Annotated in this window: 52 protein-coding genes (2 of these 52 cut by a window edge); 38 read left to right on the forward strand and 14 right to left on the reverse strand. The window is 66.7% G+C overall.

Annotated elements, in window-relative coordinates:
• Positions 1-481, forward strand: partial view of a LysR family transcriptional regulator gene (locus tag AC57B5_RS23745; RefSeq protein WP_496400468.1) — the 3' portion only. It extends 428 nt beyond the left edge of the window; the window shows 481 of its 909 coding nt (coding positions 429-909); its start codon lies beyond the left edge, outside the window; its stop codon occupies positions 479-481.
• 148 nt (positions 482-629) lie between these two features.
• Here AC57B5_RS23745 and AC57B5_RS23750 read toward each other — a convergent pair whose 3' ends face one another.
• Positions 630-1,484 (reverse strand): LysR substrate-binding domain-containing protein, encoded by an 855-nt coding sequence (locus AC57B5_RS23750; RefSeq protein ID WP_016445479.1) that lies wholly within the window; start codon positions 1,482-1,484, stop codon positions 630-632.
• Between the two features lie 132 nt (positions 1,485-1,616).
• On the opposite strand from AC57B5_RS23750, the gene AC57B5_RS23755 reads away from it, so the two are divergent.
• Together AC57B5_RS23755 and AC57B5_RS23760 are read left to right on the forward strand one after the other, a co-directional pair.
• Entirely contained in the window at positions 1,617-2,030 is a 414-nt protein-coding gene (locus AC57B5_RS23755; RefSeq protein WP_012207434.1) for a VOC family protein, read from the forward strand.
• Positions 2,027-3,007: a 2-hydroxyacid dehydrogenase gene (locus tag AC57B5_RS23760; protein ID WP_496400469.1), complete on the forward strand. Its 981-nt coding sequence runs from the start codon at positions 2,027-2,029 to the stop codon at positions 3,005-3,007. Before AC57B5_RS23755 ends, AC57B5_RS23760 begins: the two co-directional genes overlap by 4 nt.
• 17 nt (positions 3,008-3,024) lie before the next feature.
• On the opposite strand, the gene AC57B5_RS23765 is transcribed toward AC57B5_RS23760, so the two are convergent.
• On the reverse strand, positions 3,025-3,915 hold the full coding sequence (locus AC57B5_RS23765; RefSeq protein WP_496400470.1) for a LysR substrate-binding domain-containing protein: 891 nt from the start codon (positions 3,913-3,915) through the stop codon (positions 3,025-3,027).
• A gap of 156 nt (positions 3,916-4,071) precedes the next feature.
• Here AC57B5_RS23765 and AC57B5_RS23770 point away from each other — a divergent pair, with 156 nt between their 5' ends.
• A complete protein-coding gene (locus AC57B5_RS23770; protein ID WP_496400471.1) occupies positions 4,072-4,467 on the forward strand; it encodes a RidA family protein in 396 nt (131 codons plus the stop codon).
• Positions 4,468-4,553: 86 nt separating this feature from the next.
• On the opposite strand, the gene AC57B5_RS23775 is transcribed toward AC57B5_RS23770, so the two are convergent.
• On the reverse strand, positions 4,554-5,498 hold the full coding sequence (locus AC57B5_RS23775; protein ID WP_013800697.1) for a LysR family transcriptional regulator: 945 nt from the start codon (positions 5,496-5,498) through the stop codon (positions 4,554-4,556).
• Positions 5,499-5,653: 155 nt separating this feature from the next.
• Here AC57B5_RS23775 and AC57B5_RS23780 point away from each other — a divergent pair, with 155 nt between their 5' ends.
• The 11 genes from AC57B5_RS23780 to AC57B5_RS23830 all read left to right on the forward strand — a co-directional run bounded on the left by AC57B5_RS23780 (position 5,654) and on the right by AC57B5_RS23830 (position 18,155).
• On the forward strand, positions 5,654-6,514 hold the full coding sequence (locus tag AC57B5_RS23780) for a fumarylacetoacetate hydrolase family protein (RefSeq protein ID WP_496400472.1): 861 nt from the start codon (positions 5,654-5,656) through the stop codon (positions 6,512-6,514).
• Positions 6,515-6,528: 14 nt separating this feature from the next.
• A complete protein-coding gene (locus tag AC57B5_RS23785) occupies positions 6,529-8,625 on the forward strand; it encodes a hydantoinase/oxoprolinase family protein (RefSeq protein ID WP_016450909.1) in 2,097 nt (698 codons plus the stop codon).
• Entirely contained in the window at positions 8,622-10,412 is a 1,791-nt protein-coding gene (locus tag AC57B5_RS23790; RefSeq protein ID WP_043822131.1) for a hydantoinase B/oxoprolinase family protein, read from the forward strand. The genes AC57B5_RS23785 and AC57B5_RS23790 overlap by 4 nt, the downstream gene beginning before the upstream one ends.
• A gap of 8 nt (positions 10,413-10,420) precedes the next feature.
• Positions 10,421-10,786: a hypothetical protein gene (locus AC57B5_RS23795; protein WP_239972366.1), complete on the forward strand. Its 366-nt coding sequence runs from the start codon at positions 10,421-10,423 to the stop codon at positions 10,784-10,786.
• The gene (locus AC57B5_RS23800; RefSeq protein WP_496400473.1) at positions 10,783-11,856 is read left to right on the forward strand and encodes a CobW family GTP-binding protein; all 1,074 of its coding nucleotides are present in this window, start codon (positions 10,783-10,785) and stop codon (positions 11,854-11,856) included. The genes AC57B5_RS23795 and AC57B5_RS23800 overlap by 4 nt, the downstream gene beginning before the upstream one ends.
• Positions 11,857-11,902: 46 nt before the next feature.
• Positions 11,903-12,901, forward strand: a complete 999-nt coding sequence (locus tag AC57B5_RS23805; RefSeq protein WP_496400474.1) for a tripartite tricarboxylate transporter substrate binding protein — start codon at positions 11,903-11,905, stop codon at positions 12,899-12,901.
• Positions 12,902-12,977: 76 nt separating this feature from the next.
• On the forward strand, positions 12,978-14,096 hold the full coding sequence (locus AC57B5_RS23810) for a porin (protein ID WP_043822135.1): 1,119 nt from the start codon (positions 12,978-12,980) through the stop codon (positions 14,094-14,096).
• A 131-nt stretch (positions 14,097-14,227) separates the two neighbouring features.
• Positions 14,228-15,208 carry a quinone oxidoreductase family protein gene (locus AC57B5_RS23815; RefSeq protein WP_496400475.1) on the forward strand — a complete coding sequence of 327 codons (981 nt, stop codon included), beginning with the start codon at positions 14,228-14,230 and terminating at the stop codon, positions 15,206-15,208.
• Complete coding sequence (locus AC57B5_RS23820) at positions 15,205-16,212, forward strand: LysR family transcriptional regulator (RefSeq protein ID WP_192368425.1); 1,008 nt, start codon at positions 15,205-15,207, stop codon at positions 16,210-16,212. Before AC57B5_RS23815 ends, AC57B5_RS23820 begins: the two co-directional genes overlap by 4 nt.
• Positions 16,209-17,099, forward strand: coding sequence for a DMT family transporter (locus AC57B5_RS23825; RefSeq protein WP_315530689.1), 891 nt, complete (start codon positions 16,209-16,211; stop codon positions 17,097-17,099). The genes AC57B5_RS23820 and AC57B5_RS23825 overlap by 4 nt, the downstream gene beginning before the upstream one ends.
• Before the next feature lie 84 nt (positions 17,100-17,183).
• Positions 17,184-18,155: a LysR family transcriptional regulator gene (locus AC57B5_RS23830; protein ID WP_496400476.1), complete on the forward strand. Its 972-nt coding sequence runs from the start codon at positions 17,184-17,186 to the stop codon at positions 18,153-18,155.
• Between the two features lie 48 nt (positions 18,156-18,203).
• Here AC57B5_RS23830 and AC57B5_RS23835 read toward each other — a convergent pair whose 3' ends face one another.
• A complete protein-coding gene (locus AC57B5_RS23835; RefSeq protein WP_496400477.1) occupies positions 18,204-20,471 on the reverse strand; it encodes a xanthine dehydrogenase family protein molybdopterin-binding subunit in 2,268 nt (755 codons plus the stop codon).
• A 14-nt stretch (positions 20,472-20,485) separates the two neighbouring features.
• The gene (locus AC57B5_RS23840; protein ID WP_012207419.1) at positions 20,486-20,959 is read right to left on the reverse strand and encodes a (2Fe-2S)-binding protein; all 474 of its coding nucleotides are present in this window, start codon (positions 20,957-20,959) and stop codon (positions 20,486-20,488) included.
• Positions 20,960-21,211: 252 nt separating this feature from the next.
• On the opposite strand from AC57B5_RS23840, the gene AC57B5_RS23845 reads away from it, so the two are divergent.
• The 9 genes from AC57B5_RS23845 to AC57B5_RS23885 all read left to right on the forward strand — a co-directional run bounded on the left by AC57B5_RS23845 (position 21,212) and on the right by AC57B5_RS23885 (position 31,669).
• Positions 21,212-21,493: an antitoxin of toxin-antitoxin stability system gene (locus AC57B5_RS23845; protein WP_496400478.1), complete on the forward strand. Its 282-nt coding sequence runs from the start codon at positions 21,212-21,214 to the stop codon at positions 21,491-21,493.
• A complete protein-coding gene (locus AC57B5_RS23850) occupies positions 21,490-21,774 on the forward strand; it encodes a type II toxin-antitoxin system RelE/ParE family toxin (protein WP_496400479.1) in 285 nt (94 codons plus the stop codon). Before AC57B5_RS23845 ends, AC57B5_RS23850 begins: the two co-directional genes overlap by 4 nt.
• A 69-nt stretch (positions 21,775-21,843) precedes the next feature.
• Entirely contained in the window at positions 21,844-22,692 is an 849-nt protein-coding gene (locus AC57B5_RS23855; RefSeq protein ID WP_071956799.1) for a helix-turn-helix transcriptional regulator, read from the forward strand.
• A 106-nt stretch (positions 22,693-22,798) separates the two neighbouring features.
• Positions 22,799-25,000, forward strand: a complete 2,202-nt coding sequence (locus AC57B5_RS23860) for a TonB-dependent siderophore receptor (protein WP_496400480.1) — start codon at positions 22,799-22,801, stop codon at positions 24,998-25,000.
• 151 nt (positions 25,001-25,151) lie between these two features.
• Positions 25,152-26,294, forward strand: a complete 1,143-nt coding sequence (locus tag AC57B5_RS23865) for an ABC transporter substrate-binding protein (RefSeq protein ID WP_099732828.1) — start codon at positions 25,152-25,154, stop codon at positions 26,292-26,294.
• Positions 26,291-27,382: a FecCD family ABC transporter permease gene (locus tag AC57B5_RS23870; RefSeq protein WP_081816194.1), complete on the forward strand. Its 1,092-nt coding sequence runs from the start codon at positions 26,291-26,293 to the stop codon at positions 27,380-27,382. Before AC57B5_RS23865 ends, AC57B5_RS23870 begins: the two co-directional genes overlap by 4 nt.
• A 2-nt stretch (positions 27,383-27,384) precedes the next feature.
• On the forward strand, positions 27,385-28,212 hold the full coding sequence (locus tag AC57B5_RS23875) for an ABC transporter ATP-binding protein (protein WP_043822151.1): 828 nt from the start codon (positions 27,385-27,387) through the stop codon (positions 28,210-28,212).
• Positions 28,209-29,951 carry an ABC transporter ATP-binding protein gene (locus AC57B5_RS23880; protein WP_496400481.1) on the forward strand — a complete coding sequence of 581 codons (1,743 nt, stop codon included), beginning with the start codon at positions 28,209-28,211 and terminating at the stop codon, positions 29,949-29,951. The genes AC57B5_RS23875 and AC57B5_RS23880 overlap by 4 nt, the downstream gene beginning before the upstream one ends.
• Positions 29,948-31,669, forward strand: a complete 1,722-nt coding sequence (locus tag AC57B5_RS23885; protein ID WP_496400482.1) for an ABC transporter ATP-binding protein — start codon at positions 29,948-29,950, stop codon at positions 31,667-31,669. The genes AC57B5_RS23880 and AC57B5_RS23885 overlap by 4 nt, the downstream gene beginning before the upstream one ends.
• A 4-nt stretch (positions 31,670-31,673) precedes the next feature.
• Here the strand turns inward: AC57B5_RS23885 and AC57B5_RS23890 are convergent, their stop codons facing one another.
• The 4 genes from AC57B5_RS23890 to AC57B5_RS23905 are packed head-to-tail and all read right to left on the reverse strand — an operon-like array spanning position 31,674 to position 35,907.
• Positions 31,674-32,921: a c-type cytochrome gene (locus tag AC57B5_RS23890; RefSeq protein ID WP_496400483.1), complete on the reverse strand. Its 1,248-nt coding sequence runs from the start codon at positions 32,919-32,921 to the stop codon at positions 31,674-31,676.
• Between the two features lie 12 nt (positions 32,922-32,933).
• The gene (locus AC57B5_RS23895; RefSeq protein WP_496400484.1) at positions 32,934-33,755 is read right to left on the reverse strand and encodes an ABC transporter ATP-binding protein; all 822 of its coding nucleotides are present in this window, start codon (positions 33,753-33,755) and stop codon (positions 32,934-32,936) included.
• Positions 33,749-34,804, reverse strand: coding sequence for an ABC transporter permease (locus AC57B5_RS23900; protein ID WP_013800719.1), 1,056 nt, complete (start codon positions 34,802-34,804; stop codon positions 33,749-33,751). Before AC57B5_RS23900 ends, AC57B5_RS23895 begins: the two co-directional genes overlap by 7 nt.
• Positions 34,801-35,907, reverse strand: coding sequence for an ABC transporter substrate-binding protein (locus AC57B5_RS23905; protein ID WP_012207415.1), 1,107 nt, complete (start codon positions 35,905-35,907; stop codon positions 34,801-34,803). Before AC57B5_RS23905 ends, AC57B5_RS23900 begins: the two co-directional genes overlap by 4 nt.
• Positions 35,908-36,125: 218 nt before the next feature.
• Between AC57B5_RS23905 and AC57B5_RS23910 the strand changes: the two genes are divergently transcribed.
• From AC57B5_RS23910 to AC57B5_RS23940, 7 genes are all read left to right on the forward strand, one after another.
• Positions 36,126-37,517 (forward strand): O-acetylhomoserine aminocarboxypropyltransferase/cysteine synthase family protein, encoded by a 1,392-nt coding sequence (locus AC57B5_RS23910; protein WP_496400485.1) that lies wholly within the window; start codon positions 36,126-36,128, stop codon positions 37,515-37,517.
• Between the two features lie 35 nt (positions 37,518-37,552).
• Positions 37,553-38,656 (forward strand): isopenicillin N synthase family dioxygenase, encoded by a 1,104-nt coding sequence (locus AC57B5_RS23915; protein WP_496400486.1) that lies wholly within the window; start codon positions 37,553-37,555, stop codon positions 38,654-38,656.
• A 19-nt stretch (positions 38,657-38,675) separates the two neighbouring features.
• Positions 38,676-39,488, forward strand: coding sequence for a MetQ/NlpA family ABC transporter substrate-binding protein (locus tag AC57B5_RS23920; protein ID WP_012207412.1), 813 nt, complete (start codon positions 38,676-38,678; stop codon positions 39,486-39,488).
• 13 nt (positions 39,489-39,501) lie between these two features.
• Positions 39,502-40,650, forward strand: coding sequence for a methionine ABC transporter ATP-binding protein (locus tag AC57B5_RS23925; RefSeq protein ID WP_496400487.1), 1,149 nt, complete (start codon positions 39,502-39,504; stop codon positions 40,648-40,650).
• The gene (locus tag AC57B5_RS23930; protein WP_043782884.1) at positions 40,628-41,293 is read left to right on the forward strand and encodes a methionine ABC transporter permease; all 666 of its coding nucleotides are present in this window, start codon (positions 40,628-40,630) and stop codon (positions 41,291-41,293) included. The genes AC57B5_RS23925 and AC57B5_RS23930 overlap by 23 nt, the downstream gene beginning before the upstream one ends.
• A 111-nt stretch (positions 41,294-41,404) precedes the next feature.
• Positions 41,405-41,893 (forward strand): VOC family protein, encoded by a 489-nt coding sequence (locus AC57B5_RS23935; protein ID WP_012207409.1) that lies wholly within the window; start codon positions 41,405-41,407, stop codon positions 41,891-41,893.
• Between the two features lie 87 nt (positions 41,894-41,980).
• Complete coding sequence (locus AC57B5_RS23940) at positions 41,981-42,919, forward strand: CysB family HTH-type transcriptional regulator (RefSeq protein ID WP_013800726.1); 939 nt, start codon at positions 41,981-41,983, stop codon at positions 42,917-42,919.
• Positions 42,920-42,939: 20 nt separating this feature from the next.
• Here the strand turns inward: AC57B5_RS23940 and AC57B5_RS23945 are convergent, their stop codons facing one another.
• The 5 genes from AC57B5_RS23945 to AC57B5_RS23965 form a co-directional block, all read right to left on the reverse strand.
• Positions 42,940-43,431 carry a GNAT family N-acetyltransferase gene (locus tag AC57B5_RS23945; protein WP_047326490.1) on the reverse strand — a complete coding sequence of 164 codons (492 nt, stop codon included), beginning with the start codon at positions 43,429-43,431 and terminating at the stop codon, positions 42,940-42,942.
• Positions 43,432-43,502: 71 nt separating this feature from the next.
• Complete coding sequence (locus AC57B5_RS23950; RefSeq protein WP_065345583.1) at positions 43,503-44,621, reverse strand: bifunctional nicotinamide-nucleotide adenylyltransferase/Nudix hydroxylase; 1,119 nt, start codon at positions 44,619-44,621, stop codon at positions 43,503-43,505.
• 46 nt (positions 44,622-44,667) lie between these two features.
• The gene (locus AC57B5_RS23955; protein WP_496400488.1) at positions 44,668-46,368 is read right to left on the reverse strand and encodes an NAD+ synthase; all 1,701 of its coding nucleotides are present in this window, start codon (positions 46,366-46,368) and stop codon (positions 44,668-44,670) included.
• A 19-nt stretch (positions 46,369-46,387) separates the two neighbouring features.
• A complete protein-coding gene (pncB, locus tag AC57B5_RS23960) occupies positions 46,388-47,587 on the reverse strand; it encodes a nicotinate phosphoribosyltransferase (RefSeq protein WP_012207404.1) in 1,200 nt (399 codons plus the stop codon).
• Positions 47,588-47,641: 54 nt separating this feature from the next.
• On the reverse strand, positions 47,642-48,466 hold the full coding sequence (locus tag AC57B5_RS23965) for a cysteine hydrolase family protein (RefSeq protein WP_496400489.1): 825 nt from the start codon (positions 48,464-48,466) through the stop codon (positions 47,642-47,644).
• A gap of 304 nt (positions 48,467-48,770) precedes the next feature.
• Here AC57B5_RS23965 and AC57B5_RS23970 point away from each other — a divergent pair, with 304 nt between their 5' ends.
• The 7 genes from AC57B5_RS23970 to AC57B5_RS24000 all read left to right on the forward strand — a co-directional run.
• A complete protein-coding gene (locus AC57B5_RS23970) occupies positions 48,771-49,142 on the forward strand; it encodes a DUF2304 domain-containing protein (protein ID WP_043789985.1) in 372 nt (123 codons plus the stop codon).
• Positions 49,139-50,602 carry a mannose-1-phosphate guanylyltransferase/mannose-6-phosphate isomerase gene (locus AC57B5_RS23975; protein WP_239972337.1) on the forward strand — a complete coding sequence of 488 codons (1,464 nt, stop codon included), beginning with the start codon at positions 49,139-49,141 and terminating at the stop codon, positions 50,600-50,602. Before AC57B5_RS23970 ends, AC57B5_RS23975 begins: the two co-directional genes overlap by 4 nt.
• A 153-nt stretch (positions 50,603-50,755) precedes the next feature.
• Positions 50,756-51,847, forward strand: coding sequence for a GDP-mannose 4,6-dehydratase (gene gmd / locus AC57B5_RS23980; RefSeq protein ID WP_239972336.1), 1,092 nt, complete (start codon positions 50,756-50,758; stop codon positions 51,845-51,847).
• A gap of 21 nt (positions 51,848-51,868) precedes the next feature.
• Positions 51,869-52,954, forward strand: a complete 1,086-nt coding sequence (locus AC57B5_RS23985) for a DegT/DnrJ/EryC1/StrS family aminotransferase (RefSeq protein ID WP_239972335.1) — start codon at positions 51,869-51,871, stop codon at positions 52,952-52,954.
• A gap of 215 nt (positions 52,955-53,169) precedes the next feature.
• Positions 53,170-53,952: an ABC transporter permease gene (locus AC57B5_RS23990; RefSeq protein WP_239972334.1), complete on the forward strand. Its 783-nt coding sequence runs from the start codon at positions 53,170-53,172 to the stop codon at positions 53,950-53,952.
• The gene (locus AC57B5_RS23995) at positions 53,949-54,701 is read left to right on the forward strand and encodes an ABC transporter ATP-binding protein (RefSeq protein WP_080945303.1); all 753 of its coding nucleotides are present in this window, start codon (positions 53,949-53,951) and stop codon (positions 54,699-54,701) included. Before AC57B5_RS23990 ends, AC57B5_RS23995 begins: the two co-directional genes overlap by 4 nt.
• A protein-coding gene (locus AC57B5_RS24000) for a glycosyltransferase (protein WP_496400490.1) crosses the window boundary here: on the forward strand, positions 54,698-56,011 show its 5' portion. Its footprint extends 999 nt past the window's final position; only the first 1,314 of its 2,313 coding nucleotides appear in the window; it begins with the start codon at positions 54,698-54,700; its stop codon lies beyond the right edge, outside the window. The genes AC57B5_RS23995 and AC57B5_RS24000 overlap by 4 nt, the downstream gene beginning before the upstream one ends.

The raw sequence follows: 56,011 nt of genomic DNA on the forward strand, positions 1-56,011 counted from the left end.
CATCGGACACTTGGAGGACAGTAGCTTGCGGGCCCGGCGTCTTGGATGGTACGACCGCGTCTTCGTGGCCAGCAAGGACTACCTGGCCAAACGTGGAGTTCCGCAGACTCCAGATGACCTGCGCGATCACGATTGCATCGTCTACACCCTGTTGTCGTCCGGGGCGATCTGGCGATTCCGCGACGCGGACATCCCGGTTTCCGGCAGGCTCAGGGTGAACTCGCCCGACGCAGTGAGTGCCGCGGTCACGGCAGGCCTGGGCGTAGCACAAGGACCTGCGTGGCTGTTTGAGGGCGGGCTGAACAGCGGCCGATTGCAGTTCATTCTGACGGATCATGCGGCTCCGCCCGTACCGGTGCAGATCGTCTATGTGGCCAACAGGCTGCTACCCACGCGGGCTGTCGTGTTCATGGACTTTATGGATGAGTTGTTTTCGAGGATTCCTGCCTTGAATGGCCGCACTCCTTTGCCGAATCTATAAATGTTTCATTCGTCGGTCACCCGCGAATGCCATCAGGGCCAGCAGTACGAACACCTTGCATCGACAGGCCGAATGTGAGACTGCAAACCCTTCAGCTCCTTGCTCTGCCGAATCTTGCTTTTCTTGAGAAGTCCATGCGAGACATTCCCTAAGCGAGTGCGCCCTCCAGCAGCTCGGCCATGCGCGGCAGGTCGGGCTCGGCGCTGGTCACCAGCAAGATGGCGCGCTCATAGGCGGCGCCCGCAATGGGCAGCATGCGGCAGTCGCCCATGAAGCGTTCCAGGCCTGTCCAGTGCGGCACCAGGCCCACGCCCATGCCGTCGGCGGCCAGCATGGCAATGGCCTCCAGGGCGTCCAGGTCGCACAGCACCGCGGGCTCCAGGCCCTGGTCGGCCAGCCAGTCGGCCGCATGGCGGCCACCCCAGGCATCGGGGTCGTAGCGTATGTAGGGCAGGCTGCGCAGCAGCGCGGCAGGCCGGCCGCGTGCCTGGGGCGGGGCCAGCAGCACCAGCGGCTCGCGGCGCAGCTGCACGCTGCGCAGCGCCTTGGGCAGTTCAAAAGGGGGCGCCACGATGACGGCGGCATCGAGCTCGCCGGCCTGCAGCATCTGGAACAGCGCGCGCGAGGTACCCGGCACGATGACGGGCCGGCACTGTGGCGCCGCCTGCGTGAGCTTGCGCAGCGCGGCCGGCAGCATGCCCGTGAGCGCGGTCGAGATGGCGCCGATGCGCAGCGTGCCGGCCAGGCCATCGGCGCTGGCATCGCTGCCCAGCAGCGCGGCCTCGCGCACCAGGCGCCGCGCGCGCGGCAGCAGGGCCAGGCAGGCCTGGGTGGGGCGGGCCGCATGGCCGCTGCGCGAAAGCAGGGCAAAGCCCAGCTCGCGCTCCAACGCCTGCACGCGCTGGCCCACGGCGGCGGCGGTCAGGTGCTCGGCGCGCGCCGCATCGGCGATGGAGCCGCTGTCCACCACGGCGATCAGGCTCTTGAGATAGCGGGTCTCCAAAAGATTTCCTTGTGGATTGCAAAGAAATCAACGCTATCACTTTTGAAAAGCCTCTGCTAGGCTCGCGCCACCCACGGCAGGCCACGGCCTGCAGAACCTGCCTGCACCACAAGCACAACCAAAGGATCAACCATGCGCACCAGCTTCCACCTTGCCTACCATGTCCGCGATCTGGACGAAGCGCGCGCCTTCTACGGCACGCTGCTCGGCTGCCAGGAAGGCCGCAGCACCGAGACCTGGGTGGACTTCGACTTCTTCGGCCACCAGATCTCGCTGCACCTGGGCGAGCCCTTCCCGGTCACGAACACCGGCCGCGTGGGCGACCACATGGTGCCCATGCCCCACCTGGGCCTGGTGATGGCCATGGACGACTGGAAGGCCCTGGCCGCGCGGCTGTCCGGCGGCGTGGTGGATTTCGTGCTGCAACCCGGCATCCGCTTCGAGGGCGAGCCCGGCGAGCAGGCCACCATGTTCTTCCGCGACCCCAGCGGCAATCCCATCGAGGTCAAGGGCTTCGCCGACCTGGACAAGGTTTTTGCCAAATGAGCGGTTCGCTGTCTCCTCGCGCCTCGCTCCCCCCGCTCCCCCCGCTTCCTTTCGTCTGCGCACCCGGCTACCCGGCAGCCCAGGCCTGGCTGCAGGCCCTGCAGGCCGCCTTGCCCGAGGAGCGCGTGGTGGCGCTCGATACGCTGGATGCCGACCAGCGCGCGGCCTGCGAGGTCGCCATCGTCGCCAACCCCCAGCCTGCCGACCTGCGCACGCTGCCGCGCCTGCAATGGGTGCACAGCGTCTGGGCCGGCGTGGAGCGCCTGGTGGCCGACCTGGGCGATACCGACCTGCGCATCGTCCGCCTGGTGGACCCGCAACTGGCCGACACCATGGCCGAGGCCGTGCTGGCCTGGACCCTGTACCTGCACCGCGACATGCCGCGCTATGCCCGCCAGCAGGCCGAGCGCCAATGGCTGGCGCATGACGGCGTGCGCGCGCAGGACAGGACGGTGTCGCTGCTGGGCCTGGGCGCACTGGGCGAAGCCAGCGCGCGGCGGCTGCTGGCGGCAGGCTTCCAGGTGCGCGGCTGGAGCCGCACGCCCAGGCACATGGAAGGCGTGCAATGCCATGCGGGTGATGCCGAGCTGCCCGCCATGCTGGCGCAGACCGACATCCTCGTATGCCTGCTGCCGCTCACGCCGCAGACGCGCGGCATCGTCGGCGCGCAGGCGCTGGCCGCGCTGCCTGCCCATGCCTCGCTGATCAACTTTGCGCGCGGCCCCATCGTGGACGATGCCGCGCTGCGCGCCGCCCTGGACAGCGGCCGCCTGGCCCATGCCGTGCTGGACGTGTTCGAGCAGGAGCCCCTGCCAGAATCGTCCTGGCAGTGGGCGCACCCCGCCGTGACCGTGCTGCCCCACATCTCGGCACCCACGGACCGCGCGACGGCATCGGCCATCGTGGCGGGCAACATCCGGCGCTGGCGCGCCAGCGGCGAGCTGCCGCAGGCGGTGGACGCGGCGCGGGGCTATTGAGGGCGGCTGCGGTACGGCTATGGCACGGCCATGGACTGGCTTCTGAGCCAGTCCATGACGGCGCGCACATGGGGACCCGGCTTCCGTTGCTCGCCCACGGCCAGATGGTAGGTATGGCCCGTGATCGAGGGGCCGAAGGGCTGCAGCAGGTGGCCGGCCGCAATGTCCTCGGCCACCAGGGCCAGGCTCAACAGGGCAATGCCATGGCCGGCGATGGCCGCCTGGATGGCATGGCCCTCGTCGGAAAAGCGCAGTTGCCCCGCCGGTGAATTCCAGGCCAGGCCTGCCTCGTCAAACCAGCGCTCCCAGGTGGGATTGCTGGCGTGCGCCGTCTTCCAGTCAAAGCGGATCAGCGGCAGGCGGGCCAGGTCGGCCGGACCCAGCACGTCCAGCCGGGGATTGGCCACGGGCGCAAAGCGGTCGCTGAACAGGGGCTCGGCCACCAGGCCCGGATAAGGGCCGCGCCCGTAGCGCACGGCGATATCGACAGCATGGGAGCGCAGGTCCACCACATCGTCCGAGGCCTGCAGTTGCAGGTCCACCTCGGGGTGCATCGCGCGGAAGCTGGCCATGCGCGGCACCAGCCATTTCACGGTGAACGCATTGGTGGCCGAGATGCTGACCTGGGCGCGCAGGCGCTTTTGCAGCAGGCGCTCCAGCGTGGCGGCAAAGGCGTCGAAACCGTCGCGCAGCACCGGATAGAGCTGGGCGCCGGCCTCGGTCAGCACCACCTTGCGTACCTGGCGATCGAACAGCGCCAGGCCCAGCTGTTCCTCCAGCGCGCGGATCTGGTGGCTGATGGCCGTGGGTGTCACGGCCAGGTCGTCGGCGGCCTGCTTGAAGCTGCCCAGGCGTGCGGCGGCCTCGAAGGCGCGCAGTGCGGAAAGCGGCAGCTGGTTGCGTTGCATGAGGGCTGGAGGACGCAAGGGTCGGGTGAGGAATGGGGTGAGGAAAACTCATCTTATGCCTGACAAATGAACCTTTGTCGCAATCATCCGGCTTGCCTATCGTCCACCCATGCCCCAAGCGCGATCCTGCCGGGGATGGATGAAGGAAATGAAACCATGCTGCACCGTGTCACCACCCAACCCGACCCCTACGAGCCGTTTTTGCTGTCGCAAGGCATTCGCTTTGGCGAGCTGCTGTTCATCTCCGGCCAGGCCGGCGCCGGAGACGATGGCCGCATCGTGCCGGGCGGCTTCCTGGCACAGGGCCGGCAGGCGTTTGCCAATCTGCGCCGCGCGCTGGAGGCGGGCTGCTCCAGCCTGAAGGACGTGATCAAGGTCACCATCTTCGTCACCGACATGGGCCACTTCGACGAGGTGGTTGCCCTGCGCCGCGAGTTCTTCGGCGCCCCCTATCCGGCCGACACGATTGCCCAGATCCAGGCGCTGTACGACCCGGCGGCCATGATCGAGATCGAGGCCATTGCAGCCGTGCGTGATGGGCAGGCCCGCTGACATGGTTGCGGCCGTTCTGTTCCGATGGCCTGGCCACGGCGTGCATGGCCGACGACTGGAGCCGATGGGGCCGATATCTGATCCCTTCAACCGCCGAGCAGTCCCGAGGTGCTCAGCGGCCCCGGCGACAGCTGCTGCCCCCAGGCCTGCGTCAATGCCTCGATGGCATCGCCCACCACGCGGCAGGCCTGGGTGAGCTTGCCGTGCCGGGGCAGGGCCAGCGTCACATGGCGCACCAGGCCGGGGTTGACCAGGCGGCTGGCCTGCAGCCGGCCCTGGCGCAGCTCGGCATCAATGGAATACGGGCCGATCACCGAGTAGAGGCCGGGCGCGTGGGCCACGAGCTCCTTTTGCACGGTCAGCGAGTCGGCCTCGGCGGCCGCCGCGAGCCGAAAGCCGTGGCTGTGCGCGGCCTCATCGAGCGCATCGCGCCAATGGCTGGGGCGTCGCGGCAGCACCAGCTGCAGGCCGTCGAGCGCGGCGAACTCCGTGGTGGGCGCCAGGGTCAAGGGGTCGCCAGGGCGCGACACCAGATAGCTGTGCGCGGTGCTCAGCAGCCGCTCGTCGCCGCCGGCCGGGCGCGCGAAGCGAAAGAGGATGGCCAGGTCCACGGCGCCGCTGTCCAGCAGCGCGTCGAGCTCCGTGCCCTGGGCCTCGGTGATGTTCAGGCGTATGCCCGGGTGCTCGCGCTGCAGCCAGTCGAACACATGCGTCATCAGCGGGTGCGCGGCCGAGGGCACGATGCCCAGCCGCACCTCGCCCCATAGCTGGCCTGCGTCCGCACGCAGCGTTTCCTGCAATTGCTCGGTTTCCTGCAGCCAGCTGCGCAGCCGCAGCGCGGCCCGCGCGCCCAGCGGCGTCAGCGTGACGCCCCGGCCCGTGCGCCGCAGCAAGGGGCCTCCCAGCGACGCTTCGAACTCGCTGATCTGCCGGCTGATGTGCGACTGCACGGTGTGCCGCCGTGCCGCGACCTTGCTGATGCTGCCGGCTTCGGAGACCTCGAGGAAGAGCTTGACGCTGGGCAGGTGCATGGTGGTTACCCGGTTGAGGTATGCCTGATGAGGCAATTCTGAAAGCCTGAAATTCTATCTATTCAGATATCAACGGGATTTCTACAGTGCAGTCATGCCTTGCCAGCGGCCTTGCCTTGGCAGGTTTTCCAGACACCGAACCTAAGGAAAATCCGTTGAAACTCGCCAGCTTCATCCATGCCGGACAGCCCCGCTACGGGCAGGTTCTGGCCGAGCGCTTCCTGCAGCCGCCCGCCGACTTTCTCGCCCGCCATCCCGACCTGCTGTCCGTGCTGCGCGCACAGGCGCTGGGCGAGCTGGAGCAGGCCCTGCAGGCCGGCGCCGTGTCCGTCGATGCGGCGCAGACCCAGGCGCTGCCCGTCATCCCCAACCCCGGCAAGCTCATCTGCGTGGGCCTGAACTACAAGACACATGTGGCCGAGACGCGGCGCGCCGACAGCGAGCACCCGTCGCTGTTCCTGCGCTTCAACGACAGCCTGGCCGCCGATGGCGACGAGCTGCTGCGCCCGGCCTTCTCGGAGCGTTTCGACTGGGAGGGCGAGCTGGCCTTCGTCATCGGCCGGGGCGGGCGCCACATTGCAAAGGAAGATGCCTTCGACCACATCGCCGGCTATGCCTGCTTCAACGATGTGAGCGTGCGCGACTGGCAGCGCCATACGCACCAGTTCACGCCCGGCAAGAACTTTCCCGGCACGGCGCCCTTCGGCCCCTGGCTGGTCACGCGCGACGAGGTGGCCGACGTGCGCAGCCTGGCGCTGCAGACGCGCCTGAACGGCAGCGTGGTGCAGCAGGCCAGCCTGGGCGACCTGATCTTCGACATCCCCACCATCGTGGCCTATGTGTCGCGCTTCACGCCGCTGTCGCCCGGCGACGTGATCGCCACGGGCACGCCGGGCGGCGTGGGCGACCGCCGCGAGCCGCCCCTGTACATGAAGCATGGCGATGTGGTCGAGGTCGAGATCACGGGCCTGGGTGTGCTGCGCAACCGTATCGGCACTGATAGCGCTGCCGTCTGACTCCGGAGAAATTCATGGATAACCAACAAGCGATTTCGCAGCGGCCCCGGCTGCGCATTGCCGTCGATATCGGCGGCACCTTCACCGACATGGCGGCGTTCGACGAGGCCAGCGGCCGGCTGCTGTTCGGCAAGGCCCTGTCCACGCATGGCGAGCTGGTCAACGGCATCCAGGCCACGATAGACAGCGCGGGCATCGACTGGCGCGACGGCCATCTGTTCCTGCACGGCTCCACCATTGCCATCAACACGCTGCTGGAGCGCAATGGCGCCCACACCGCGCTGCTGATCACCGAGGGCTTTCGCGACATCTACGAGATCGGCCGCGTGAACCGGCCCGATGCCTACAACCTGTTCTTCAACAAGCACCAGCCGCTGGTGCGGCGCTCGCTGCGCCATGAGGTATCCGAGCGCCTGCGCGCCGACGGCAGCCTGCACAAGCCGCTGGACGAGGCGGCCGTGCGCGAGCTGGCCCGCGAGCTGGCAGGGCAGGGCGTGGAGGCCGTGGCCGTGCTGCTGCTGCACTCCTACCGCAATCCGGCGCACGAGCAGCGCGTCAAGCAGATCCTGCAGGAAGAGATGCCGGGCGCCTTTGTCTGCGCCTCGCATGAGCTGTCGCAGGAGTACCGCGAGTTCGAGCGCGTGTCCACCGCCGTGGCCAATGCCTATGTGGGGCCGCGCGTGTCGCAGTACCTGGGCCAGCTGGAGAACCACCTGGGCGGCAAGGGCTTCGAGGGCGACTTCTACATCGTGCAGTCCACGGGCGGATTGTTCCCGGTCGAGCATGCCAAGGTGGGCTGCGTGCGCATGCTCGAATCGGGGCCGGCGGCCGGCGTGATCGGCGCCCAGGCTATCTGTGCGCAATTGGGCATGGGCGATGCCATCGCCTTCGACATGGGCGGCACCACGGCCAAGGCCGGCGTGATCAGCGAGGGCCGGCCGCTGACCACGGGCTCGGCGCTGATCGGCGGCTATGAGCAGGCCCTGCCGATACAGATCCCGATGATGGACATCCACGAAGTGGGCACGGGCGGCGGCTCCATCGCCCGCGTGGAGACGGGCAACGCGCTGCGCGTGGGCCCGCAGAGCGCCGGCTCCATCCCCGGCCCCGTGGCCTATGGCCGTGGCGGGCTGGAGCCCACGGTGACCGACGCCAACCTGGTGCTGGGCCGGCTGGACGCGGAGCATTTCCTGGGCGGCGAGCTGCAGCTGGACATGGACGCCTGCCAGCGCCAGATGGCCGAGCGCGTGGCGACCCCGCTGGGCCTGGAGCCCACCGAGGCGGCCGACGGCATCCTGCGCATCGCCGTGACGCAGATGTCGCATGCCGTCAAGGCCGTGACCACCGAGCGCGGCCTGGACGCGGGCAGCTTCACCATGGTCGTCTACGGCGGCGCGGGGCCGCTGCACGCCTCGGCCATTGCGCGCGAGATCGGCATCCGCAAGGTGCTGATCCCCTATGCGCCCGGCTATTTCTCGGCCTACGGAATGCTGTTCTCCGACCTGCGCTACGACTACGTGCGCTCGGTGTTCCGCAAGCTGGGCGAGGTGTCCTTCGAGGAGATCGAGGCCGCCTACCAGAGCATGGAGGACGAGGGCCGCGCCGCGCTGGCGCAGTCCGGCATCGCGCCGGACGGCATCGTGATCGAGCGCGCCGCCGACATGCGCTACGTGGGCCAGGAGCATGCGGTGACCGTGGACCTGCCCATGGCCTTCTTCGAGGGCCGGGACCGCTCGGCCATCAAGCGCCAGTTCGACGAGCTGCACAAGGTGCGCTACGGCACCTCGGCCCCGCAGGAGCCGGCCGACCTCGTGAGCCTGCGCGTCACCGTGCTGGGCACGATGAAGAAACCGCCCAGGCACAGCGTGGAGCGCGGCAGCGCCGAGCCCAGCCGTGCCTCCGTGCGCACGGTCAAGCCCGTCTATTTCCGCTCCAGCGGCTGGGTGGACACGCCGGTGCATCTGCGCGAGCGCCTGTTGGCGGGCAACGAGATCGCGGGGCCCGCGCTGATCGAGGAACACGCATCCACCACCGTCGTGCAGCCCGGCGACCGGCTGCGCGTGGACGAACTTGGCAATCTGCAAATCGACATCGGGAGCGACCGCACATGAACCACCCCACTGACTCCAGGCCCGTCGATCCGGTCACCGTCGAGATCATCCGCAACGGCCTGTACGCCGTCACGGAGGAGATGAAGACCAACCTGACGCGCACGGCCTACAACCTCATCATCTACGAGGCGCTGGACTTCACGGTCGGCCTGTTCACGCGCGAGGGCGACACGGTGTCCATCGGCCTGGGCCTGCCCATGTTCATCCGCGGCATGTCGGAGACGGTCAAGGCCAAGATCCGCCACTTCGGCTACGAGAACATCCTGCCCGGCGACATCCTGGTCACCAACGATGCCTACACCACCGGCAGCCACCTGAACCACTTCACGTTCACCATGCCGGTGTTCCATGAGGGCCGGCTCGAAGGCTTCACCTGCTGCATGGCCCACTGGCTGGACGTGGGCGGCACGCTGGGCAACGTCACCACGGACATCTTCAGCGAGGGGATACAGATCCCCATCATGAAGTACCAGCGCCAGGGCGAGGTCAACCAGGACCTGATCGACATCATCGCGATGAACGTGCGCCTGGCCGAGCGGGCCCTGGGCGATCTGCGCGCGCAGATCACGGCCATCACCACGGGCGAGCGCCGCTATGTGGAACTGCTGCAGCGCTATGGCGTGGATGCGGTCAACGGCGCCATCGCGCAGATCATGGATTCCAGCGAGGCCGTGGCGCGCAAGAACACGCTGTCGATTCCCGATGGCGTGTACGAGGCCGAGTCCTTCATGGACGACGACGGGCTGGACATCGGCAAGCGCATTCCCATCCGCGTCAAGGTCACGGTGCAGGGCGACGAGATGACGGTGGACCTGTCGGACGTCTCCAAGCAGGTGCGCGGCTTCTACAACTCCGGCTTCACCACGGGCATCGCCTGCGCGCAGGTGGCCTACAAATGCCTCACCACGCCGACCGACTACCCGGTCAACGACGGCAGCTTTCGGCCGCTCAAGGTGATCATGCCCATGGGCACGGTGATCAGCGCCGAGAGGCCGTATCCCATGCGCGTGTGGATGACCTTCCCCATGACGGTGATCGACACCATCTTCAAGGCCCTGGCGCCCGCGATTCCCGACCGCTCCATCGCGGGCCACCATGCGGACCTGGTGTTTCCCAACATCCATGGCATCTCGCCCGAGGACGGGCGGCTGTTCATCGTCGGCATCGGCCCGCTGGGCGGCGGCTGGGGCGCCAAGAGCCGTGAGGACGGCGTGTCCGTCACCGTCTGCATCAATGACGGCGACACCCACAACAGCCCCACCGAGCAGCTCGAGGCCAAGTACCCGGTGCTGGTGGAGAAGTACGAGATCCGACAGGACTCGGCCGGCGCGGGCCAGTATCGGGGCGGCCTGGGCGCGGAGATGGTGGTGCAGGCGCTGTCGCCCTTCACCGTCACCACGCGCATCGACCGCGTGCACTGCAAGCCCTGGGGCCTGGAGGGCGGCGGCGACGCCATGGGCAACGGCCTGGCCGTGCGCCACAAGGGCGAGTGGAAGACCGACCATGCCAACGCCAAGATCTTCAACGTGCGCCTGGAACGCGGCGATGCCTACCGCATGCTGTCGGGCGGCGGCGGGGGCTTTGGCGACCCGCTGGCGCGCGAACTGGACAAGGTGGCCGAGGACGTGCGCGAAGGCTATGTGAGCGCCCAGGTGGCCCGCGAGGTCTACCGCGTGGCGCTGGATGGCCAGGGACAGGTGGACCACGAGGGCACGCAGGCGCTGCGCAGCGGCAGGTCTCCGTCCGCCGCAACGGCAACCTCAGCCGTAGCCTGGGACGGGCAGTGAGCACGGCCATGGCCTCAGACCACGCCCTGCAGGCCGAGCGGCTCTGGGACCTGTGGTGCGCCCTGGCGCTGCGCCATGTCGCGCTGGGCGGTGCCTGCGCCTGCGGGGCGGGCGGCATCAGCCTGCGGCTGGAGGACTTCGAGCTGGACATCGTGGACTACCTGCAGGACGGGGGCGAGCGCTGCGAGCAGCCCGAGGTGGCGGCCTGGTTCCGTGCCCGGCCCGCACCCGAGCAGGGCGCGCAGCCGCTGCGCGGCCTGCTCGATGCGCTGGGCTCGGACGAGGTGCCGCAGGCCGTGGCGCAGTGGGCGCTGGCGCGGCTGGAGCGCACGCTGCGCTCGTTCGCCGAGGTGCATGGTGGGGTGGCGTCATGAGCGGGCATTTCTCCAGCCTGCTGGCCCTGCCCGAAGCGGCGGACCAGCGCATTCCGGTCACCGTGCTCACGGGATTTCTGGGCAGCGGCAAGACCACGCTGCTCAACCGGCTGCTGGCGCTGCCGGACCTGCACGGGACGGCCGTCATCGTCAACGAGTTCGGTGCGGTCGGCATCGACCAGGACCTGACCAGCCTGGCCTGCGAGGACACGGTGCTGCTGGCCAATGGCTGCCTGTGCTGCAGCGTGCGCGGCGATCTGGTGGAGGCGCTGGAGCGCCTGGCCCTGCGCGAACAGGGCGTGCCGCGCCGCGTGCTGATCGAAACCAGCGGCCTGGCGGACCCGGGCCCGATACTGCGCTCCTTCCTGGGCGAGCCCGCCGTGCGGGCGCGCTATGCGCTGGCCGGCGTGGCCTGCACGGTCGATGCCGTGCTGGGCAGCGCCACGCTGGCAGGCTATCCCGAAGCCGTGCGGCAGCTGGCTGTGGCTGACCTGGTGCTGCTGACCAAGACAGATTTGCTGGGCGGCGCACAGCCCGCTGCGCAACTGCTGACCCAGGTGCAGGCCATCAACGGCGAGGCGCCGCAAGGCATGGACCCCGGCCACCATGTGGCGCTGCTGCAGCGGCTGATGTCGGAAGGCGCGACGGGGCAGGAGGACGCCGCTGCGGGCATGCTCCAGACGCCCGGCTACCGGGCCATGGCTCCGGTGACAGCTCCGGCAGGCGCGCACCGCGACGGCATCTCGTCCTTTGTGCTGCAGCGCGACGAGCCCCTGCCCGCGCAGGCGTTCGGCGAATGGATGGACTGGGTCACGGCCATGCGCGGCGATGACCTGCTGCGCGTCAAAGGCATCGCGCACCTGCAGGAGCACCCGGACCAGCCCCTGGTCATCCATGGCGTGCAGCACCTGTTCGCCCCGCCGCAGACGCTGCCCCGCTGGCCGGGTGCCGACCGGCGCACGCGCATCGTCTTCATCACGCGGGGGCTGGATGCCCAGGCCCTGGACGACACGCTGAGCGTGCTGGTGCGCAGGCACAGGCGGCGCGCGCCGAATCAGGACCCGGGCTGAGCCACGCAACGGCCGGCCCATTTTCAAAAGAAACAGGAGACAAAGCATGAAAACTCTGACACGGCTGAAGGGGCCGGTGCTGGGCGCCTTACTGGGTGCGCTGGCTGCCTTGCCCATCGCCAGCATGGCCTCGTCCAGTGCGTCCGCCGCCTTTCCCGAGCCGGGCAAGATGGTCAAGGTCATCGTCCCCTTCGTGGCGGGCGGCGGCGTGGACAGCGCCGCGCGCCTGTTCGCCGAGCAGTTGCGCAAGCAGCTGGGCACGACGGTCATCGTCGAGAACCGCGTGGGCGGCAGCGGTGTCGTGGGCGGCCGCGCGGTGCTGGCGGCTGCCCCCGATGGCTACACCCTGCTGTTCTCGGCCGCCACGCATGTGCTGGCCAAGCAGGTGCTGCCCCATCCGCCCTATGACCCGCAGACAGACTTTGTCCCCGTGGCGCGTGTGGGCGAGGCGCCGCTGATGCTGGTGATCTCGCCGCAGCTGCCCCACAGCAAGCTGGGCGAGGTGCTGGCCGCAGGCGCCAAGAGCACATGGACGGCGGCCATTCCCGCCGTGGGTGCACCCAGCCACCTGGCCACGCTGCTGCTGGCCCAGCAGGGCCGCATGCGCCTCGAGTACGTGCCCTACAAGGGCACGCAGCCCGCGCTGGTGGATGTGGGCGGCGGCCATGTGGACTTGCTGCTCGACTCCATGGTTTCCGTGCTGCCGCTGGCCAAGGCCGGCAAGGTGCGGCCGATTGCCATCACCTCCGGCAAGCGCAGTCCGCTGGCGCCCGAGGTGCCCACCATGCAGGAAAGCGGCTTGCCGCGCTTTGCCTACACGTCCTGGTACGGACTGTGGGCGCCCAAGGACACGCCTGCCGACCGGGTGCAGCGGCTGAACCAGGCCTCCAACGCGGCGGTGGCCGAGCTGGCCAGGTCCGGCGCCTTCGCGAGCCTGGGCATCGACACGGTTTCGGAGAGCACCGAGCAGTTCAAGCGCTTCATCGCCGCCGATGTGGCGCAGAGCGCCGCGCTGCTCAAGGGCGCGGGCTTCAAGCCCGAGTAGCCGGGCAGACCCCGGCACACGCCCGAGAAAAACAAAGAGCAAAGCAAAGCAAAGCAAAAAATCACAAGGAGACAACATGCAGGTTTTCATACGCCATGCCCTGGCCGCCTCGCTGGGGCTGGCCGCCGCGCATGCGGGCGCGCAGTCCTCGGTATCGATCTCGGGCACCGTCGATGTGAGCGTCAGGCAGGTGCGCAACCAGGGCCTGGGAACGGTCACCTCGCAGGCCAGCGGCGCCAACTCCACCAGCAAGCTGGTGTTGCGGGGGCAGGAGGACCTGGGCGACGGCCTGAGCGCGGGCTTCTACCTGGACGGTAGCCTGCTGGCCGACACCGGCGCCATGGGCGCCAGCGGCCCGTTCTGGGACCGGCGCTCCACGGTCAGCCTGGCCTCGCGGCAATGGGGCGAGCTGCGGCTGGGGCGGGACTGGGTGCCCACGCACCTGGTGTGGAGCGGCTTCGATCCGTTTGCCACGCTGGGCATCGGCAGCGCCAATGGCTTTCGCTCGTTCACGGCTTCCCGCGCGCTGGGCCAGGCCTTCGGCACGGCGCCGGAGTCGCAGGCTGCCAATCCCACGCTGCGCGTGAGCAATGCGGTGGAGTATTTCCTGCCGGCCGGCCTGGGCGGGCTGCAGGGCGTGTCCGGCAGCCTGATCGCCACCTTGGGCGAGAAGGGCGCCACGGCGGCAGGCCAGACGCGCGGCAACGGCTTTCGGCTGGGCTGGGCGGGCGCGGGCTGGAACGTGGCGGGCGCGCAGTTCACCACGCGCAACACCCTGAGCGGCATCCATTTCAAGGACCAGAGCTACGGTGTCTCCTACGACTTCGGCTGGCTCAAGGCCAGCCTGGCCCAGCGCCGCTGGGTCCATGGCGTGGACCGCACGGTCAACACCCTGGTGGGCATGAGCGTTCCCGTGGGCAGCGGCGTGGTCAAGCTCAGCTACGTCAAGGCCGACCAGACGGGCGCAACGGCGGCGCAAAGCGCCAGCGATGCCGACCTGTGGGCGCTGGGCTATGTGCACTCGCTGTCGCGGCGCACGGCGCTGTACGCGCATGCGGCCCGCATGTCCAACCGCAATGGGGCGGCCTTCGCCATTGCCGGGGGTGCGGCTGTCAGCGGCAATCCGGCCGCGGCCAATTACTTTGGCGGGCGCGCCTCCACGGCCTTCGAGCTGGGCCTCCGGCACGACTTCTGACGGGCAACGTAGGCAGCGTGCGCGCTGGTTCGTGGTCATTGCTGCACCCCATGCAGCAGTGAACTGCACGCCGGCCTATTGCTGCCTTCAATCGCTTCTTCTACGCTGCACCCATTTCACGGAGCAGCGAGATGAATCCATTGATCAAGGTCTGCATGGACGCCGCAGGCACCCCCGACGCCATGCGCCTGGAGCCGGTCGAGGTGCAGGCGCCCGGCCCCGGCCAGGTCTGGCTGGAGCAGACGGCCATCGGCGTGAACCCGCTGGACGTGAGCCAGCGCAAGGGCGCTGTCGCCATCGCCTTTCCCTCGGGCCTGGGGCTGGAGGGCGCGGGGCGGGTGGCCGCCGTGGGCGAGGGCGTGACGAATGTGGCCGTGGGCGAGCGCGTGGGCTACGCCACGGGGCCGTTGGGCGCCTATGCCAGCGCCCGCCTGTATCCGGCCGAGCGCCTGGTGAAGCTGCCCGATGCGCTGCCTTACGACGCGGCGGCGGCCGTGCTGTTCAAGGGCATCACGGCGCAGTACCTGCTCAAGACCACCCATGCCGTGGGCCCCGGCAGCCGCATCGTGATCTACGGAGCCGCCGGTGCGCTGGGCCAGTTGATGTGCGCCTGGGCCAGGCACCTGGGCGCCCTGGTGATCGGCGTGGTGTCCAAGGCAGCCAGCGTGGAGCGCGCGCGGGCGGCCGGCTGCGACGAGGTCTTCGTGTTCGACGCGGCCACGCTGCCGGCCCAGGTGCTGCAGGCCACCGGGGGCCTGAAGGCCGACGTGGTCTACGACCCCATCGGCCGCACGACGCTGGGCGCCTCGCTGGACTGCCTGCGCCCGCGCGGCCTGCTGGTGTCCTTCGGCGCGACCTCCGGCCTGCCCGATCCCATCTCGGTGGCCACGCTCAATGCCAAGGGTTCGCTGTTCCTCACGCGCCCCTCGCTGGCCGCGCACACGGCCACGGCGGCCGAGTACCAGGAGCGCGCACGGGATGTACTGGCCGCCGTGGCGGCCGGCATCATCGTGCCCGGCGTCTGGCGCCGGTATGCGCTGGCGGAGGTGGCGCAGGCGCATGGCGATCTGGAGCAGGGACGCTCCCAAGGTGCGATCATCCTGACCCCATGAACCTTCTGGACAGCCAGCACGCCGATGAACTGGCGGCCCTGGTGGCGCTGCATGAACAAGGCTCCTTCGCTGCGGCGGGGCGGGCCTTGCTGCGCCATCCGTCCGTGCTGTCCAAACGCCTGAACGCGCTGGAGACCCGGCTGGGCGTGCGGCTGGTGGAGCGCAGCACACGCCATCTGCACCTGACCGACGAGGGCCTGCGCCTGGTGGACAAGGTGCGCCAGGCGGCCGGCCTGATTGCCGATGCCCAGAAGGAGGCCGCCCAGGGCGCCTCGCAGGCGCGGGGCCGGCTGCGGCTGTCGCTGCCGGCCGCCATGGGACGGCGCTGGCTCAGCCCGCTGCTGGCCGAGTTTGCGCTGGCCCATCCGCAGATCGTGCTGGAGGTGGAGTATGCGGACCGCTTCGTGGACATCGTGGGCGAGCGCTTCGACGCGGCGGTGCGCATAGGCCGGCTGGCGGACAGCCGGCTGGTGGCGCTGCGGCTGGGCGGGCACCAGCGCATCCTGGGCGCCGCGCCCGCCTATCTGCAGGCCCACGGCACGCCGGTGCACCCCGAGGACCTGGCGGCGCACCGCTGCCTGGGCTTCACGGGACTGCAGTCGTTTCCGCAATGGGAGCTGGTGCACGGTGGCGCATCGGGCGATGTACCGCAGGGCCAGGCCCGGCACACCGTGCTGGTGCGCGGCCCCATGGTCAGCAATGACAGCGAGGCCCTGCTCACGGCCGCCGTCATGGGCGTGGGCATTCTGGCCGGCGGCGACTGGCTGATGAGCGAGCACATGGCCGCAGGCCGGCTGGTGCGGGTGCTGCCGCAATGGCGCCTGGATGGCGCCTCGGGCATCTACTTCGTTCGGCCCTCGGCGGCGTTCAGCAGCGCGGCCATGACGGCGCTGCGCGACTGCCTGGTGCGGTGGTTTGCCACGCGCAGCCCCTGGCGCACGGGGCATGACACACTGGCGCCGCCCCCACCCCTGCCCCCGCCCTTTTCCGCATCCGCTCCATGACCCAAAAACCCTCGCCGCCCGCCTTGGCCGCCGCCTTGCTTCCCTGGCTGTTCGTGCTGCTGTGGAGCACGGGCTTCATCGGCGCCAAGTTCGGCCTGCCCTATGTGGAGCCGCTGACCTTTCTGACGCTGCGCTATGCCATCGTCTTGGTGCTGATGGCGGCGGTGGCCCTGGTGCTGCGCGCGCCCTGGCCGCGGTCGGCACGGCAGTGGCTGCACATTGGCGTGTCAGGGCTGTTCGTGCATGGCGTGTACCTGGCCGGGGTGTTCACGGCCATCGCCCACGGCCTGCCTTCGGGCGTGACGGCCCTGGTGGTGGGGCTGCAGCCGCTGATCACGGCGCTGGTGGCCGGCACCTTGCTGGGCGAGTCCGTGCGGCCCCGGCAGTGGGCCGGGCTGGCGCTGGGCTTCACGGGCGTGGCCCTGGTGGTGGCGGGCAAGATCGCCTCGGTGCCGGTCCATGCCCTGCTGGCCATGCTGGTGCCGGCCGTGGTGGCGCTGGCCGGCATCACGGCCGGCACGCTGTACCAGAAGCGGTTCTGCCCCTCGTTTGATCTGCGCACGGGCTCGGTCATCCAGTACCTGCCCTGCCTGGTGGCGACGGGGGCGCTGGCCCTGGCCACCGAAACCATGCAGGTGCGCTGGAGCGGCGAATTCCTGTTTGCGCTGAGCTGGCTGGTGCTGGTGCTGTCCGTGGGCGCGGTCAGCCTGCTCAACCTGCTGATACGCCGCGGTGGCGCCGTGCACGTGGCCAGCCTGTTCTACCTGACGCCACCGGCCACGGCCCTGATCGCCTGGGCCATGTTCGGCGAGACGCTGGGCGGCCTGGCGCTGGCGGGCATGGCCTTGACGGCAGCCGGCGTATGGCTGGCGCGCCAGGGGCGCTAGCTTGCCCCGCAAGCCGCGGGCAGGGCATGCGCAAAGGCGGGATACTGCGGCACTGTCAGCCCACGAATACCGGATTTCCGCACCATGCCCATCAATGAACTGCGCGCCATCGCCACCTTTGCCAAGGCGGTCGAGCTGGGCAGCCTGCGCCAGGCGGCGCTGTCCCAGGGCGTGAGCCCCCAGGCCGCCAGCCAGGCGGTGGCCCATCTGGAGCAGCACCTGGGCGTGCGCCTGCTGCACCGGACCACGCGCAGCCTGGCGCTGACCGAGGAGGGCCAGCGTTTCCTGCAGGACACCCAGCCGGCGCTGGCCGCGCTGGACCGCGCACTGAACCTGGCACGCGACAGCCGCGAGGGCATTGCGGGGCCGTTGCGCATCGTGGGCCCCAAGTCCTGCTTTGCGCCCGTGCTGATGCCGCTGCTCGATGAGTTCTGCCGCCTGCACCTGGGCATCGTCCCAGATGTGCGGCTGGACGACGGCATAGGCAACTGGGTGCTGGACCGGGTCGATGCGGGGTTTCGCATCGGCGCCTCGCCCGATGAAAGCGTGATCGGGCGGCGGCTGTTTCCCGTGCAGCTCATCGTCTGCGCAGCGCCGCAGTACCTGCAGCGCCATGGCGTGCCCCGGTCGCTGGACGAGCTGGCCGCGCATCGCTGCAGCATGTTCCGCCATGCGGCCACGGACACGGTGATGCCCTGGTACCTGCCGGTCAATGGCGAGCTCACGCACCGCTACCTGCAGCCGGCCCTGTCCACCAACGATGCCGAGCTGGAGCTGCATGCCGTGCTGGCCGGCCAGGTGCTGGGCCAGCTGTCCAACATCTGCGCGGCCGCGCACATCCGCGCGGGGCGCCTGGTGCCCGTGCTGCTGGCGCATGTCAGCGAGCACATCGGCCTGCATGTCTACTACGGCAGCCGCGACGCGCTGCCCCGGCGCGTGCGTGCCTTCATCGACCTGGCCGTGCAGCGGCTGCAGGACTGCCCGGACTATCTGCTGACCATGGAAGAACTGGAAAGGGCGGCGGCCGCAGGTGCCGCCGCCCTTTCCGGGGGCTGACCGGGATCAGGTCCGGTCGTTCAGGCCAGCTCGATCACTCCAGCTCGATCACGCCAGATCGAACGGCAGCTTGCGCACGGGCTTGCCCGTGAGCTGCGCCACGGCATTGGCGAAGGCCGGTGCCAGCGGCGGCAGGCCGGGCTCGCCCATGCCCGTGGGCGGCTCGGCGCTGGGCACGACGTGGACGGCGATCTCGGGCATGTCGGTGATGCGCGGCACGGCGAAGTCGCCGAAGTTGCTCTGCTCCACCACACCGTCCTTGAGCGTGATCGCCGCGCCGGGCAGGCACATGGACAGGCCCATCAGCGCCGCGCCCTGCACCTGCGCCTCGATGGTGCGCGGGTTCACGGCCAGGTTGCAGTGCACGCCGGCCGTGGCCTTGTGCAGCACCGGGCGGCCGTCCTTGACCGAGGCCTCCACCACATAGGCCACCACCGTGTCGAAGGACTCGTGCACGGCCACGCCCCAGGCGCGGCCCGCGCGCAGCTGGCGCTTGCCGTAGCCGCTCTTGTCCACGGCCAGCTGCAGGGCCAGGCGATGGCGCGGGTGCTTGTCGCCGAACATCTGCATGCGGTAGGCCACGGGGTCCTGGCGGCTGCTGCGCGCGATCTCGTCGATCAGCGTTTCCATGACGAAGGCCGTGTGGGTCGATCCCACGCTGCGCCACCACAGCACGGGCACGTTGACCTTGGGGTGGTGCACGGTCAGGCGCATGGGCAGCGGATAGGGCTCGCGCATGCCCTCCACGGCCGTGGCGTCGATGCCGTTCTTGATCATGCCGCCCTCGAACATGGTGCCCGCCGTGATGGACTGGCCCACGATGGCGTGGTCCCAGGCCAGCACCTTGCCGCGTTCGTCGAAGCCGATCTTCGCGCGGTGCAGGTGCATGGGGCGGTAGTAGCCGCCCTTGATGTCGTCCTCGCGGCTCCAGACCATGCGCACGGGGGCGCTCAGGCCGGCGCGGCGCGCGGCCAGCGCCACCTGGCAGGCCTCGACCACATAGTCGCTGGTGCCCACGCCCCGGCGGCCAAAGCCGCCGCCGGCCATCTGCACGTGCACGCGCACCTGCTCGGGCTTGAGGCCCAGCACACGCGCGGCGGCCATGCCGTCCACGCCCGCGAACTGCGTGCCCAGGTAGAGGTCGGCTCCCGCCTCGCCGGTCTCGCCCATCTGCACCGTGCAGTTGAGCGGCTCCATGGGCGCATGGGCCAGGTAGGGGAAGCTGAACTCGGCCTCGATATGGCGCGGCGCCTTGTCCAGCGCCGAGATGTCGGCGTCGAAGTGGCGCGCGCCGGGCTGCGCGGCCAGTTCGCGGTACTGGGCCAGCTGGCGTTCGCTGTCCACCTTCTCCACGGCGTCGGTGTTCCATTGCGCCTTCAGCGCCTCGCGGCCCTTGCGCGCTGGCCAGTAGCCGGTGGCGATCACGGCCACGCCTTCGCCGCCACCGTCCACGGGCACGCGCAGCACGGCCTTGACGCCTGGCACGGCACGCGCCGCAGCGTCGTCCAGCGAGGCCAGCTGCGCCTTGAACACGGGCGGGTGTGCAATCACCGCCGTCAGCTGGCCCGGCAGGTGCATGTCGATGCCGAAGCTCTGCTGGCCGCTGCTCTTGGCCCGGGCGTCGATGCGGCCCGTGGGCTTGCCGATCAGGCGGAAGTCCTTGGGATTCTTCAGCACGACGGTGGCCGGCACGGGCTGGGCCATGGCGGCCTGGGCCAACTCGCCATACGACAGCTTCTTGCTATTGGGGCCGAGCACGAAGCCCTCGCGCGTGCGCAGCGTGGCGGCGTCCACCTTCCACTGCGCGGCGGCGGCGGCCACCAGCATGGCGCGCGCACGGGCGCCCAGCTCGCGGTACTGGGTGTAGCTGTGCTTGAGGGCGGTGGAGCCGCCCGTCATCTGGATGCCGTAGCGCGGATCGGCATAGGCTGCGTCGTTGCCGCCCAGGCGGGCGCGGACCTTGCTCCAGTCGGCGTCCAGCTCCTCGGCCAGCACCAGGGGCAGGGCGGTGTGCACGCCCTGGCCGAACTCCAGGCGGTTGATGGCCACGGTGACTTCGCCGCTGGGCGAGATCTCCACGAAGGAGGCGGGCTGCTCGGTGGGCTTGAGGCCGGCGGCCTCGCCCTTGGCCGGCGCCTGCGCCATGGCGGGAAACACGCCCAGGGCCAGCGAACCGGCACCGGCGATCTTGAGGAAGCTGCGGCGGGGGATCTGTGCAAGGGTGGGCGCGTCGGCGATGGCCGCAGCGGCCTCGTCACGGTCCAGGATGTGCCGCAGGGCGCGCGGCAGTTCGGCGGGGTTGAAGGTGGTCAGCATGCGGCGTTCTCCGTTCAGCCCAGGGTGCGCGCGGCATCGGCCACGGCCGTGCGGATGCGCGCATAGGTTCCACAGCGGCAGATGTTGCCGGCCATGGCCGCGTCTATCTCCTCGCCGCTGGGCTTCTTTCCCTTGGGCAGCGACTTGAGGAAGGCCGTGGCGCTCATGATCTGCCCGCTCTGGCAGTAGCCGCACTGGGCCACATCATGGCGCACCCAGGCATCGCGCACGGCGGTGCCCACGCGGTCGGAGCCCGAGGTCATGGCCTCGATGGTGGTGATCTTCTGGCCCGCGGCCGCCGAGATCGGCGTCACGCAGGAACGTATGGCCTGGCCATTCATGTGCACCGTGCAGGCGCCGCACAGCGCCGCGCCGCAGCCGAACTTGGTGCCGGTCATCTCCAGCGTGTCGCGCAGAGCCCACAGAATGGGCGTCTCGGGGTCCAGGTCCATGGAAACGGTCTTGCCGTTGATGGTGAGATCGGTCATCGCAGTCTCTCCTTGTTGTGGGTCAGTCAGGCAGGGGTGGGGTCCCCGCAGTAGTGTCGTGCGCAGCTGCGGCCCATGGAAGCCGGGCGCCGTCGAGGCGCGAATATAGAAAGAGGCCTTGCTTGCAACTAGTCCTGATTTGCTTGATGCATTGGCAAGTGCAAGTTGCGAATAGGGCGGAGCGGTTGAGTCTCTGGAGTGTTTGGTACTGACGATGTATATACTTTGTTGGTATCTTCACAGGAGTCAATCATGCCCAAGGAAGCCGTTTTCACCATGAAACTGGAAGCCGAGCTGCGCGAAGACTTCATGGCCGAAGCCGCAGGCGAGGACCGGCCCGCATCCCAGGTCATGCGGGAGTTGATGCGCGGCTACATTGAGCAGCGCCGCAAGGCCCGTGAATATGACGGCTATCTGCAGCGCAAGGTCGAGGAGGGACGTGCCTCCATGCGCTCTGGACTTGGCCGCTCGAATGAGGAAGTCGAGGCCGAGTTCGCTGCCCGGCGCCGTCAGGTTGCGGCAGACCGTGCGTGAAAGTCATCTGGACGCCGCAGGCGCAGCAGGATCGCGCCGATATATGGGACTACATCGCAGCTGACAATCCTCGCGCAGCCTTGCGCATGGACCTGCTTTTCAGCGACGCAGCCGCCCGGTTGGCCGCGTATCCCAAGATGGGCAAAGCGGGCAGGATTGCCGGCACGTGCGAGTTGATCCCCCATGAAAGCTATCGCCTTGTCTATGAGATCGATGGCACGACGGTCTGGGTGCTGGCTCTGGTGCACACCGCGCGCCAGTGGCCGCCGCTGGAGGATTGACGAGGCGGTGCAAGGTCTTGGCTGTTGAACGTATGATTTGAGAATAATTCTCATTCATAGATTTGCAACGTGTTCCAGTGGAATTCCAGATTCGACAACCAGCTGTGCCTGGCGGCCGGCTGCCGCATGACGCAGGAGCCTGTGGAGGTCCGCGCGCCGGTGTTCCAGGGCCTGCAGATCATCGTGGCCCTCAACAGCAAGGTGCAGGCCGGGGTCAACGGCCGTCTGATGGAGGTGTCCGATGCCGGGGTCTACCTGGTGCTGGCCACGGGCCTGCATGAGGGACTGGACCGCTATGAATCCCACAGCCTTCAGCGCTATGTGCGCATAGGCTTTGACGCCGAGGCGGCGGAGCGCCAGGGCTTCGGGCTCGATCTCATCGCGCGCAGCGGCCACCACTGCTTCAACGACAACGATCTGCTGGTATTGCGCCAGGGGCTGTCGGCCACGGCGCGTGCGCTGGCCACACAGATTCTGGTCTGCCCCTATCAGGGGCCCATGCGTGATCTGTTCCTCAATGCCAAGAGCCTGGAACTGTCGGCTGCCGTGCTCCAGCAGTGCCTGCCGGCGGCGGGCGCGCAGGGGGCTGGCGCCGAGCTGTCACGCGCCGATGTGGAGCGGCTTTGGCATGCGCGCGAGGTGGCCACGGCGCACGCTCGCAGTCCCCTGTCGCTGGCCGAGCTGGCCCGCGAGGCCGGCATCAACGAGCGCAAGCTCACGGCCGGCTTTCGCCAGCTGTTCGGCATGAGCGTGTTCGAGCACCTGCAGCAGCACAGGCTGGAGCAGGCCTACGGCCTGCTGACTTCCGGCGGCTGCTCGGTCACGCAGGTGGCGCTGGAGGTGGGCTACAGCATTGCGCATTTCTCGACGGCCTTTCGCAAGCGCTTCGGCATCGCGCCCAGCGAGTTGCTGCGCTGAGCCGTCTCCGGCTAGCGAAAGCCAAACTCCGGCCAGCGAAAGCGGCGAGCCTTCCTCTTGCCTACAGTCGAATGCAATTGATTTTCATTTGCTTCGAGAGGGTTGAATGTCGCTGCCAGATTCTGCGGACCGGGATGCCGGCCCGCCCCGTTTTTCCATCACATCGATCGCGCTGGCCGTCTGCGTCCTGGGCCAGTGCGCCCTGGCCCGGGCGGCCGAGGAAAGGCTGCCCGAGGTGCAGGTCACGGGCCAAGCGGTCAAGGACCGGCCCACCGAGCTGACGGGTGGCTACGCGGCCCCGGGCGTCTCGGTGGGAACCAAGCTGCCTGCCACGCTCAGAGAGACGCCGCATTCGGTCTCCGTCATCACGCGCCAGCAGATCGAGGACCAGAACCTGCACACGCTGGACGAGATCATGGCGCAGACCCCCGGCGTGACTGTGGACCTGTCGGGCACGGGCGTCATTCCGGCCTTCTATGCGCGCGGCTATCCCATCGAGTACTTCCAGTACGACGGCCTTCCCGTGCAGACAGGCGGCGCTTCCTGGAGCCAGCCTGACATGGTGATGTTCGACCATGTGGAGACGCTGCGCGGCGCTGCGGGCCTGTTCAATGGCGCGGGCCAGCCCGGCGGCGTGATCAATCTGGTGCGCAAGCGCCCCACGGGCGACCGGCGCTTCACGGGCTCGCTGGGCCTGGGCTCCTGGAATGCGGCCCGTGCCGAGATCGACTACAGCACCCCGCTGAACGCCGATGGGTCGGTGCGTGCCCGCCTGGCGGCCGCGCACGACCAGCGCGACTCCCATGTGCGCTATGCCAGCAGCCGGCGCGATTCGCTGTACGGCATCGTCGAGGCCGACCTGGGATCGGCCACCACCGTCTCCTTGGGCGCCGGCCACCAGACGCGCGACTGGGTGCCGCCCATGATGGGCGTGCCGCGCTACGCCGACGGCGGCGACCTGAGGCTGGCACGCAGCACCTTCCTGAGCACGCCCTGGACGCACTGGGACTTCGAGGCCACCCAGGTCTTCGCCGACCTCAGCCATTCCATCAATGCCGACTGGCAGTTCAAGCTGGCGGCGGTCTCCGACCGCGAGTCCAGCGCGCTCAAGTACGCCTATGTCTCGGGCGCGGTGGACCGCGCCACGGGCCTGGGTCCCCGCCTGATGGGCGGCGCCAATGACTACGACAACGAACAGCTGTCGCTGGACGCCATGCTCAGCGGGGCCTGGCAGGCCTGGGGCCGGCGCCACGAGGTGGTGCTGGGCGCCAACTGGTACGACCGCGACGCGCGCTCGCAAGGTGGCAGCCTCCCGGGCTTTGGCGGCATTCCCGTCAATGTGTTCGGCTTCGACCCGGCCGCCTACGCCGATCCGGGCGCCGTGCAGTGGACATCGGACTCGCGATCGCGCACGCGCCAGTACGGCATCTATGGCGCCGCGCGGTTGAAGCTGGCCGATCCGCTGACCCTGCTGCTGGGGGGGCGCTGGAGCTGGTGGCGCACCGACTCCGTCAACCAGCGCACGGGCGCGCAGACGGCGGACTACCGGCAGGACGGCCGCTTCACGCCCTACGCGGGCCTGGTCTTCGATCTGGACTCCCGCTGGTCGCTCTACACCAGCTATGCCGACATCTTCCGCGTGCAGAGCAACTATCGGGGCGAGGATGGCGGCGGACTGCCGCCCGTGGTTGGCGCCAACTACGAGGCCGGCATCAAGGGCTCGCTCAACGATGGCCGGCTGCAGGTGGCGCTGGCGGCCTTCCGCATCGTGGAGAGCAACCGCGCCGTGGCCGTGTCGCCCGTCATCGTGGACAGCTGCTGCTACGCCGCGCAGGGAAAGGTGCAGAGCCAGGGCTTCGACGCTGAGCTGGCGGGACAGATCGCCCCGGGCTGGCAGGCCATGGCCGGCTACACCTACAACACCAGCGAATACAAGCGCGATCCCAGCTATCAGGGCCAGTCCTTCAGGACCTTCAGCCCCCGGCATCTGCTGCGGCTGTGGACCACATACCGGCTGCCGGGCGCGCTCAACGCCTGGGATGTGGGCGGCGGCATCAACGTCCAAAGCGGCACCTACAGCGAGGGAGGCAAGCCCCTTGTTCGAGCCACCCAGGGCGGCTACGCCACGGCCAGCCTGCGCGTGGGCTACCGCATCAGCCCGCAGTGGAGTGCGGCGCTGAACGTCAGCAATCTGTTCGACCGCAGCTACTACACGCGCCTGGGCAGCGGCGGATTCGGGCCGGCCAACTTCGGCAATGTCTATGGCGAGCCGCGCAATGTGCAGGTGAGCTTGCGCGGCCGGTTTTGACCCCCTGAGCCGCTTTGCGGCGTCCCCCTGAGGGGGACGGCAGCCTCGCTGCGGGGCGTTGCGGCCGGCTCAGGCCCTTGCTTGCTGTCCCAGGCTTTGGGGCGCGCCGGTTGCATTGGGTATGCCGGCAACGACTGAGAGAAGAAAACAGATGCAAATACAGACAGGAATGCGGCGCGGGTTGCGCGCTGCGGTGGCGGCGCTGGCGCTTTGGAGTGGGCTGGCCCAGGCCTTGACCGTGACGGACATGGCGGGGCGCAGCGTGCAGGTGCCGGACCGTGTGCAGCGCGTGCTGTTGGGCGAGGGGCGCATGGTCTACACCATGGCCCTGCTGGAAGGCCGGCAGGCGGTGGAGCGCGTGGCGGGTTGGCAGGGGGATTTCCGCCTGCTCGATACCCAGGGCTATGCGGCTTTCTCCAAGGCCTTTCCTGCCATGGAGAAACTGCCGCTGGTAGGCGGCGCCACGCCCGAAAGTTTCAACGTGGAACAGGCCCTGGCCGTGCGTCCCGACGTGGCCTTCATGGCCGTCTCGGGCGGTCACGGGCCCGCGCCCGACAGCGAGGCCGTGCGCCAGCTGCAGGCGGCGGGCGTGCCTGTGGTCTTTGTGGATTTCAGCCAGCATCCGCTGACCCATACCGTGCCCAGCCTGCGCCTGATGGGCCAGGTGCTGGGCCGCCAGCAGCGCGCCGAGGACTTCATCGCCTTCTACGAGCAGCGCATCGAGCGCGTGCGCCAGCGTGTCGCGGCGGCGCGCAGGAAGGACGGATTCCAGCGGCCCGCCATCTTCATCGACATGCTGGCCGGTCTGCGCGACTGCTGCGGCTCGCCGGGCAAGGGCAATTTCGGGGAAATGGTGGAGCTGGCCGGTGGCGACAACATCGGCGCCGGCCGCATTCCCGGTCCCATCGGTACGCTGAACCTCGAATATGTGCTGTCGCGCGATCCTGCCGTCTATGTGGCCACGGGCGTCTTCGCCAGTGGCCAGGGCGGCGTGACGCTGGGCTACCAGGCCACGCCGGCCCAGGCGCAGGCCAGCCTGGCGACGGTGGCGCAGCGTGCCCAAACGCGCGAGCTGTCCGCCGTCCGAAAGGGGCGCGTGCACGGCCTGTGGCACATCTTCTACGACTCGCCGGAGCATGTGATTGCCGTCGAGGCGCTGGCCAAGTGGCTGCATCCCGAACTCTTTGCCGACATCGACCCGCTGCGCACGCGGCGTGAGCTGTACGAGCGCTTCATGCCGATTCCGATGACCGGCGTGCTGCTGACCGACCTGCCTTCCGGGGCCGGCCGATGAGCGCGGCCATGGAGGCCAGTGCCGTGGCGGCAGAGACGGGCGCTGCGGCGGCCGGTGCCGCGCAGCGCTACCGCCGCCGCCATGCCCGCCACGGGCTGGTGCTGGCGTTGCTGGCCTTGGCGCTGCTGGCCAGCCTGGCACTGGACGTGGCCACCGGCCCGTCGGGCATGGGGCTGGCACGGCTGTGGCAGGTGCTGGGCGATCCGGGCAGCGTGTCGCGCGTGGAGGCCGTTATCGTCTGGAACGTGCGCCTGCCCTATGCGTTGATGGCCGTGCTGGTGGGTGCGGCGCTGGCGCTGGCTGGCGCGGAGATGCAGACCGTGCTGGCCAATGCGCTGGCCAGCCCGTTCACGCTGGGCGTGTCGGCGGCCGCCGCCTTTGGCGCGGCCCTGGCCATCGTGCTGGGACTGGGCGTGCCGGGCGTACCGGCGCAGTACGTGGTGTCTCTCAACGCCTTCCTCTTCGCGCTGCTGTCGGTGGGCCTGCTGTACGGGCTGGCCATGTGGCGCGGATTTGGCGTGCAAAGCCTGGTGCTGTTCGGCATCGCCCTGGTGTTCAGCTTCAACGCCCTGGTGGCACTGCTGCAGTTCGTGGCCGACCAGAACACCTTGCAGCAGCTGGTCTTCTGGACCCTGGGCAGCCTGGCACGCGCCTCCTGGGACCGGATTGCCGTCATGGCCGCCGTGCTGGCGCTGTGCCTGCCCTGGTCCTGGAGCCAGAGCTGGTCGCTGACCGCGCTCACGCTGGGCGAGGACCGCGCGCGCAGCCTGGGCGTGCCGGTCACTGCGCTGAGAGGCTGGGCGCTGCTGCGCATCAGCCTGCTGTCGGGCGTGGCCGTCTCCTTCGTGGGCACCATAGGATTCGTGGGGCTGATCGCACCGCACATCGCGCGCATGCTGGTGGGCGACGACCACCGCGTGCTGCTGCCGGCCTCGGCGCTGGCGGGGGCACTGATCCTGTCCATGGCCTCGGTGGCCAGCAAGACGCTGATCGAGGGCGTGCTGGTGCCCGTGGGCATCGTGACCTCGCTGGTGGGCATTCCCTTTTTCATGGCCATCGTTGCCCGCACGGGCCGGCAGGAGCGCTGAGCATGCCATTCCGCAACGCGCTGCATGTCAGCGATGTGCACATGGGCTATGGCGCAGCTCCCGTGCTGCGCGGTGCCACTCTGGGGCCCTTGGCTGCGGGTTCGGTCAACGCGCTGGTGGGGCCCAATGGCGCAGGCAAATCCACGCTGCTGCGCGGCATTGCAGGCTTGCAGCGCATGCGCGGCGAGGTGCGCCTGGGCACGGCGCTGCTGTCTTCCCAGCCGCCGTTGCAGCGCGCGCGCCAGGTGGTCTATGTGCCCCAAAGCCTGCCCGAACGCTCGCGACTGGCGGTGTTCGAGTCCGTGCTCAGCGCGGCCATGGCCGGCGAGCCCGCACAGGCGGCCCGTGGTTGGCCGTTGGTCGGCACGCATGAGGCCGAGACCGCCGTGGAGCAGGTGCTGCAGCGCCTGGAGCTGACGGCCCTGGCCGACCGGCCGCTGGCTGCGCTGTCGGGTGGCCAGCGCCAGATGGTGGGTCTGGCCCAGGCCCTGGTGCGCCGTCCGCGCCTGCTGCTGCTCGACGAGCCGACCAGCGCCCTGGACCTCTACCACCAGCACCGCGTGCTGGACGTGGTGACCGAGATCGCACACGAGCGGCAACTGGTGGTGCTGGCCGTGCTGCACGACATCAACCTGGCCATGGGCTGGGCAGACCGGATCATGGTGCTGGACCAGGGCCGCGTGGTGCGTGCCGGCAGCCCCGTCGAGGTGGTGGACAGCGCCCTGCTGCACGAGGTCTACCGCGTGCAGGCTGTCGTGGAAACGGTCAACGGCCGGCGTCTGGTCGCCGTGAGGCACGCGCTGGGCGGCCGTGGGCAGGAGCCGTCATGAGCACCTCGCTGGAACGTTGGATGGTGTCGCGCTCGCGCGCGCAGCTGGCGGCCACGGTGGCCTGCGGGCTGCTGGCCCAGGCCATGCTGGTGGTGCACGCGCTGTGCCTTGCTCGACTGCTGGCCCAGGCCATGGAGGGGGCGTCGCTGCATCCCTGGCTGGCGATCGGTCTGGCGGCCCTGGTGCTGCGCGGCGTCCTGGTGTGGCTGGAAGAGTGGTGGGCGCAGCAGGTGGGCATGCGCACGCGCGCCGTACTGCGCGAACGCCTGCTGGCCCGGTTGATGCGCCTGGGGCCGGCCTGGGCCGCGGCCCGCCCCACGGGCGAGCTGCAGGCCACGCTGGTTGCGGCTGTCGATGCCGTGCAGGTCCATGCCAGCCGCCATGTTCCCAGCCTGCTGGGAGCCGTGCTCGGCTGCGCGCTGGCGCTGGGCGCCCTGGCCTGGGTGGATGCAGGCTGCGCGCTGCTGCTGGCCGTGTTCGTGCTGGGCCAGCCGCTGCTGGACCGGCTGTGGCTGCGCCGGCACATGCCCGGGGCCAGCGGCGTCATGGCGGCCCTGGCTGCCTTTGGGGCGCAGCTGCTGGACAGCCTGCGCGGCATGGAGACCCTTTGGGCCTTTGGCGCCTCGGCGCGTTGGCGCATGCGTCTGGCCGAACAGGCCGCCCGCCTGCGTGCCGAGTCCATGCACACGCTGCGCGCCACCTTGCTGCGCACCGGCCTGACGCGTTTCGTTGGCCTGGCCGGCATGGCCAGTGTCCTGGGGTGGGGCAGCTGGCAACTGGGCCAGGGCCGGCTGGATGCGGCATCGCTGCTGGCCGTGCTGCTGCTGTCGCGTGAGGCCTTCAGGCCGCTGGAGCGGCTGGAGAAAGCCTTTCATGCGGCCTGGGCCGCGCGCGACGGCCTGCATGCCATCGACGCGCTGCTGCACGCGCCGCTGCCCGTGCCTGAGCCGCAGCGGCCCGGGCCTGCTCCTGCAGACGGCCGCATCTCGCTGAGTGGGGTGTGCTTTGCCCATGACCAGGGGCAGGAGCCGGGGCGGCCCGAGGTGCTGCGCGGGCTGGACCTGGATATCGCCGATGGTGAATGGGTGGCGCTGGTGGGGCCTTCGGGCGTCGGCAAGTCCACGCTGCTGTCGCTGCTGTGGCGCGCCGCCGATCCCCGGCGCGGCATGGTCTGCCTGGGCGGCCGGGACCTGCGGGAGCTGAGCCTGGCGCAGTTGCGCTCCAGGGTCGCCCTGGTCGCCCAGGACACGCTGCTGTTCAGCGGCAGCCTGGAGGACAACCTGCGCATGGCCAGCCCCCAGGCCTGCCTCCGCGACATCGAGGCTGTCCTGCGTGACGTGCAACTGGCCGACCTGGTGGACAGCCTGCCCCAAGGCCTGCAGACCGAGGTGGGCGAATTCGGCGCGCACCTGTCGGGCGGGCAGCGCCAGCGGCTGGCCCTGGCGCGTGCGTTGCTGAGGCGTGCGCCCGTGCTGTTGCTGGACGAGCCCACATCCAGCGCAGATCCACGCACGGAGCAGGCCTTGCTGCAGGTGTTGCGGCCATTGCGGGGCCGCCGCACTCTCGTCATGGCCGCGCACCGCCTGGAGACGGCGAGCGAGGCGGACCGCATCGTGGTATTGGAAAACGGCCGGGTGGCCGAACAGGGCACGCACGATGATCTGCTGCGCCGCGGCGGCCGCTATGCACGGCTCTGGGCGGCTTCGCAGGCCAAAAGGACGACGGAGGAGGCCGCATGATCCGCGATGAACCCCGCAGCTGGGCCGGCCTGCTGGCGCCGGTGGCGTCGCACAAGCGCCTGCTGGCAGCGGCGTTGCTGGCCGCCGCGCTGGCGCAGGCTACCGTGGTCGGCGCCTGGGTGCTGGCTGCCTGGATGGCCGGACAGGCCGCCATGGGCGCGCCGTGGACTGCGCTGCAACCGGCACTGGGCGCATTGGCCTTGACGGCGCTGGTGGCCGCGCTCAGCCAATGGTGGCAGACCCATGCCTCCCATGCGCTGGCGTTTGCGTTGATAGAAACACTGCAGCTGGGCATCTACGACGGGCTGGAGCGGGGCGCAGGCAATGCGGCCGGCCCGCAGCGCAGCGGCGACATCGCCGCCACGGCCACGGCCGATGCCGAGCTGATGGAGCACTTCTACGCCCACATGCTGGGCGAGCTGTCCGGCGCCCTGTGCGTGCCGCTGGCGGCACTGGGCCTGCTGGCCTGGCTGCATCCGCTGCTCGCCCTGGCCTGGCTGCCCTTTGTTGCCTTGCCGGTGCTGCTGTCCTGGTGGCTGGCCGGCAAGGCGCAGCGGCAGGCCAGGGCGCTGGCAGCGGCCCAGGGCGAACTCAATGCCGATGTGGTGGAAGGCCTGCGCGGGCTGCGTGAACTGGCGCTGCTGGAGGCCGGCCCGCGCTGGCTGGCACGCATGCGTGCCAAGGCTGCGGCGCTGTCCCCGCAGGTGCGCAGGCATGCGTCGCTTGCTGCGGGCCAATTGGCCGCCGCGGACCCGTTGCCGGCCGTGTCGGCCCTGGCCATGGCTGCCGTGGCCGCCTGGCTGCTGGACCAGGGGCACATAGATGCCGCTTGGCTGCCGGCCGTGGTGGTGCTGGCCGGCATGGCGCTGGCGCCGCTGGCCGAAGTGGCGCAGGCCGCGCGCAGGCTGGGCGATGTGAAGGCTGGTGCCGACCGCATCGTGCAACTGCTGCGCCAGCCTCGGCGCATTGCGGACAGTGGAACCCGTGAGGCGCCGGCCACGGCGTCGCTGGACTTCTGCGGTGTGCATTGGCAGCGTGGCGGCGTACCCGTGCTGCGCGGACTGGACCTGTCCCTGCGGCCTGGCGAAATGGTGGCCCTGGCCGGCGCGTCCGGCGCCGGCAAAAGCAGCTGCGTGCAGCTGTTGCAACGCCTGGGCGAGCCCGACGCCGGCAGCCTGCGCATGGGCGGCATGGACATTCGTGAATTGCCGCTGGCCGTGCTGCGGCAGCAACTTGCCGTTGTCCGCCAGGAGGCGCATTTGTTCGACATCTCCATCGCCGACAACATCCGCCTGGGCCGGCCTGACGCCAGCGACGACGAGGTACAGCAGGCCGCCATGCTGGCGCAGGCCCATGGCTTCATCAGCGGGCTGCCGCAAGGCCATGCCACGCGCTGTGGCGAACAAGGCATGCGCCTGTCGGGTGGCCAGCGCCAGCGCATCGCCCTGGCGCGCGCGCTGCTGACCGGTGCCCCCGTGCTGGTGCTGGACGAGGCTTCCTCCCATCTCGACAGCGAAAGCGAGCAAGCCCTGCTGCGTGCGCTGGACGCCTTGCGCGAGCACCGTACCGTGCTGCTCATCGCCCACCGGCCCGCCATGCTGGCCCGCGCCGACCGCGTGGTCCTGCTGGAGGGCGGCCGCATCGTGGAGCAGGGCACCCACCGGGAGTTGCTCGCGCGCCAGGGCGCCTATGCCAGCTTCATGGCGGCGGATGCCTGATTCCTCAGTGCACAAACCCACCCTTGATGAACCGCACGGGTTCGGCATCCATGCGAGCGATCAGGGCCCCGAGGCCGTCGGAGGAGCCGTCGGGTGAGCCATCGGACGGGCCATCGGACGGGCCGGCGGTTGCCGCGACGGCCGTCGTCGCCTCGATCGCCGTCCTCGCGGGCGTGTCCGTGCGGCAGACCAGGTCGTCCTCCGACCAGCCCTGGGCGCCCGGACGCGATAGCGCGCGCAGCCAGCCGCTGCGGTCGCCCAGCCATTGCATGCCCTGCAGCTGCTCCGAGCCGCTGAGCAGGGCCATGGCCTGCCAGGCGCGCGGGTCGTTGACGGTGCAGTCCAGGGCGCTGGCGGCGCGGTTGCCACCATCGGGCGACAGCTGCAGGCTGACCAGGCGCGGGTCTTCCTGCACCGGGCCGCTGCCTGCCACCACCCTCAGCCGCTGCTGGCGGCTTTGCCAGGTGCTCAGGCGGCGTGCGGGCTGGCCTGCGCACTGAACGGCCATGTCGGGAAGGCCCACGGGATAGGGCCAGTTGCCGGCGATCTGCAGCATCTGGCCTGCGGCGCGGGCCTTCATGAAGTCGATCAAGGCCCAGGCGTCGTCGCTGGACAGCCGGTCGGCCTGGCCGTGTGCCCGTGCGCCGTCGCCAGACTCCACGGGGCGGCGGTCATGAAGAATGGCCCAGAGCAATTCCCCATCGGCGCGGCGCCACAGCAGCGGGCTGGTGAAGTTGGGGGGCCAGACCGCCTGGCTGGCGGCCAGCGGGCCGTGGCCCCGGCCATCGGCACCGTGGCAGGCCGTGCAGTGCTGGGCATAGGCGGCGCCGCCGCGCGCAATGCTCTCCACGCTGAAGCCCGTGGGCGAGGCATGGAAGCTGGTGGCATGCGCGGGCACCAGGATCAGGTCGGCACGCGGCCAGGGGGCCAGCAGCAGGGCGAGCGCGGCCAGCGCGGTCAGCACCAGGGCCGGCAGGCGGATGCGGCGCAGAACCAGGACCAGCGCCAGGGCCAGCACCAGCAAAACGATGGCGGTGGCCACGGCCGCCAGCGACCACATCAGGCCCCGGGCCTGGCCCAGGTCGATCAGCAGGTTTTCGCCGGACAGGCGCACGGCCCACGGCCAGGCGGGCTGCCCATCCACCGTGCCGGCCAGGCCCAGGCCATGCAGCAGCTGCAGCAGGCCGACCTGGGCCTGCTGCATGGCGCCGATCAAGGGGTTGAGCCAGTCGGGGGAGTCGCTGCGTTGCATCGGATGCGGGCGCTACCAGGTCTGGTCCAGGCCCAGGTGGCGCAGGGCCTCGTGGCGCAGCTCGGACAGGCGGGCGTGGCCGCGCTGGCGCGGGTAGGGCAGGTCCACATCGAGCTCGGCCACGATGCGGGCGGGCCGCTGGCTGAAGACCAGCACGCGGTGGGCCAGGAAGAGGGCCTCTTCCACATCGTGGGTGACCAGCAGCACGGAAAAGCCTGCGCGCTGCCAGATCTTGAGGATCTCGCTTTGCATGGCCAGCCGCGTCAGCGAGTCGAGCTTGCCCAGCGGCTCGTCCAGGATCAGCAGGCGCGGGTCGTTGACCAGGGCGCGCGCCAGGGCCGCGCGCTGGGCCATGCCGCCCGACAGCTGGTGGGGATGGCTGTCCGCGAAATCCTCCAGCCCCACCAGGCGCAGGGCCTCGTCGATGCGGTGCGCCTGGCTGTCCAGCAGGCCGCGTGCCTGCAGGCCCAGGGCCACGTTGCCGCGCACCGTGCGCCAGGGAAACAGCGTGGGGTCCTGGAAGACGACGATGCGCGAGGGATCGGGCTCGGTGATGGCCGTGCCGTCCTGCGCCACGGCGCCGGCCGTGGGCGCGTCCAGCCCGGCCACCAGGCGCAGCAGCGTGGATTTGCCGCAGCCGCTGGGGCCCAGCAGGGCGACGAACTCGCCGGGCCGCACCTGCAGGCTGACCTCGTCGAGCACCTGCAGCGCGCCCTGTCCCTGGCCGAACCAGTGGCTGACGGCCTGCACATCGATGGCCGCGCCGGCTAGGGCCGCCCCTGCGATGGCGGGCGTGGCTGCGGCGTTGGCGGCGTGTTCTGCGGCAATCACCATTTGACGGTTCCCTTCTGCCACGACAGCGTGCGGTCGCGCACGGTGAACAGCAGCGTGATCAGGCCCGAGCACAGCACGGCCATGACCAGCAGCGCCGTGTACATGTTGGCGTAGGCTGCCCAGCCCTGGGCCCACTGCAGATACCAGCCCAGGCCGGCCTTCACGCCCATCATCTCGGCCGTGATCAGCACCGAGAACGAGGCGCCCAGCCCCATGAACAGGCCCACGAAGACCTGGGGCAGGGCGGCCGGGATGGCCACGCGCAGCACCAGGAACCAGGGCGATGCGCCCAGCGTGCGCGCCACGTCGTAGTAGCTCTTGCTGACCGATGCCACGCCCGACCAGGTCAGCACGGCCACCGGAAAGAACGTGGCCAGCGCCACCAGGAACACGGCTGCCGAGTAGCTGGACGGCGCGAAGAAAAAGGCCAGCGGCAGCAGGGCCGAGGCCGGCACCGGCCCCAGGAAGCGCAGCAGCGGATGCACCCAGTAGCCCGCGATGCGCGACCAGCCTATCCACACGCCCGTGAGAAAGCCGATCACCGCGCCGAACACGATGCCGTTGAGCAGCAGCCGCAGCGAATACAGCGTGGACAGGCCCAGGCGCTGCCAGTCCTCATGGACCACATCGATCAGGCTTTGCGGGGGCGCGAAGAACGGCGGCGGCAGCGCGCCGAGCTTGGCCGTCAGCGTCTCCCACAGCGCCAGCAGCAGCGGCGCGGCCACCAGCCAGGCACCGGCCGGGCGCAGCCAGCGGTCGATGCGCCGTGCTGCCCGTACGGGTCGCACAGGCAGCACGGCCGATGCCAGCAGCAACAGGGCCACGGCCAGGGCGGCAATGCCGAACTCCTGCGTGAACGCCCATTCGCTGAAGCCGATCTCCTTGTTGGGCCACAGCAGGGTCAGCATGCCCAGGCCGGCCCAGGCGGCGGCGGCCAGCAGGCCGGTGCGCCAGGGGCCTGCCTTGCGCGTGCCCTGCGCCTGTTCCCGTTCCAGGCCGGGTGCGGCATCCGTGGCGCCCAGGCGCCAGCGTGGTCTTGCGGTGCTCATGCCAGCACGTCCAGCGTGATGTGGCTGGCAAAGCGGCCAGGGTCGGTCTGCTTCTTGAGCACGCCGGCCGTGCGGAAGTCGGCCGCAAAGGCCTGGACCTCGTCGCGCAGCGGCTTGCCGTGCGGATGGTGCTTGAAGGTCAGCTCGGCCAGCAGGCGCTGCAGGTCCTCGACGGGCACCTTGGGCGAGTACTTGGCAAAGATCTTCGCCGTTTCATTGGGGTTCTCGGCGATGTAGTCCGAGGCCTGGGTCAGCGCGCGCACCACGCTGGCCGCTGCGGGCTTGTTGGCCCGGGCGAACTTTGCGCCTGCGCCGATCACGCAGCAAATGCTTTCGGCGTACTCGTTCTTGGCGCTGTTGCCCAGTTCGAGGAAGGTGCCGGGGTTGCGTTTCTCGATCAGGTAGAGATTGGGGTCGCCGTCGGCAATGGCCTGGATCTCGCCCTTCTTGGCGGCCACATCCAGCAGGTCGGCCGGGTAGACGCGCCATTCGATGTCCTTGTCCACATCCAGGCCGCGCTTGGCCAGGTGGATGGAATAGAACTGCTTGGCCGGGCTGTTGAGATCGGCCACGCCGATGGTCTTGCCCTTGAGCGTGCTGGGGTCCAGCGTGACGCCGGCCGACTTCAGGCCCACCAGGCGCAGGCAGCCGCCGTGCACGCTGCCGATGAGCTTGACGTCCAGCCCCGCCTCCAGCGGCTTGATCCAGCGGTGGATCAGGCCCGCGCCCGCATCGGCCTTGCCCGTGGCCAGCGCCTCCAGCAACTGGTCGGCCGAGCCGCCCCAGTTCAGCAGCTCCACGTCCAGGCCGTTGCGCTCGAAGAAGCCGCGCTCCAGCGCCACGGGAATGGGCGAATGGCAGAAGCTGGCCTGGCTCCAGGCAAAGGTGATCTTCTGGCGCGGCTGCGCCCCGGCGCGGCCGCTGAACCAGGCGGCCGAGCCCAGCGCGCCGGCTGCGGCGCCGGCGCGGATCAGGGTGCGGCGCGAGAGCGAGGGCTCGGATGCCTCGGGAGCATCGAGCGCCCCGAATGCACCGCAATCTGCGCCATGGGCGCAGCGGCTGTCCTGGGTCCTGTCGATCTCGGTCTGGGTCTTGCGGGTCATGGAACTCCCTCCAAAGCAGTTTCGGGACTGCCGATGCTGTCCGCTGAGTGCCGTGTTTCCAACGACGCAAAACGCGCATCCATATGTGCGTGGCAACTAGGAAGGGCGCGGCCCGGCGACATGCGCAAACCGAATAAGCGAACGCGTTTTTCTTCGTAGTGCGCAGGGCGCGGGCTTCGAATAATGGGCTGCATCGACCACTCATACGGAGTCCATGCATGACCTCAGCGACCGGCACCGAGTCCGCCCCGCACGACGCAGCCAGCGATGCGCTGTGGCAGCAGGACACCCAGGCCCTGCACGCCGGCTACCGGGGGCGAGAGCAGCAGCGCAGCGCGGCCGTGCCCATCTACCAGAGCACCTCCTTCGTGTTCGACAGCGCCCAGCACGGCGCCAACCTGTTCGGCCTGGTGGAGGAGGGCGATGTGTACTCGCGCACGGCCAACCCCACGCTGGCGGTGCTGGAGCAGCGCATTGCGGCTCTCGAAGGCGGCGTGGCCGCGCTGGCCCTGGCCTCGGGCATGGCCGCCATCGACGTGGCGCTGGCCACGCTGGCCAGTGCGGGCGACCATGTGGTCGTGGCCTCGCAGCTGTATGGCGGCACGCACAACTTCATCGCCCATGTGCTGGCCTCGCGCGGCGTGCAGAGCACGGCCGTCGCCAAGGATGATTTCCAGGCGTTGCGCCGGGCGATAGGGCCGCGCACCAAGGCCGTGTTCGTGGAGTCCGTGGGCAATCCATCGGGCGGCGTTGCCGACCTGCGCCAGCTGGCCGATATCAGCCATGCGGCGGGCGTGGCCCTGGTGGTGGACAACACCGTGGCTTCGCCGCTGCTGCTGCGGCCCTTCGACTGGGGCGCCGACATCGTCGTGCATTCGGCCACCAAGGCCATCGGCGGACACGGCAATGTGCTGGGTGGGCTGATCGTGGACAGCGGCCGCTTCGACTGGGTGGCGCACGCGGGGCGCTACCCGCAATTCAGCGCGCCCGAGCCGGCCTACCAGGGCTTTGTCTTCACCGAGAAATTTCCAGACCGCGCCTTCATCGCGCGGGCCCGTGCCGTGCTGCTGCGCAACTGCGGCGCGGCGCTGGCGCCGCACAGCGCCTTCCTGCTGCTGCAGGGCCTGGAGACGCTGGGCCTGCGCCAGGAGCGCGCCAGCCGCAACACGCTGGCCGTGATCGATTTCCTGCAGGCTCATCCGCTGGTGGAGCGCATACACCACGCCAGCCAGAGCGGCCACGCCGACCACGCGCTGGCCCTGCGCCAGCTGCGCGGCGGGCATGTGCCGGCGCTGCTGGGCTTCGAGCTGCGCGGCGGGCGGCCGGCGGCGCGCGCCTTCTATGACGCGCTGCGCCTGTTCCTGCGCCTGGTCAACATCGGCGACAGCAAGTCGCTAGCCGCCATTCCTGCCGAGACCACGCACAGCCTGCTCAGCGACGAGGAACTGGCGCGCGTGGGCATTGCCCCTGGGCTGGTGCGCCTGTCCATCGGCATAGAGCACCCGCAGGACCTGCTGGCCGACCTGGCGCAGGCGCTGGAGCAGGCGCAGGGCCATGCGGTGTTGGCTGCCGAACGCGAACAAGACCGCGATCAGCGCCTGGCGGCCTGAGCGTCCCTTCCTTCCCACTTCCCTGGCAGCACAGCATGAGCACCTTGACAGCATCCACTCTCGAAGCGCCCGCCGCCACAGCGGCAACCCCGGCCCTGCCCGTCATCGATCTGCAGGCTCTGCGCGACCCGGCCACGCAGGCCCAGGCGCTGCGCCAGCTGGCGCGCACGGCACGCGACACCGGCTTCTTCTACCTGGAAGGGCATGGCATAGGCCGGGACGCATGGCAGGGCATACAGCGACGCGCGCGCGAATTCTTTGCGCAGCCGCTGGCCGACAAGCAGGCGCTGGCCATTGCCAACACGCGGCACTTCCGGGGCTATACGGCCGTGGGCATGGAGATCACGCGCCAGCGGCCCGACCAGCGCGAGCAGATCGACCTGGGCGAGGAATTGCCCGAGATTCCCGCAGGCCCCGGCGTGCCGGACTGGAAGGGGCTGCAAGGCCCCAACCAGTGGCCGCAGGCCCTGCCCGGGTTCCGCGAGGAGGTGCTGGCCTGGCAGGCGGCAGCGCATGGCGTGGCGCTGGAGCTGCTGCGCCACTTCGTGGCCGCGCTGCAGTTGCCCGAGGGCGCGCTGGACGCCCTGGTCAGCGGCCTGCCTGCGCACCGCATCAAGATCATCCACTACCCGGGCAGCGAGCTGGGCGCAGCAGGCCAGGGCGTGGGCGCGCACAAGGACGGTGGCCTGCTGACCCTGCTGCTGCAGGACGAGGTGGGCGGGCTGCAGGTGGAGACGCCGGCCGGCTGGGTCGATGTGCCGCCGCGCGACGGGGCCTTCGTCATCAACATCGGCGAGATGCTGGAGCTGGCCACCAACGGCTATCTGCGCGCCAACGTGCATCGCGTGCTGGTGCCGCGCGCGGGCGTGCAGCGCTACTCCATCGCCTACTTCCTGGCGCCGCGCCTGGACCTGGGCCAGGTTCCGCTGCTGACCCTGCCGCCCGAGCTGGCCGTGCTGGCCACGGGGCCGCAGAGCGACCCGGACAACCCGCTGTTCAGCCATGTGGGCGAGAACGCGCTCAAGGGCCGCGTGCGCTCCCACCTGGATGTGGCCGAGCGCTTCTATCCCGAGCATTTCGCCCGCCTGCAGGCCCAGGCCCGCGCGGCCGGCCGTGAGCTGCACCCTGGTGCCTATTGATTCTTGAAAGGACTGTGCGATGGACAAGCGAGTATTTCTGCGGGGACTGGCGGCGGGGGCCTCGGTGGCGGCGATGTCAGGCGCCATCCGGGCCGCGCAGGCCGGCCCGCTGCGCGTGGGCGTGCGCGGCGGCGTGGACGAGGAAATCTGGGAGGTGGTGACCCGCGTGGCGCGCGAGCAGGGGCTGCAGGTCAAGCCCGTGGTCATCAGCGGCGCGGCCAGCCCCAACGAGGCGCTGAACAACGGCGACATCGAGGCCAACTCCTTCCAGCATGTGCCGTTCCTGCGCGACCAGAACCAGCAGCGCGGCTACCGGCTGGTGGCGGCCGGCGACACCTACATCTCGCCCATCGCCTTCTATTCGAAAAAGCACAAACGCCTGGCCGACCTGCCCGCAGGCGCGCGCCTGGGCATTCCCAACGATCCCAGCAACCAGACGCGCGCGCTGGTGGTGCTGCAGGACCAGGGCATCCTGAAGCTGCGCGAGGGCTTCGACCCCTTCAAGGGCACGGCGGGCCTGGCCGACATCGCTAGCTACCAGAAGAAGGTGCAGCTGGTGGAGGCGGCCTCGGTGGTGCTGGCGCGCTCGCTGGACGATCTCGATGCCTCGGCCATCGTCAACAGCTTTGCCTACCAGGCCGGGCTCATCGCCACGCGCGATGGCATTGCCGTCGAAAGGCGCGAGCGCAATCCCTACGTGAACATCATTGCCGTGCACGAGCGCGACCGCGCTGCACCCTGGGTCGCGGCCCTGCTGCGCGCCTACCAGTCCGAGCCCGTGCGCCAGTTCATCGTGAGCAGGTACCAGGGCTCGGTGCTGCCGGCCTTCTGAGGCGTGTAAGGCAATGAAGGTGGAACAGGCGGCGGCCGGCGAGCCCCATGCAATCGATGCGCTGCAGCGGCCGCACATCGTCTTCGAGGGCGTGCGCAAGCACTACCCGGGCACGGGCAGGGGCACGGGAAGGAGCGCGGGCGAGCCCGTGCACGCGCTGCAGGCGCTGAGCTTCGAGGTGGCGCGTGCCGAGGTGTTCGGCATCATCGGCCGCAGCGGCGCCGGCAAATCCACGCTGCTGCGCACCATCAATGCGCTGGAGCGGCCCAGCAGCGGCCGCGTGCTGGTGGACGGCACCGATGTCGCCACGCTGGACGAGGACGCGCTGGTGGCGCTGCGCCGGCGCATCGGCATGATCTTCCAGCACTTCAACCTCCTGTCCTCGCGCACGGTGTACGAGAACGTGGCCCTGCCGCTGCAGGCCGCAGGCTGGCGGCCCGCGCTCGTGCGCGCACGGGTGGACGAGCTGCTGGCCCTGGTGGGGCTGGCGGACAAGAGCGGCGCCTATCCGGCCCAGCTCTCGGGCGGGCAAAAGCAGCGCGTGGGCATTGCGCGCGCGCTGGTGCACGAGCCCGAAATCCTGCTGTGCGACGAGGCCACCTCGGCCCTGGACCCCGAGACCACGCAGTCCATCCTGGAGCTGCTGCGCGAGATCAACCGCAAGCTGCGGCTGACCATCGTGCTCATCACGCACGACATGGCCGTGATCCGCGAAGTCTGCGACCGCGTGCTGGTGCTGGACCAGGGCCGGCTGCAGGAGATCGGCGAGGTCTGGCAGCTGTTTGCGGCACCGCGCTCGGAGGCTGCGCGTGCGCTGCTGCGGCCGCTGCGGCAGGCCTTGGCGGCGGACCTGGAACTGGTGGCAGCGGCCGATGGCCCGGGGGCCGTCGCCGTGCTGGCCATCGGATGGGCCGACGGCGGCAGCCAGCAGGGCCTGCCGCTGGCGCAGCTTCAGGTGCTGGGCCCGCGTGCCCGCCTGCTGCAGGGCGGGCTGGACTGCATGCGCGGGCGTTCGCAGGGCCGCCTGCTGGTGGGCGTGCCGGTGCAGGATCTGCCCTCGTCGCTCTCCCCGCTCTCGCCGGCCGCGCTGTCTTCCCTTCAACAGGCGCTGGGCGCCGATTCACTGCAACTGCTTGGCCATGTCCCTGCCCCCGCTCGATAAATACCTGCAGGCCTTTCTGGAAACCCTGCTGATGGCGGGCGCGTCCTCGCTGATCGCCATCGTTGCCGGGCTGGCGCTGGCCATCGTGCTGCACACCACGGCGCCAGGCGGGCTCTATGCCAGGCCGCGCCTGTACCGGGGGCTGTCGGCGGCAGTGAACATCGGCCGGGCCATTCCCTTCATCATCCTGCTGGTGGCCCTGCTGCCGGTGACGCGCGCCATCGTGGGCACCACGCTGGGCACCTGGGCGGCGGTGGTACCGCTGTCGGCCAACCTGATCCCGTTCTTTGCGCGCATCGCCCAGGTCAGCCTGGGCGAGGTGGACTCAGGCCTGGTGGAGGCGGCGCGCGCCATGGGCCTGCGCCGCCCGCAGATCGTGCGCCAGGTGCTGCTGCCCGAGGCGCTGCCGGGCCTGATCGGCGGCATGACCGTGAGCGTGATCGCCATGGTCAATGCCTCGGCCATGGCGGGCGCCGTGGGGGCGGGCGGCCTGGGCGACCTGGCCATCCGCTACGGCTACGAGCGCTATGAGACGCGCGTGATGTTCGAGGTCATCGTCATCCTGGTGGCCCTGGTGTCGGTGCTGCAGTTCGGCGGCGAGTGGCTGGCGCGCCGTGCCGACCACAGACGTTCGATCTCTTGAGATGATTTGGAAATAACAGACTGAATTTTTATTATTTTTGGTTTTTTCGACTTGTCTCGACAATGGCCTGCAGCAGCATTCGGGCTGCTGATTCTTTTCCGAGACGCTTCGATGACCCACACCACACGCCCCGCCTGGCCTTCCCCTCTTGCCGGCCGCACTGCCATGAAGCCGGGCGTGGCCATCGTCTGTGGCGTCCACCATGTCCAGCTGTCCTTCCCGGCGCGCGCCCAGGCGGCCATGGAGCGCTTTTATGGCGAAGTGCTGGGCCTGTCTGCCCTGACCGTTGCCGGGCGTCCGGGCCTGAGCTTTCTGGCCGGCGGTCAGCGCATCGATCTGGTGCCCTACAAGGGGCAGTCCGGCGGCACCGAGCGCGCGGCGGGCAACCTGGTGCACCTGGCGCTGACGGTCAGCGACGTGGATGCGCTGCGCCAGCAGTTGCTGGTGCACGGCGGCCTGGCGCTGGAGGTGGCGCCCGTGAGCGAGGGCCGGCGCTGCTATGCGCGCGACCCCGCAGGCAATCTGATCGAGCTGCTGGAGCTGCCCCGCGAGGCAGCGGCCGATGCCCCGGATGAGCCGGCCGTGGCCTGTTCGGCCTGAAGCCTCTCGCCGTTCCCCTCTCTCTTTCCTTCCTGCTTTTGCCTTCCACAGGCCCGGGCCGCACCGGCCCCGGGCGGAGCCTTGCCCATGAACTTCCAGCAACTGCGCTATGTGCGCGAAACCGTGCGCCGCGGCTACAGCCTGACCGAGGTGGCCCACACGCTGCACACCTCCCAGCCCGGCGTGAGCCGGCAGATCCGCGAGCTGGAGGAAGAGCTGGGCGTGGAGATCTTCATCCGCGCAGGCAAGCGGCTGACCGGGCTGACGCCGCCCGGCGAGGCGCTGCTGCCCATCGTCGAGCGCCTGATGCTGGAGGCCGACAACCTGCGCCGCGTGGGCGCCGACTTCAGCGCCAGCGAGCAGGGCCGGCTGTCGATTGCCGCCACCCACTCCCAGGCCCGCTATGCGCTGCCCCATGTGGTGCGCGACTTCCGCCAGCGCTATCCGCAGGTGCGCCTGCACCTGCACCAGGGCTCGCCCGAGCAGGTGGCGCAGATGCTGCGCAGCGGCGAGGCCGACATCGGCGTGGCCACCGAGGCGCTGGCCGGCTATGAAGGCCTGGTCGCGCTGCCCTGCTACCGCTGGACGCATGGCGTGGTCGTGCCGCCGGGCCACCCGCTGCTGCAGTCGCAGCAGGCGCTGACGCTGGAGGCGCTGTCGCGCTTTCCCATCATCACCTACGAGCAGGGCTATACGGGCCGCGCCCACATCGACGAGGCCTTTGCGCGCGAAGGCCTGGAGCCCGACGTGGTGCTCACGGCCATGGACGCTGACGTGATCAAGACCTATGTGGAGCTGGACATGGGCGTGGGCATCGTCGCCTCGGTGGCGCTGGATGCCGAGCGCGACCAGGGGCTGCGTACCCTGGACGCCGGCCACCTGTTCGAGGTCAACACCACGCGGCTGGGCCTGCGCAAGGGCGCCTGGCTGCGCGGCTATGCCTATGCCTTCATCGAGACCTTCGTGCCCACACTGACGCGCGAGGTGGTCGAGCAGGCCGTGCGCCAGGGCGTGGAGCCCGAGTAGGCAGACGAAGGGGGCCGGCCTCAGCCCGGCTCGCGCGCCATCTCCAGCAGGGTGTCGCCGGTCACGCGGTAGCGGATCCACTCGGTCTGGGGCAGGGCGCCCAGGCGGTCGTAGAACTCGATGGAGGGCAGGTTCCAGTCGAGCACGCTCCACTCGAATCGGCCGCAGTCCTTCTCGACGGCGATCTGCGCCAGGCGGCGCAGCAGCGCCGTGCCCGCGCCCAGGCCGCGCGCCTCGGGCGTGACGTAGAGGTCTTCGAGGTACAGGCCGTGGCGGCCCTGCCAGGTCGAGTAATTGAAGAAGTAGACCGCAAAGCCCACGGGCTGGTCGCCATGCAGGCAGATCAGGCCGAAGACGGCGGGGTTGTCGCTGAACAGGGTGCGCTTCACATGCTCTGGCGTGGCCAGGACTTCATGCTCGGCTTTTTCATAGACGGCGAGTTCGCGCACGAAGCGGACGATGAGCTCGGCGTCATCGGGGGTGGCGGGTCGGATCTGTAGGGTGGTAGTCATTCAAACGCGGGGGACACGGGGAGCCCGGAAAAACGGTACTGCGGCGCAAGATGGCACCGCAATCTCCGGTTTTAGCCGATTTTCACGCCCGTGTCCGCCAGGGGCTGTTGCACCGGAAGGGGCAGGAACTGGCGCAGGATCTGGAAATGGTCCTCGAAGAACGCGCTTTCCATGGCGGGCAGGTCGCAGACGGCTACCCAGCGCGCCAGTGCCGCATCGTCGCCGCCCTGCACGGGCGGCAGCGAGGGCAGCACGCCCAGGTCCAGGTAATGCACATGGGTGATGGTGCGCCCGCGCAGGCTGCGGTCGGGGTGGTCGAAGACCTGCACGGACTGCAGGGCGGCCTGCAGGTCGGCCTCGCTGAGCGTGGAGCAGGTCTCCTCGCGCAACTCGCGCAGGCAGGACTGCCACAGCGTGTCGCGCGGCTCCAGGAAGCCGCCCGGCAGCGCCCACAGGCCCAGGCCCGGGGCATGGCCGCGGCGTATCAGCAGGATGTGGTCCTGTTGCGCGTCTTCGTGCGGCACACGGCAGCGCAGCAGTGCATCCACGGTCACGAAGACGGGCGGGTAGGGCGCCGCAGCCCAGGCCTGGCGGTACCGGGCCAGCATGCGCCATTCCTCGCACATCTGCGCATGGACGGGCGTGGTGGCCCATTGGCGCAGGAACTGCAGGGTGGCGGGCGGCACCTGGGCGGCCAGGGCCTCGAAGTCCACGCCGGATTCGCCGAAGTAGATGTCGCGCAGCGGCGTGGCGTCGAACTGGCCCAGGCGCGGCAGGCTGATCAGCTGCCAGCGCGGAAAGCGCGCCAGGTAGCCGCTGGTCGCATCCTTGAAATGGCCGACCAGGGCCACGCTGGCGCCTTCGGGCACGCAGGACTGCACGGCCTGCTGCACGGCCTGTACCCACAGCGGCTCGTTGTAGTAGTCGCGCACGGGCACGCAGTGCAGGCGGGCCGCGTCCGCGGGCGGCAGCGCCTCGCGCAGCATCTGCGCGCGCTCCTGCCAGCTGAAGGGGTTCTTGGGATTGGGCGCCTGCCAGGCGCTGCCCAGCACGACGACGATCTGCTCGGCACGCTCCAGCGCCGCACGCAGCAGTGCCATGTGGCCGTTGTGCAGCGGCTGGAAGCGCCCGATCAGCACGGCGGTGTGCACGCGCTCGCTGGTGGCCGGGGTTTCGGTGGGGGCGTCCATGGCGGCAGTCTCTTGCATAAACAGGCTCGGTGGCTTCACTCTGGCTTCATTCGTAGTGGGCGGCAATGGGCATCTGGCGGCCCGTGCCGAAGGCGCGCGGGCGCACGCGCAGTATGGGCGGGGCCTGCCGGCGCTTGTACTCGCTGCGGAAGATCATGCGCTTGACGCGGTCAACCAGCTCGGCCCCGCCGGGCTGGCCCAGCAGCTGGGTCACAAAGCGCTCGGCCGTGCCGTATTCGGCGGTGGACAGGTGCCGGCCCTCGATGGCGTATTTGAGGATTTCGTCCAGCACCGCATAGGGCGGCAGGCTGTCCTCGTCCTTCTGGTCGGGCGCCAGCTCGGCCGAGGGCGGCTTGTCGATGATGGCCTGGGGAATCAGCTCTCGGCCCGCACTGTGGTTGATGTGGCGCGACAGCTCGAAGACCTCGGTCTTGTACAGATCGCCCAGCAGGCCCAGGCCGCCGTTGGTGTCGCCATACAGCGTGCAGTAGCCCACCGAGATCTCGGACTTGTTGCCCGTGGTCAGCAGCAGATGGCCGAAGGCGTTGGAGTACTCCATCAGCGTGGTGCCGCGGATGCGTGCCTGCAGGTTCTCCAGCGGCAGGCCCTGCAGCGGCTGGCCGAAGCTGGCCTCGAACTGGCACGCATAGCCGTCGACCAGCTCGCGTATCGGGTGCTCGTGCAGCGTGATGCCCAGGTTGCGGCACAGGATCACCGAGTCATCGACCGAGCCGCTCGACGAAAAGCGCGAGGGCATGGTGACGGCCACCACGTTGTCCGCGCCCAGGGCCTCGGCCGCCAGGGCCAGGGTCAGCGCGCTGTCGATGCCGCCCGAGCTGCCCACCACGGCGCGCGTGAAGCCGCAGCGGCGCGCATAGTCGCGCAGGCCCAGCACGATCTGGCGGCGGTAGAACTCCATGGTGGGCAGGCCTTCGGCCGGCACGCTCATGCAGGGCTGGCCGGCTGCGTCGAGGAAGCGTCCGTCGTCGAACTGCAGCGTGCGCAGGTCTTCTACAAAGCGCTCGGCCTCGAAGACCACGCCGCGCCCGGGCTCCACCGCGAACGAGGCGCCGTCGAACACGATCTGGTCCTGGCCGCCGATCTGGTTCACGTAGAGGATGGGCAGGCCGTGGCGCGTGGCCGCCTGGCCGAAGATCTCGTGGCGCTGCTCGCGCTTGCCCAGGTGGCTGGGGCTGGCGTTGATGCTGACCACCAGGTCGGGGGCGGCGTCGGCCATGCGCGCGAAGGGGTTGGTGGCGTAGTCGGCCCCGGCGTCGTTCCAGCCGTCCTCGCACACCAGAAAGCCCACCTGGGCCTGGCCTATGCGCAGCACCTTGGCCGCGTCGGGGCCGGGCTCGAAGTGGCGGCGCTCGTCGAAGATGTTGTAGGTGGGCAGCAGCTGCTTGTCGTAGCGCAGGCGCACGGCGCCGTCCTTGAGCACCAGCAGGCTGTTGTGCAGCGGCTTGCCGGGCCCGCTGGCACGCGTGGGCGCGCCGATGACCCAGTGCAATTGCGGCCACTGGCGCGTGGCCTGCAGCAGCTGCTGCAAACCTTGCTCCAGGCGCTCGCGAAAGGCGGGCTCGTCCAGCAGGTCGCCAGGGTAGTAGCCGCACAGCGACAGCTCGGGAAAGACCAGCAGGTCGGCCTGCGCGTGCGCGGCGCGGGCAGCGGCCTCGGCCATGCGGGCCACGTTGCCGGCGATGTCGCCGACGGTGGGGTTGAGTTGGGCGATGGTGATGCGCAGCATGAATGGAGCCTTGGCGGTGTCAGACGGCGACAGGCTGGGCCAGGCCGAAGACCTGGCGCAGATAGGCCAGATAGGTTTCGTCGTTGCACAGCGTCTTGCCCGGCGAGTCCGAGATCTTGGCCACGGGCTGGCCGTTGGCGTGGGTGAGCTTCATCACGATGTTGATGGTCTCCAGCCCCATGTCGTTGGTCAGCCGCGTGCCGATGCCGAAGCCCAGCTGTATGCGGTCGGCAAAGCGCTGGTACAGGGCCAGGGCCGTGTCCAGGTCCAGGCCGTCGGAGAACACCAGGCGCTTGGCCTGGGGGTCTATGCGCAGCTTCTGGTAGTGGGCGATGGCCTTCTCGCCCCAGGCATACGGGTCGCCCGAGTCGTGCCGCAGCCCGTCGAAGAGCTTGGCGAAATACATGTCGAAATCGGCCAGGAAGGCATCCATGCCCACGGTGTCGGTCAGGGCCACGCCCAGGTCGCCCCGGTACTCCTGCACCCAGTCCTCCAGCGCGGCGATCTGGAAGTCGCGCAGGCGCACGCCCTGGGCCTGGTAGCTCTGCAGGTACTCATGGGCCATGGTGCCGATGGGCACGATGCCGAAGTCGCGCGCCAGCAGCACGTTGGACGTGCCCTTGAACCACTGCGCCGTCTGCGTGGCAAAGGCCTGGACCACCTCGCGCTGCCAGGCGCCCGAGAAGCGCCGGCGCACGCCGAAGTCGAACAGCTCGAAGGGATTGCGCAGCCTGGCCTCGCAGGCCAGGTGGCGCAGGCGCTCGATCTTGCCGGCCAGGCGCCTGCGGCCTTCGGCCAGCGCCGCCTCGGCGTCGAAGCGCCGGAAATACAGCTCGTTGACGATGGCCAGCACATAGATCTCGAAGCCCATCACATGGACCTGGGGGCCCTTGGCCTCGATGTGCAGGGTGTCGCCATCGGCCCAGGCACGGATGAAGGCGCGCTGGAACTGGAAGATGCGCAGAAAGTCGATGAAGTCGCTCTTCATGAAGCGCAGCCCGCCCAGGTAGGCTAGGTCTTCGGGCGTGAAGCGCAGCGCGCACAGGGCGTCCAGCTCGCGCTCCACCTCGGGCAGCAGCTCGGCCAGCGGGAAGGCCGTCTTCGTGCGGCAGACGAATTCGTATTCGGCCTCGGTCTGGGGATTGCGATGCAGCATGGCTTGCCACATCGTGAATTTGTAGAGATCGGTGTCGAGCAGGCTGGTGATGATGGGAGCCATGGTGCGATGCTGGGGAAACAGGAAAGGGGGCTGCGCGGGAAGGCGGTTCGGCCCCTACAGGTGGAGTTCTTGGCTGGAGGCCAGCCGCAATCCGCGGGCCTGCATGGCTGCGAGAAAATCATGGTGCGCAGACTCGAAGCCCGGCACTGGGCTCATGGCGTCGTGCATCAGCACGATGCGCTCAGGATGGGGAAGGTGCTCGACCAGATGCTCGACCGTGGAGCGCACGCAGTGACTGCTCGCCTCGCCCGCGACCACCAGCAGCCCGGCGCGGTCCAGCCGCTCCAGCAAACCGGTGTTCAGCAGGGTCGCCGGATCGGCAGGGTCCGGCACCTCGGCCTGCAGGGCGCTGTAATGCTCGGTCCAGGGATTGAGCCCCTTGAAAACGTTGTACACGGCGCGCTGGCGCTGCTGCTGCCAGTCGCCGCAGGCCGCCAGCACATCGGCATGGATACCGTGGCCCCAACTGCCCACTTCGCAGTGCACAGGCCAGACCATCAGCATGTAGCGGCTGTTGGCTTCGAGTGCATCCAGATAGTCCAGGCTGCGTTGCAGCGCCTCGGCGTTGCGCGGCCGGAACACCCCCGCCCGCACCTGCGCCGCCGTGATAGGGGTGAACGGCACTACCTCGCTGCCATCGACCTGCTGCCAGAAGGCGGGGTGGGCAATGTCATAGCGCTGGTGCGAGTCCAGCGTCACCGTGATGGCGTCCACCTTCGCCCCCTCGCGCCGTATCCAACCGGCAAGCCGCTGCATGTCGGCATGGGCGCCCGCCACGGGAAGGCTGGGACGTTGCCCGCCGGGGCACCAGTCGTCAGGCAGATCGCAGAAGTCGTTCTGGGGGTCTATGACCAGGAGCTGGGTGTTCAAGGATGGCATTGGTAGATGCACAGAAGCAACGCTTTGGACGACAGCATGTGAATGCTTCAGTGTAGTGCCGCGTGAACTCTGCTTGCCATCCGCCGCTTTGTCAGGATGGTGTGCCGTTGTAGGCAACGGGATCTGGGGAGGGGGCTTGTCAAGGCTAGGGTGACACCAAAGGGAGAAAATCCAGCGCAACGCGATGGCGAACCTACAATGGGAGGTTTTACGTATTCCTTGGTCCGTTTTGGCTGTGCCAGCTGGTGATTTTGTTGCACTGCATCAACCGAACGACGTTATTCGGTAGTCTTTTATTATCAATATGGCATCACTTCAGGTAACAACTACTGTCATGGGTGTAGGGTTGGCCGCGCTGATTCTGTACCTGATACGCCGCGACCACCTCTATCTCATGCATGGACTGTTCTGGGTAGCGGTGGCCATGGCTGCGGTGGTGCTCGGCGTTTGGCCCGGCTTGGTTGATGGCATCGCCGCTGTTCTGAGCATCAGTTATCCCCCCGCAATTTTGCTACTGCTGGCTTGTATCGTGTTGTTTTTAAAGGCGTTACACGCCGACATGATGAACACCCGCATTGAGCGCGACGTGCGCCGTCTCAACCAGCGGTTAGCCATGCTGGAGGCGGATACCGAAACCCTGCGCAGCCCAGCTTCTTCCAACACCTTTTCCTCATGACCTCTCCCCTGCTCCCCGTCATTTTGTGCGGAGGCTCCGGTACCCGCCTGTGGCCACTTTCGCGTGAGACATATCCAAAGCAGTTCCTGGCACTTGCTGACAGTCAGACGATGCTTCAGCAGACAGCAACACGTCTTCAAGGGCTGACCGCACAAATTCCGCAGGCCGTGGCTCCTGTCCTAGTTTGCAACGTGGAGCATCGTTTTCTGGCTGCAAGTCAGCTTACGCATGTAGGTATCCAGCAAGCCGCCATATTGTTGGAGCCGGTAGGTCGCAACACGGCCCCTGCGCTGACTTTGGCGGCACTCCATGCATGTGCGGACGGGGAGGACCCCGTACTTCTCGCCATGCCGGCAGATCATGTGGTTGCTGATCGTGAAGCCTTTCATGGTGCAGTGCATAAGGCTTATATGAAGGCCAGTGAAGGCTGCATGGCCACTTTCGGTATCGTGGCGGACCGCCCTGAGACGGGCTATGGCTACATCCAGTTCAGCGAAATTGACGAGCAAGGCGTCCACCGTGTGGAAAGCTTCGCGGAAAAGCCCGATGCCGAACGTGCACGGCACTATCTGGAACAAGGGAACTATCTTTGGAACAGCGGCTTGTTCATGGTGAGAGCCAGTGTCTGGATCAAAGCCATGGAGCATTGCAGGCCCGATATTCTCCGCGCCTGCCAAGACGCCATGCGAGCTGCTCAGCGCGACCTGGATTTCATCCGCCCTGATGCGGCGGCATTTGCAGCCTGCCCGTCGGACTCTATTGACTATGCCGTGATGGAGCGCTTGTCCACAATGCCGGAACTGGACATCGCTGCACGGGTGGTGCCCATGGAAGCCGGTTGGTCGGATGTAGGTGCCTGGGATGCGCTATGGGATGTGCGTGAGCAGGATTCCGAAGGAAACGCGCTGATGGGTGACGCTGTCCAGCATGGCTGTTCCAATTCCTTGCTGCTCTCAAGCAGCCGACTTGTTGCTGGCGTAGGGCTGCAAGATGTGGTCGTCGTGGAGACGCCCGACGCTGTTCTGGTGGTTGACAAGCGTCGCACTCAGGATGTTAAGAAAATCGTCGCCCACCTCGTTCAGACTGGCCATGCACTCGCACATTCGCATCGCAAGGTGCATCGACCCTGGGGATGGTACGACAGCATCGATAGCGGAGAGCGTTTTCAAGTCAAGCGCATCGTCGTCCATCCTGGCGCAAGCTTGAGCTTGCAAATGCATCATCACCGTGCAGAGCACTGGGTGGTGGTCAAGGGAACTGCCGAAGTAACCAACGGTGAAAGGACATTTTTGCTCGGTGAAAATGAGTCGACTTATATTCCCCTTGGGCATATACACAGGTTGGCCAATCCTGGAAAGGTTCCTCTGGAAATCATTGAAGTACAGTCCGGAAGTTATCTGGGAGAAGATGATATCGTGAGATTCGAGGACACCTACGGTCGTGTTCAGCGGTTGAGCTAACCCGGATAGGGTATTGAGAATTCTCTTTTTGCTTTCCGTCTTCTAAAATTGAATTATTTCAGTTGACCGGGGCAGTTTTAATTTGAAGAAGTTGCAGTAGATTATCTAACCAATAATATCGCTGTATTTTTAATGATCGGGTAGGGTATCGATATGAAGAAAAAAATTGCTTTGATTACGGGTATTACAGGCCAGGATGGTGCATACCTGGCTGAGTTTCTTTTGCAAAAGAATTACGAAGTTCATGGCGTTCGTCGCAGGGCATCGCTGTTCAATACGGATCGTATTGACCATCTGTATCACGATCCGCATAAAAAAGGCTACGACCTGACGCTGCATTACGGGGATTTGACAGATTCCTCAAGCCTTATTCGAGTGGTGCAGGAGGTTCGGCCGGATGAGGTTTATAATCTTGCAGCACAAAGCCACGTGGCAGTTTCCTTTGAAGAGCCGGAATATACGGCGAATTCGGATGCGCTGGGAACACTCCGCCTCCTGGAGGCAATTCGCATTGCCGGACTGAAGGATACAACGAAATTCTACCAAGCATCCACATCCGAGTTGTATGGATTGGTGCAGGAAATACCTCAAAAGGAGACAACCCCATTCTATCCGCGGTCTCCCTATGCGGTTGCAAAGATGTATGCCTATTGGATTACCGTCAACTATAGGGAAGCCTATGGTATGTATGCCTGCAACGGGATCCTTTTTAATCATGAATCTCCGATCCGTGGTGAAACCTTCGTGACACGAAAAATCACACGGGCACTGGCACGCATCAAGCTGGGTCTACAGGATTGCCTCTATCTTGGAAACATGAATGCCTTGCGTGACTGGGGTCACGCACGCGACTATGTTGAGATGCAGTGGCTGATGTTGCAGCAGGACAAGGCAGAGGATTTCGTGATTGCCACTGGCGAGCAGCATTCCGTCCGGGAGTTCGTGGAGCTGGCGGCAAAGGAGGCTGGTATACAAATACGATGGGATGGAGAGGGCATTGAAGAAAAGGGATACGACATTGCAACGAATAAATGCATTGTCGCTGTTGATCCCCGTTACTTCCGTCCGGCCGAAGTTGAAACGCTTTTGGGCGATCCTTCGAAAGCAAAGGAGAAGCTGGGCTGGGTGCCGCAAACGTCCTTCCAGGAACTGGTCTCTGAAATGATGCGTGAAGACCTGAAGGAGGCCCAAAGGGATGAGCTGGTCAAGCAGCATGGTTTCAAGTATTTCAATTACCACGAATGAAATAAGTGAAGAGGTCAGAAAATGATTCCTGTTTATCAGCCTTATTTCACTGGTCAAGAAAAGAACTATGTCAACCAATGTCTGGATTCCACTTGGATATCTTCCAAGGGAGAGTTCATTCAGCGGTTTGAAGATGGATTTGCCGAGTACATTGGAGTAAACAAGGCAACCAGCGTTAACAACGGCACGGTCGCGATACACCTTGCATTGGAAGCGGTTGGAATCAAGGCAGGTGATGAAGTCATCGTGCCCGCGCTGACCTACATCGCTTCGGTGAATACCATTATTCAAACAGGTGCTACACCTGTCTATGTGGATTCTCTGGCTCAGAGCTGGCAAATAGACCCGAATGACATACTGCGAAAAATCACCGACCGTACAAAAGCGGTGATGGTTGTTCATTTGTATGGACTTCCTTGTGACATGGATCCGATTGTCAAGATCTGCCGAGAAAAGAACCTTTTGCTGATAGAGGATTGTGCGGAGGGATTTGGCTCCTACTACAAAGGAAAGCATGTAGGAACCTTTGGGGATATTGCCACCTTTTCTTTTTTCGGAAACAAGACCATAACGACCGGAGAGGGCGGAATGGTTGTGGCAAACGATCCCGCAACGATTGAGCGCGCTTTTCATCTGAAAAACCAGGGAGTCTCAAAAACGAGGGAGTACTGGCATGATGTGGTGGCATACAACTATCGTATGACAAACATCTGTGCCGCAATCGGTTTGGCACAATTGGAAAAGGCGGACGAGATTTTGGAGCGAAAGCGCCAGATCGCATCGTGGTATGAGTCAAATCTTGGAAATTTGCCGCTGAAATTTCATTCTGAACTGCAGGATACCCGGCATTCATTCTGGATGTGCTCTATTGCGGTGAACGATGCTTCGGACCGGGCTCCCTTGAGGGCTTATCTGAAGGCTCAGGGTGTGGAAACACGCCCTGTGTTTTATTTGGCCAATGCAATGCCACATTGTCAAACTGATGAGATATTTCCTGTTGCCGAGTCCATCTCAAGCCGTGGTATCAATTTGCCAAGTTATCCCGCTCTTTCTCAAGATGAGGTAGCGATGATTTGTGCTCAGATTTCACGGTATTTTAAAGAATAAATAGAGTCAGTTATTTTCACAGGCCATATCGACAGTTACTTTATAAATTATCTTCCTGCCCGCTATGTTGTCTATCTATTGATACTTTGACCGCATAGTTGGCAGGAAATAAAAATGGCCGCTAGAGAATCCAATGAATATCGTTAAAATTTTGCTGTTGGAGAGATCTAAGAAGCAATTAATGAGAAAGAATATTATGCTGCTTGGAGCGGTTCATGCGTAAATATTGGCAAGGGATTTGGCGAGCCAGATATTTTTGGACTCACTTGGCAATGTCTGATTTGAGGTCTCGTTGGCGGAGATCTTTTTTTGGAGCTTTGTGGTCTATTATCCAGCCACTGGGGATGACTGCGCTGCTTGCCATTGTTTTCAGCAAGATGTTCAATTCGGATATCACAACGTATGCTCCTTATATTCTTTCCGGGATCATCGTCTGGGAATTTATCGCGGCGAATGTCACTGGAGGAGCATTGTCTTTTGTTCAAGCAGATGCATATATAAAACAATGTAGGCATCCGTTGGCAATTTATACCCTGAGAACCGTTCTCGGCAGCTTGACCGTTCTTGCTCTGGCCAGCTTGGCACTCTATGGCTGGTCTTTGACTGTGATGCCGCAGAATTTTGGATGGAGTTGGTTGGCGTCATTGAGTATATTCCCCGTCGCTGCCTTGATCGCTTGGCCGATGTCCACCCTTTTAGCCTATGTTGGTGTACGTTTTCGTGACATACCTCATGCAGCGGGACTGGTGCTGCAGGCTCTTTGGTTTGTTTCTCCTGTTTATTTTGAAGTAAAAATGTTCAGGCAAGGAGGAATGGGATTTCTGGTGGATAACAATCCTATCTATCATTTGCTTCAACTGATCCGCGCACCATTGCTGGAAGGGAAATGGCCTACTTGGGAAAATTATGCTTATTCAATTTTATTGGCATTGATATTTGCACTAATTGCCTGGCTTGTCGGAAGAAAAGCAGAGCGTAAAGTTATATTTTATTTATGAGAAATCCGCATATCCGACTTGAAGCTGTAAATCTCCACTATGCTTCTGTTTCATTCAAAGAGCGTTCTGTCAGGGAACTGTTGGCAAATACGCTTCTTCGTCGAAAAAAGCGAGTGAGCTTGCAGGATGTGCATGCTCTTAAAAATATCAATCTCGATATAAGCAAGGGTGAGCGCGTAGGTCTGCTGGGCCACAACGGAGCTGGTAAAAGCACATTCTTGAAAACCGTTGCTGGGCTATATCCAATTTCAAGCGGGTGCGTTCAGGTAGATGGTGAAGTTCGTTCACTGTTTGACCTGAGTTTAGGATTTGAGCCGGACGCAACTGGCCGTGAAAATATACTTTATAGAGGCCTTCTGCTAGGTCTTTCTCCAGAGTTCATGCGGGAGAAAGAGCCCGAAATCGTTGAGTTTGCAGGATTAAGAGAGTTTATAGATTATCCAATTAAGACTTATTCTGCGGGAATGCAGGTGCGACTGGCATTTGCGATATCAACCGCTGTGGGGGGGGATATTCTTCTGCTGGATGAGGTAATTGGTGCGGGCGATGCGAATTTCATGAACAAGGCAAAGCAACGTATCGTTTCTTTGGTTGAACAGGCTGATATTCTAATTCTGGCATCCCATGATTTCAGTGCCCTAGAGAATTTATGCCAGAGAGGGGTTGTTCTGCATCGAGGGGAAATTGTATTTGATGGTGCGGTGAGTAAAGCAATAATTGAATATAAAAAAGTGAACGGGCTGTCATGAGTGAAGAAAAGCCTTTGCGGGTGATGTGGTTGTTGAATCACACAACTGCGAGAAAATTCGAAATATCGATGTTGAAAAAGATCGGTGTGAATCAGATATTTACGCCAAAATCTTTTCCTCAAGATCAATCATTTAGAACTGCTTCTATTGATTATTCTGAGGATGCTTCGCTCGAAATTCCAAAAGATGATCTCGCTATACTGAACGCTACTGATTGGTACGATGGTGTTCCGGAAGCTACGTGGGAATTAGCGAACAAATATTTCGATGTCATATTCTTTTTACCAATGAATCGAGAGGCTCTTGATAGTCTATCGAAGCACTTCAGGGGGATTGCCATTTGGCGGATATATGGTCGTGACAAGAGCGCTTCTTATGATTTAGTGCTCAACGATTATATTGCCAGGAATGGATATGGGGGGGTCTGCATAAGGCGTATGGGGCGGCGTTTTTATTTTGGCGAAGCATATTCTCACATAGCTGACGCCGAGCCGCCTTACTTGCGTGACCGGAGAATTTTTCTTCCTCTGGGCCTCGCGAATGCAGAAATTAAGGACAAATGGGAGGGCAAAGAGAGAAAAATCTATTTCGTTTGCCCGGAAATCGCATCAAGTCCTATATATGGAGAGATTTATAGGAATTTCAAAAAAGCATTTGAGGGTGTTCCATATATAGTCGCAGGTGCACAGCCTATATCTGTAAATGACGAGCGTGTCTTGGGTTATGTGACAGACGATGAGCATGCCTATAATATGGCTCAAAGTCGCGTTATGTTTTATCACTCTCAGGAGCCAAATCATATCCACTACCATCCGTTTGAGGCAATCCGAGCAGGTATGCCGCTTGTCTTTATGGCGGGAGGCATGTTGGATCGGATGGGTGGTGTTGGTTTGCCTGGGCGCTGTAAAACAGTTGTGGAAGCAAGGCGCAAGATTGAAGCTATTTTATCGGGCAATCAAGAGTTGATTGAGAGCATTCGTCATACGCAGGCGGCACTTCTTCAATCCATGATCCCAGAAAATTGCGAGCCCGCGTGGCGCACTGGATTTGCTCAGATTGCATCCAATTTGGCTGAAGTACGGGCTGAGCAAGCAATGCGCCCCAGTGTAGCTCGAAAGAAAAGGATAGCAGTTGTCTTGCCCGTAGCCTATCGAGGTGGTAGTTTGCGAGGAGTCCAGGCGCTGGCACATGCAATCCATATGGGCAGTCACCAGTCTGGTGATGCCGCAGAGGTTGTTTTCTTGCATCCAGATGAACCATTCGTTTATTCTGATTCAGATTTCGATGATTTTCCAAAAGAAATAAAGCGG

The sequence above is a fragment of the Delftia sp. BGA-UO-ETr-SB1 genome (assembly GCF_059567865.1).

Coding starts and splice junctions, on each gene's coding strand:
- AC57B5_RS23755 (WP_012207434.1), top strand. CDS start 1,617: ATGCGCACCAGCTTCCACCTTGCCTACCATGTCCGCGATCTGGACGAA.
- AC57B5_RS23760 (WP_496400469.1), top strand. CDS start 2,027: ATGAGCGGTTCGCTGTCTCCTCGCGCCTCGCTCCCCCCGCTCCCCCCG.
- AC57B5_RS23765 (WP_496400470.1), bottom strand. CDS start 3,915: ATGCAACGCAACCAGCTGCCGCTTTCCGCACTGCGCGCCTTCGAGGCC.
- AC57B5_RS23770 (WP_496400471.1), top strand. CDS start 4,072: ATGCTGCACCGTGTCACCACCCAACCCGACCCCTACGAGCCGTTTTTG.
- AC57B5_RS23775 (WP_013800697.1), bottom strand. CDS start 5,498: ATGCACCTGCCCAGCGTCAAGCTCTTCCTCGAGGTCTCCGAAGCCGGC.
- AC57B5_RS23785 (WP_016450909.1), top strand. CDS start 6,529: ATGGATAACCAACAAGCGATTTCGCAGCGGCCCCGGCTGCGCATTGCC.
- AC57B5_RS23790 (WP_043822131.1), top strand. CDS start 8,622: ATGAACCACCCCACTGACTCCAGGCCCGTCGATCCGGTCACCGTCGAG.
- AC57B5_RS23795 (WP_239972366.1), top strand. CDS start 10,421: ATGGCCTCAGACCACGCCCTGCAGGCCGAGCGGCTCTGGGACCTGTGG.
- AC57B5_RS23800 (WP_496400473.1), top strand. CDS start 10,783: ATGAGCGGGCATTTCTCCAGCCTGCTGGCCCTGCCCGAAGCGGCGGAC.
- AC57B5_RS23805 (WP_496400474.1), top strand. CDS start 11,903: ATGAAAACTCTGACACGGCTGAAGGGGCCGGTGCTGGGCGCCTTACTG.
- AC57B5_RS23810 (WP_043822135.1), top strand. CDS start 12,978: ATGCAGGTTTTCATACGCCATGCCCTGGCCGCCTCGCTGGGGCTGGCC.
- AC57B5_RS23815 (WP_496400475.1), top strand. CDS start 14,228: ATGAATCCATTGATCAAGGTCTGCATGGACGCCGCAGGCACCCCCGAC.
- AC57B5_RS23820 (WP_192368425.1), top strand. CDS start 15,205: ATGAACCTTCTGGACAGCCAGCACGCCGATGAACTGGCGGCCCTGGTG.
- AC57B5_RS23825 (WP_315530689.1), top strand. CDS start 16,209: ATGACCCAAAAACCCTCGCCGCCCGCCTTGGCCGCCGCCTTGCTTCCC.
- AC57B5_RS23830 (WP_496400476.1), top strand. CDS start 17,184: ATGCCCATCAATGAACTGCGCGCCATCGCCACCTTTGCCAAGGCGGTC.
- AC57B5_RS23835 (WP_496400477.1), bottom strand. CDS start 20,471: ATGCTGACCACCTTCAACCCCGCCGAACTGCCGCGCGCCCTGCGGCAC.
- AC57B5_RS23840 (WP_012207419.1), bottom strand. CDS start 20,959: ATGACCGATCTCACCATCAACGGCAAGACCGTTTCCATGGACCTGGAC.
- AC57B5_RS23845 (WP_496400478.1), top strand. CDS start 21,212: ATGCCCAAGGAAGCCGTTTTCACCATGAAACTGGAAGCCGAGCTGCGC.
- AC57B5_RS23860 (WP_496400480.1), top strand. CDS start 22,799: ATGTCGCTGCCAGATTCTGCGGACCGGGATGCCGGCCCGCCCCGTTTT.
- AC57B5_RS23865 (WP_099732828.1), top strand. CDS start 25,152: ATGCAAATACAGACAGGAATGCGGCGCGGGTTGCGCGCTGCGGTGGCG.
- AC57B5_RS23870 (WP_081816194.1), top strand. CDS start 26,291: ATGAGCGCGGCCATGGAGGCCAGTGCCGTGGCGGCAGAGACGGGCGCT.
- AC57B5_RS23875 (WP_043822151.1), top strand. CDS start 27,385: ATGCCATTCCGCAACGCGCTGCATGTCAGCGATGTGCACATGGGCTAT.
- AC57B5_RS23880 (WP_496400481.1), top strand. CDS start 28,209: ATGAGCACCTCGCTGGAACGTTGGATGGTGTCGCGCTCGCGCGCGCAG.
- AC57B5_RS23885 (WP_496400482.1), top strand. CDS start 29,948: ATGATCCGCGATGAACCCCGCAGCTGGGCCGGCCTGCTGGCGCCGGTG.
- AC57B5_RS23890 (WP_496400483.1), bottom strand. CDS start 32,921: ATGCAACGCAGCGACTCCCCCGACTGGCTCAACCCCTTGATCGGCGCC.
- AC57B5_RS23895 (WP_496400484.1), bottom strand. CDS start 33,755: ATGGTGATTGCCGCAGAACACGCCGCCAACGCCGCAGCCACGCCCGCC.
- AC57B5_RS23900 (WP_013800719.1), bottom strand. CDS start 34,804: ATGAGCACCGCAAGACCACGCTGGCGCCTGGGCGCCACGGATGCCGCA.
- AC57B5_RS23905 (WP_012207415.1), bottom strand. CDS start 35,907: ATGACCCGCAAGACCCAGACCGAGATCGACAGGACCCAGGACAGCCGC.
- AC57B5_RS23910 (WP_496400485.1), top strand. CDS start 36,126: ATGACCTCAGCGACCGGCACCGAGTCCGCCCCGCACGACGCAGCCAGC.
- AC57B5_RS23915 (WP_496400486.1), top strand. CDS start 37,553: ATGAGCACCTTGACAGCATCCACTCTCGAAGCGCCCGCCGCCACAGCG.
- AC57B5_RS23920 (WP_012207412.1), top strand. CDS start 38,676: ATGGACAAGCGAGTATTTCTGCGGGGACTGGCGGCGGGGGCCTCGGTG.
- AC57B5_RS23925 (WP_496400487.1), top strand. CDS start 39,502: ATGAAGGTGGAACAGGCGGCGGCCGGCGAGCCCCATGCAATCGATGCG.
- AC57B5_RS23930 (WP_043782884.1), top strand. CDS start 40,628: ATGTCCCTGCCCCCGCTCGATAAATACCTGCAGGCCTTTCTGGAAACC.
- AC57B5_RS23935 (WP_012207409.1), top strand. CDS start 41,405: ATGACCCACACCACACGCCCCGCCTGGCCTTCCCCTCTTGCCGGCCGC.
- AC57B5_RS23940 (WP_013800726.1), top strand. CDS start 41,981: ATGAACTTCCAGCAACTGCGCTATGTGCGCGAAACCGTGCGCCGCGGC.
- AC57B5_RS23945 (WP_047326490.1), bottom strand. CDS start 43,431: ATGACTACCACCCTACAGATCCGACCCGCCACCCCCGATGACGCCGAG.
- AC57B5_RS23950 (WP_065345583.1), bottom strand. CDS start 44,621: ATGGACGCCCCCACCGAAACCCCGGCCACCAGCGAGCGCGTGCACACC.
- AC57B5_RS23955 (WP_496400488.1), bottom strand. CDS start 46,368: ATGCTGCGCATCACCATCGCCCAACTCAACCCCACCGTCGGCGACATC.
- pncB (WP_012207404.1), bottom strand. CDS start 47,587: ATGGCTCCCATCATCACCAGCCTGCTCGACACCGATCTCTACAAATTC.
- AC57B5_RS23965 (WP_496400489.1), bottom strand. CDS start 48,466: ATGCCATCCTTGAACACCCAGCTCCTGGTCATAGACCCCCAGAACGAC.
- AC57B5_RS23970 (WP_043789985.1), top strand. CDS start 48,771: ATGGCATCACTTCAGGTAACAACTACTGTCATGGGTGTAGGGTTGGCC.
- AC57B5_RS23975 (WP_239972337.1), top strand. CDS start 49,139: ATGACCTCTCCCCTGCTCCCCGTCATTTTGTGCGGAGGCTCCGGTACC.
- gmd (WP_239972336.1), top strand. CDS start 50,756: ATGAAGAAAAAAATTGCTTTGATTACGGGTATTACAGGCCAGGATGGT.
- AC57B5_RS23985 (WP_239972335.1), top strand. CDS start 51,869: ATGATTCCTGTTTATCAGCCTTATTTCACTGGTCAAGAAAAGAACTAT.
- AC57B5_RS23990 (WP_239972334.1), top strand. CDS start 53,170: ATGCGTAAATATTGGCAAGGGATTTGGCGAGCCAGATATTTTTGGACT.
- AC57B5_RS23995 (WP_080945303.1), top strand. CDS start 53,949: ATGAGAAATCCGCATATCCGACTTGAAGCTGTAAATCTCCACTATGCT.